This is a genomic window from Embleya sp. NPDC025285, assembly GCF_055558835.1.
This window is the reverse complement of the sequence record NZ_JBVHLU010000045.1, coordinates 1-57671: the sequence shown is the minus strand read 5'-3', so window position 1 is coordinate 57671 and position 57671 is coordinate 1. Positions and strand designations below refer to the sequence as shown.

Below are 57671 nucleotides of genomic sequence, written 5' to 3'. Positions count from 1 at the left end.
GGCGTGGTGGCGGCCGCGGTGGTCAAGGCCGGACGCCGCGAGCGCGACGGCGAACGGGCGCGGGTGGCCGACGAGCAAAGGCTGGACCGGGAGAGGTCGTTGACGTCGGTGGACGCGATGAGCGGGACCGGGTTCGAGGACCACGTCGCGGCCCTGTGTCGGCGCGACGGTTGTACCGAGGTGGCCCGGGTGGGCGGCGGCGGGGATTTGGGCGCCGATGTGGTGGGCCGACTGCCGGACGGCCGCCGCCTGGTGATCCAGTGCAAGCGGTACGCGACGCATCGATCGGTCGGCAGCGGCGACGTGCAGCGCTTCAACGGCACCGCCCGCCTCGAACACGGCGCGGACGTGCCGGTGATCGTGACCGCGACCGTGTTCACCACGCCGGCCCGCGAGTTCGCCGCGAAGCACGCGCTGACCCTGATCGACCGCGACCTGCTCGGGTTCTGGCAGAACGGCACGCCGTTGAGTTCCTTCCTGGCCCTGGACATCAAACGTTCCGGCCGCGCACGACCGCGCCGCCCCTCGAAGCAATAACGCGGATCGCCCGACCACGCGGCGGACGGCGAGCGCGGACCGGGCGGCGGACGGCAGTGCGAGTCGGGCCGAGGGATTCGACCGACTCGACGCGCCGGTCGACCCGCCGACGCCTCGGCGGGTGCTCACCCGGGGACCCGGGACGGGGCGAAGGCCAGGCCCTAGGATCGTGGACCATGTCGCTTTGGGGTCGTTTCACGTCTTCGCGCTTGCCCACGCCCGTGCTCGTGACCGATGCCGCGCTCGACGACGTCGAGATTCGCGAGATCGGGCAAAACCTCACCCTCGGCGGTGACTTCGCACCCGCGGCGGAATTGCTGAGTCGAATAGGACCGGACTGGGCGCGGCGCGCGGTCGCGGTGACCGCACTGGGCGAGGTCGCCGCCGCGCGGCCCGAGTGGCTGCGGACGTGGCGGGCCGAGCAACCCGAGTCGGCGGACCCGCTGGTGGTCACGGCCGCGGCGATGGTGCGCACGGCCTGGGACGCACGCGGCGCGGCGCGAGCCAGTCTCACCAGTGGCCAACGGTTCGCCGACTTCCGGGAATTGCTGGTCGAGGCGGACCACGCGTGCCTGCTCGCGACCGAGGCCGCCCGGGACGATCCCACCCCATGGGTGTCCTGGCTGCGCGTGTGCCGTGGACTCGGCGTTCCCCGGGACGTGTTCGAGGCCCGCTGGCAGGCGTTGTGCGAGCGCGACCCGCAACACCGCGCGGGGCACGACGCGGCATTGCAGTACCTGTGCGAGAAATGGCACGGATCGCACGACGACATGTACGCCTTCGCCCGCAAGGCCGCGGCCGAGGCGCCGGACGGCTCACCGCTGGTGGTGTTGGTCGTCGAGGCGCACATCGAGTACGCGCTGCGGATGAATTGGAACGGCGACACCGAGGACACCGCCTTCTGGCTGGCCGCCGCACAGCAGACGGACCTGGACACGGCGTTGGACCGCTACCCCGTCGACGCCGCGCCGCGCCATCCGAGCGCCCTGTCCGACCACAGCGCGCTCGCCTACGCCCTGGACAAGGCCCAACGCTGGGCCGAACTGGGCGTGCGCTTCGAGGCAACCGCCCATCAGGGCTCCCACCTGCCATGGTCCTACGGCGGAGGCCGCGTCTACTTCGAACAGGCCCACGCCCGCGCGATGCGCGCGCGCCCACGCGGTTGAGGCGGCGGGGATCTGGGGTTTGCCCGGTCCGGAGGTGATGCGTGCCCGACGGGGACGGTCGTCGACCGCCGCCCCGCGATCGCGGGACGGCGGTCGGTGCACTCGGCGGAGTGCGAGGGGTTGGTCAGGCGGTCGCCGGGCGGCGGCGACGGATCACGAAAGTGCCGACGCCGAGGACGAGTACGCCGGCGGCGCCTACCGGGAGGGCGAGGTCCGAGGCGGAGTAGCCGTCCTCGTGAGCGGCCGGAGCCGAGGCGGGGTTCGAGGTGAAGCCGCCGATCTTGCCGGACCGCTGGTAGTCCGACCCGGGGAGCTTGTCCGCGTACCGGTCGTGCACGAGTCGGCGGTAGGCGGCCACGGTGACGCCGCTCTCGCCGACCGAGTCCCGCGCGGCCGGGTTCAGGGGCAACACGCGGCCGTCGCGCACGTGGTACCACGCGGCGATCTGGGGTTCGGTGAACACCGTGTCTCCGCCCGCCCGGCGGGAGTAGCCGATCTCGTCGGTGCCGGAGAGCACGTTGCTCACCCGCCACTCGTGCGTGGCGCGATCGCGGACCGTCCACACCGTCGCCTCGACTCCGGCGGCCGAGCGGGCCTCGGTCGCCAGATAGGCGAAGTCGGCCACCGGGGCCGACGTCTTCCCCCGGACGAAGTCCGCGCTGAGCGAGTACACCGCGACCGGGTCGCCGACGAGGCGCGGGGCCTGCGCGGCGGCGGCCTCCGGGGCGACCCTCGACTGCACCACCCCGCCCGAGGGGGCCGCGGTGCGCTGGTCGAGGTGGACGAAGAACGCGGCCAGCCGGTTCGTGGTCGCCGGTGTGCCCAACGTCTGCTGGGCCAGCCCTCGGTCGGCGTCGGTCGGTGCGTCGGCGACGACCGGTGCGCCGCCGTCGGCGGCCGACGCACTGCCCACGATCGGGGTCAGGAACAACACCGTGCCGATGCCGACGGCGGCGAGCGCGCCACCGCGACGGCGCGTGCGGGAGCGCACGGGAGAAGAGCCGAGAACGGAACTCGCGTCGTGCGCAAGGCGGTTGTCTTCGGTCATCGCGCTCACGCCTCTCCGTACACGGACTCGGCCCACCGGAACTGGTAGTTGCTGACATATGAGTCGTAGTCCATCTCGCCGTAGCGCGGGCTGCTCGGCCACGGGTCCGCGTACATGACCGTCCCGTTGTCGGTGTCGTAGCCGTACAGGACGTTGGCGTGCCCGCCGCCCGAGGTCCAGTAGATGCCGACCACGATCGGCGAGTCGGCGTCGATCGAGGAGGCCACCGTGGCCAGGGGCAACGTCCCGGCGAGCCGACCGCGGCTCATCCCCAGGGCGACCCAGGCCCTTTGGATGTCGGTGAGTTCGGCGGGCCGGTTGGGACACGGGTAGCCGGCGGGCAACCCTCGGGCGTAGTCGCAGAAGTTGTTCTGACTGGTGTTCCGGCCGCGACCGAGGTAGCGCGCCACGGACAGGCCGGTGGCGGCCCAGCACCACTGGTTCTGTACCTGGGTCAGCTCGGTGAAGGGCAACTGTGCGGAGCCGTAGGCGGTGTTCGAGTCCGCCGGGGCGCTCAGGGGCGCGGCGACGGAGGGCTTCGCGGGGGTCGCCGACGCGGTACCGGCCGGCGCCGCGAGGCACACCGCGGCGGTCAGGGTCGCGCAGACGGCCCGCCAACGCCGAGGTGGGGAGGCGGGTACGGCCTCGGTGCTCCGGGACGTACCGCGATTCCGCGGAATCATCGGGTCTCCTTCTCGCCCGGCATGCGGGACACCGGGCGGAGATCGAGGGGGACGCGACCGGCGAGGGCACACCGCGAGTGGAACGGGACACGCGGTGTCGGACAACCGGGACGGCGGAGCGGGCGACATGGCGGGCGCACGCACCGACGTCCGGGATGTCGAGGAAGACCCTCACCGGTCGGCGGAGGAGGAACACCTGCAACGCTGATCCACCGCGGGTGCGGCCCGGAACCCCCGACCCGAAAGCAGGGGGTTCCCCCGTGTCCCCCTCGGCGGTCGCCCCCGCCGGGTTGACTCAGGGCGTGACGCGCAGTGCGGGCAGACGCTTCGGGGTGCCCCGGCCGGTCGAGTCCGGCTCCTCGGAGGGGTCGAGGGAGAGCCTGATCAGTTCCGCGCGGGAGCGGATGCCGAGTTTGCGGTACACCCGGGTCAGTGTCGACTCGACCGTCTTGGCGGACAGGAACAGGCGGCCAGCGATCTCGCGGTTGGTCGCACCGTCGCCGACCAACTCCGCGACGCGGTGCTCGGCGGCGGTCAGTGCCCGCGACGGTGTGCGGAGCGGGCCGTCTGCCGACTCCGGATCGTCCACGCTGGTGAGCCGGGCGAGTTCGACGCGGGTCTGCTCGAGCCAGGGGCGGGCCGCCGTCTTGTCGAAGGTGGACTCCGCGGCGCGCCAGGACGCCAGCGCGGCGGCCGGATGACGCCGCCGCAGTTCCACCGAGCCCAGCGCCAGCAGGTCGCGGCCGTGTTCGATCGGCAGACCGAGCTCCAGATGTCGCGCGGCACTCTCGCGCAGGCTCGTGGCCGCGCCCGCCAGGTCCCCGGACTCGCCCCGGACCAGCGCGTGTGCCCGGGCCAACGACGCGAGCACACCGGACCGCCCCAACCGGCCCGCCGTGTCCCGGACTTCGGCCACGATCGCGCGCGCCTGGTCGTGATCGCCCACCGCGACGAGCGCCTCGGCCAGGTCGGCCGACCACGGGATCGCCGCCGGATCGACGATCCCGCGCCGGGCGGCGATCGCCCGGGCCCGACTCAGACAGCCCACCGCGCCCACCGGATCCCGCAGGCGCCCCTGGGCCTGTCCCAGGACGCACAACGCGAGCGGCAGGTACACCAGGTCCCGGTCGGCCCGTGCGGCGCGCACCCCCTCGCGCGCCAGCGCCGCCGCGCGTGCGAGATCCCCGCCCGCGGCCTCCGCGACCGCCGCCGAGTAGTAGGCCAGCCCGAGATGGGCGCCGATGTCGCGGCCCAGGCGCAATGCCTCGTGCGCGACCGTCATCGCCTCCGCGCATCGCCCCGCCCGGACGTCGACGTCCACCTTGCCGCACAGGCCGAACAGTCGCTCCTCCGCGTCGTCGGACTCCTCGGCCCGACGCAACATCCGGTCGAGCTCGGCACCGGCGTCGACGAGGCGGTCGGCGAAGAAGTCGAGCCGGGCCTTGACCCCCCGGGGTCCGGCGTGTCGACCGGTGGGCCCCGCGTCCTGCGGGCGGGCCAGCGCGCGGGCGAGCGGCACGCACGCGTCCGGGCGGCCCTGGAGGGTGCCCACGAACGCCTGGAGCGCCAGCGCCACCTGCTCGGTGCCGCGATCGTCGGCCTGCCGGGCGATCGCGGCGGCACGGGCCGCCTCCGCCCACGCGATCGCCGAGTCACCGTCGCTGATGTGCGCCTTGCAGGCGCGCAGGTAGTGCAGTCGGGCGCGACCGCCCGGGTCGTCGCCGACCTGGGCGAAAGCCTCGGCGAACACCTCGTCCAGGTCGTGCAGGGCCTGGTTGGCGGCGTTGATGATCACGATGCAGGCCCGTACGCGTTGCCCGGGGCTCGGCCCCGACGCGAAGACCTGGTGGGCCAGTTCGCGTGCGAGTTCGAAGTCGGCCGCCGCGTACGCGTGCCCGGCGCCGTCGAGGCAACGTTCGCAGCGACGGTCGGCGTGTTCGTCGGGGGTTCGGGCGACGGCCAGTCGGGCCAGGGCCGCGGCGTCCTCGGACATACCGCGTCGACGGGCCTGTTCGGCGGCGGACATCAAGGTCGCCGCGACCCGTTCGTTCGGCGCGGGCGCGGCCAGCGCCAGGTGCCGGGCCCGATCGATCGGCTCACCCGACAACGCGGCGAGTGCCGCGTGCGCGGCCCGACGCTGCTCCGGCGAGCCGTCCGCGTACAGCGCGGCGGCGAACAGCGGGTGGGTGAACCGGAGTCGACCGTCGTCCCGGTGGGGGTCGAGGATGCCGGCGGAGGTCGCGTCGGCGAGGGTACGCCGGACCAGGTCCTCGCCCGCCCGATCCGCGGCGGCGACCCGCGCGTCGCGGGAGTCGTAGGAGAGCCCGACTGCGGTGCGCAGCAGCCCGACCGTGGGGCGGGCGGCGGCGCCGGCCAGCAGGAGCAGCCGGCGGGCCTCGGGGGCCAGACCCTCCAGCCGGGCGATCAGCAGCCGGCGCAGCCGGTCGGGCACCGGCAACGGCTGGTCGCGGTCCGGCAATCGGGCCGACCTGCGTACTGATCCGGCGAGTTCGAGCGCGTACATCGGGTTGCCGGCGCTCGCCTCGTACACCTGCCTGCTCAGCCAGTGCGGCAGGGACCGGTCGGGGAGTCGATTTGGGTCGAGGTCGTGGTCGAGGTCGTGGTGGTCCAGGAGGTCGCGGGTCTCCGACAGGCCGAGCGGCGGGAGTTCGAGTTCGGAGGGTGTGCCGGGACAGAACCGCGTCCCGTGGATCGGGCCGGCGGGTGGGTCGGTGGTCTCGGCGACGATCACGCGTACCCGGGTCGGGTCCAGGCGGCGGGCGGCGAACGCGAGCACTTCGGCGCCGGCCGCGTCCATCCACTGCGCACCGTCGATCGCGACGTGCACCGGAGTGGCGGCGGACAACGCGCGCAACACGGTGAGCACGCCCAGCCGCAGCGCGAGCGGGTCGGGGCCGTCGGGTCCGGGCGGTTCGCGGCACAACACGACGCGAATCGCGGATCGTTGCGGGCAGGGCAACGCCTCGATCACCTCGTCCGCGACCGGATCCAGCAGGTCGGCGAGCGAGGAGAAGGCCAACTCCGCTTCGGCGGAAGTCGGTTCGGTGTGGAGTATGGGGACGCCGCGGGCGGCGGTGGGGAGCAGCGAACGCAGCACGAACGTCTTGCCGATGCCGGCCGGCCCGTGCAGGACGACACCGCCCTGGGTGAGTCGGCGGCGGGCCAGCACCATCAGATCGTGCCGCGTGGGATCGGTGTGCGCCAAGAGCCGTCCTCCCCATGCCGAATCCGGATGCGGGTCCACCGAGTCTACGCGGGGCCGACGCACCGCTCACCGACGATGGCCGACGAGTGGAGCGCGAGGCGGGAGTTCGCGCGATCGGCTCGATGTGACACCCCAATCGGTTCGGCAACGGCGGTACGAACCGCGCCGGTTCGCGCGTGCCGGCTCGCGCGGGTTCGCGTGCCGGCTCCCGTGCATCCGCCGGCGCGTGCCGGTCGTCGCGTCGGCTGCCACGCACCCGCCGGTCCGTACCGGCCCCGGCTGCCCCGCCCCGCCGGCCGGCCCCGCCTCCCGCCGCCCCCGTGCCGGCGATCCCGCTTCCGTGATGCCGCTTCGGCATCGTTTTGCCGCGCGTGGCATGTGCAATCCATGGGTTGCGCCTCACGAGACGATGTGCAACCCTGGGGTTGCATTGCATGATGGTGATCAACGATGGAGGAGTACCTCATGAGCGAGGACCGGATCGAGCGCGAGACCCTGATCGAGGCTTCCCTGGAGCGGGTCTGGGCGTTGGTTGCCGAGCCCGGGTTCTGGGTGGCGGACAAGGCGAGTCTGCCCGGGACCGTGGCCAGGGAGGGCGAGTCGCTGGTGGCGAAGAACCCCGAGTACGGCGACTTCCCGGTACGGGTGGAGAAGGTCCGGCCGCCGACCTATCTGGCGTACCGGTGGGCCAGTGCCTTCCCCGGCGAGGAACTGCGCGAGGACAACAGCACCCTCGTGGAGTTCACGCTGAGCACGGAGGGCGACAAGACGCGGCTGCGCGTGGTCGAGAGCGGGTTCGCGTCGCTGGGTGGTTCCGAGGAACTGCGGGGCAAGGCGCTGCGGGACAACAGCGGCGGCTGGCCCCAGGAACTCGACGCCCTCAAGTCGCGCGCCGAACAGCCATCCGCGTGACCGAGGAACGCCACGGCGGCGACCGGGCGGTGGACGGCGTACTGGTCGCGCTGGCCGACCCGACGCGCCGCCTGTTGCTCGACCTGCTTGCGGCGCGGGGTGAGGCCACCGCGACCACGCTCGCCGAACGACTGCCCGTCTCGCGGCAGGCGGTGGTCAAGCACCTGGCCGTGCTGGACGCGGCCGGGCTGGTCTCCGGCGGCCGAGTGGGCCGCGAGGTGCGGTACACGGTGCGGCCCGAGGCGTTGGACGCGACGGCGCGCTGGATGGCCTCGCTCGCGGCCGACTGGGATCTGCGCCTGGCGACCATCAAGCGGATCGCCGAGGCGGCGGAACGGGACGAGGGATAGCCCGTCCATGCACGCGACGTCGGCGGCGGCCTTGTCCACCACGGGGGCGGACAAGGCCACCGCCGAGTTGTTCGGGGTGACGGTCACCCGTGCGGACACCTGCATCGCGCGTTGTGTGGCCGGCAGCGGCGTCACATTGGCGAGCACCTTCGCGAAGCTGCCCCGCCCGCTTCGGTAGGGCCGCAGCAGGTTGTGCATCTCCTGTTCGCCCGTCGAGGCTGACGGTGAACCGCGAATCCGTGCCGCTCGAAGAATGTGCCGTCGTCGGACGTGCGCGCGTAACGACCACCTCCCGCGCGAGGGCCGTGCGGGCCACGGTGACGCGGGAGGTGGTCGTACGGTGTGGCCGCGGCGGTTCAGCCGCGGAGTTCGGACCGGACCTTGTCGATCTGGCCCTGGACGAGGTGGTCGGCGAACGCCGGCACGGTGGTGGTGTTGTCCTCGCCGGTCGCGCGCAGCTGCACCACGGTGGTGCCGACCCTGGCGACGGCCTGGGTCATCGGCGCGGCGTCCGGCCCGAGCCGCAACATCGAGGAGATCTCGATGCTGCCGGGGCCGTAGGCGTCCGGCCGCACACCGAGCACCGAGTACTCGGCCGTGCCGCCGTCGACCTGGAAGGTGAACCGCTTACAGGTCTTCGCGGCGGTGAGGTAGGTCGACCACTGGCGGTCGAGCTGCTCGTTCGGGTAGCTGCTCAGCACGATGTCGGTGTCGGGTTGCACGACTCCCCGTGGCCCGGTGCCACCGATGAGCTTGCGTTCGATCGTGGCGACGCTGGTCCTTCCCTGACCCAGCAGCGGTTGGCACTTGGGGTCCGAGACGGTCGGCACGTCGCGGTTCTGCGGCTCGGCCGTGCCCTTGACGCTCATTCCCGCCGGGAGTTCCTGGGCGTCGAGGAGCGCGGCCACCAGTTGGGCCTTGGTCGCCGGGGTGTTGCCCGCGGGTGGCCCGGTCCGCGGGGGCGTCGGGGCGACGGACTTGTCGTCGACCGGCTTGGGATCCGCTGAGCCGCCGGCACTCGGTGTGGCGTCGCCGGGCTTGCCCGGCTGGGTCGAAGCGGCTTTCGGCTCGGCCGTCTTGGCGTCGTCGGATCCGAACTCGCAGGCGCCGAGGCCCGCGACCAAGACAAGCGTGGACAGCGGCAGCGCCGCCCGGCGTACGTATCGACGGACCGCGTGCCTGGACATGACGGAGTTTCGCACCGTTTTCCCCCGGATTCGGTGTTGGGGCGGAGACGAGCCGCGGACCCCGTCCCCCGGAGCGGTCCACGTACGAAACGCCTGTGGCGGCCCGTCGTCACTGGAAGCTAGCCGTCGTCGGCGGTCATCCGCCTCGCTGTTACCGGTTCCGCACACGGCCGAGACGGCTTCGGAAACTGTCGTCGCGGCATTCACCCTGGTCCGCGTGCCGCAGCGCGGCAAAAGCAGCGGACGTCCACGACCGGCGGTGTCATGATGCTCGATCATGGACGACTTCACACCGAGTCACGAGACGCTCGCCGCCATTGCCGCTCGGCACGGAGTCAGCGTCGGGGCGGTGGGGTCGATCCTCCCCGGGGCGGCCAATCACGTCTACGCGCTCGGTGACGACCTGGTCCTGCGCGTGCCGCGTACAAGGCGGTTCCTCGTCGATCTGGTCAAGGAGGCCGCCGTCATCCCTGCCGCGCGACGTGCCGGCGTGCGCACGCCCGACGTCGTCGCGTTCGACGACACCTGTTCGTGGGTGGACGTGCCCTACATGGTGCTCGAACGCGCGGCCGGCGAGGACCTTGCCGGGCTGCAACCGTCCGCCGCGGACACGGAGCGTGTGCTGCGCGAGGTGGGCCGGGAACTGGCCAGGCTGCACCGGGTGTCGCCGGACTCGGCCGGCGCGCCGGCCGGGGTTCCGGTGGATGACGACGCCGGGGATCCCCGGGTGTTGGTGCGCCGCCTGCGCTCCGGTGGCTGGATTGATTCCGGGACGGCCGACTGGCTCACCGGCTGGTTCGAGCGGCTGTCGGTACACCTGCCGGCGGACCCACCCCGTGTCCTGGTCCACGGGGATATCGCCGCCCAGAACCTGCTCGTGCGTGCGCGACCGGCGGCCCTGACCGGCATCGTGGACTGGGGCGACGCCCAATGGGCGGACCCGGCAACGGAGTTCGCCAAGATTCCGTTGACCGGAGTCGCGGCGATGCTGGACGGATATCGGCAGGAGACGGGTGAGCAGGCTCCGGCGGGCTCCGGCCCGCGGTCCTGGGAGGCCCGGGTACTCCGGGTGCACCTCACCTGGGCCCTGTACCGCGTGCCGGACCGCACACCACAACCGGGTCGACGGCACTGGAGCGCGCCTCCGGCCGGCCGACTGCTCGGCCTCCTGCGCTTCTTCGCCTCGGGACCGCCGAGCCCGTGGGCGGAACTCGCCTGACACACCCACGGCGTCGACCTCGGCATCGACGGCGAAGGTCGAGTGGTGAGCACCCCTCGACGACCTCGATCTCGCCGGACCTGTCCTCGGCCACTGCCGACGGGCGGTGGGTGGCTACCGTTCGTCCCTGGCACGCGGTGACATGCCGAACGCGGCCATGACGGTGTCGATGTAGGTGTGCGTGTCGTCGTCGGGAGCCGCGTCGACGCGCCGCAGTGCCGCCGTGCCGAGGTAGACGGCGTAGGCAGCGGCGGCGGCGTGCCGGGCCTGCTCGGGGGATCGACCGAGTTCGACGAGGCTCGGCAGCCCGGACGACGAGCTCTTTCCCCACGAATGGGGAAGCGTTCGGGCACCGGAGGGAATCCGCGGCGGCGCACCGTTCCATCACCGCGGCATGCTCTGCCGGATCGAGGCCGCCGAGCCCGGCCGCCGCCTGTGGATCGCCTTCCCACCCGACCACGGCGGTGAGCACGGCTTCACCCTCACCCGGGCGTCCGGCGGCGGCACCGTGGTCACCCACACCCTGCGCGTGCGCCAACGGGGCGCCGAATGGTTGTCCTGGCTCCTGGTGCCATCGCCCGGCGTGCGGAGCGCCTCGCCGCGAGCCGCTGAGGGCGGGGGGCCGGCCGACGGAGGGGCTACTTGCCGACGGGCACCAGCAGAATGGGCGCCTTGGCGTGGTGGAGCACGGCGTGCGTGACCCGGCCCAGGTTGGGGCCGAAGCGGCCGGTGTTGCGATGGGCGGCCAGTACCACCAGCTCGGCGTCGGAGCTCGCGTTGGTCAGGGCGTGCGCGGGGCTGTCGATCACGACCTCCTCGGTCACGACGACGTCGGGGTACTTCGCGCGCACGGGCTCCAGCGCGGCGGTCAGGGTGGTTTGCGCGACCTCGCGCCAGTCGTACATGGCCGGGGCGTAGCCCGCGCTGCCGGCCGCCATCGCCGGGTAGCGCCACGCGTGCAGGGCGTGCAGCGGGAGTGCCCGGGCCTGCGCCTGGTGGAAGGCGGCCTCCAGGGCGGGGGTGCAGTCGACGTCGGAGATGCCGACCAGCACGGGCTTCGGGGTATCGCCGCCGGCCGTGTCCTGGTCGGGGTGCACGACCAGGAGCGGGCAGCGGGTGGTGGCGGACACCGGGAGGCTGACCGAGCCCATCAGCAGGCCGGCGAAGCCGCCGAGGCCCCGGCTGCCGACGGCGAGCAGGGCGGCGCGGTCGCTCGCGGCCTCCAACGCGTCGATGGCGTTGGCGAGTTCGACGGTGGCCAGGACGGACAGGCCGGGCCGGCGCAGGCGGGCGCGTTCCGCGCCCCGGTCGACGACGTCGCGGGCGTCCGCGCGCAACTGCTGCCCGAAGCGGTCGTCGGCGCCGCCGAGTTCGACCCATTCGAGCGCGTACAGCACTTCCAGGGTGGTGTTCCGGCGGACGGCCTCGTCGGCGGCCAGGTCGACGGCGCGTTCCGCACCGGGCGAGCCGTCGAAGCCGACGACGACATGCCCGTGCAAGGGAGTGGGTTCAAAGGTCGAACCGGTGGATGTCGGAGCCTGGTTCACGGCGGATCCCTTCGGTACGCGCGGGTGGGCCCGGGTGGGCCGACCTGGGGCCAGTCTCGGGTGTCGAGGGGACGGAACACAGGGCCGTAGGTCCCGTTTCGGGTGAGCCGGTGGGCCCTGCGGACGCCGTTCGGCGGCGGGGTGGTCATCCGCCGGGTGCGTCAAGTGCCACGATCCAGCGGGCGGCGCGCCGGCGCGAGCGGGACACGAGGTCACCGATGGGTCGCGGAGGCGTCGGTGCCGCCGAGCGGGTGATGCGCTTGCCGTCGGCGTACGCCCACCGGCCGCCCGCGGGCTGCTGCGCACATTCGCGATGGGGACGCGGTGTACGGGTCAGGCTTCGCGCCGCGGCGGCGGAGGCGATGGCGGGGCCGCGTCGGCCTCCGCGTGGGGACGCGGGCCCGGGGACTCCTGGATGAGGTGTCCGGTGACCAGTTCCGTGGTGATGCGGAACCACGCCTGCCCCTCGTCCTGCGCGCCGATGGTCGGCACCAGGTCGTCCAGGCGGGCGACGGCCGACGGGTCGCGGACCAGGGAGGCCTGACCGGTGACCGTCGCGGTCCAGCCGGTTCGGGCGGACGGGTCCACGCGGTCGGCCTGGAACGCCACCACGGAATCGCGCGCCGCCCTGGCCAGCCGCGAGTCGAGCGGGGCCCGGAATACGACGTACTCGCGGTCCAGCGCGAAGGGCACCAGGTAGACGGCGGGAAGCGCGCCCTCGCTGACGACGACGCGTCCCAGGGGCGCACTCGCCATCAGGTCCAGCGTCTCGCGGCGGCCGAGGGGACGTCGCGTCCCGGCGTGTTCGTTCATTGCTCAACCCTGGAGTCCGGGCACTAGCGGAAACAGGGCCGAACGGCCCTGATTCCGCCGATCGTGCCGAAACCGCCGGATCCGACGACGGGCACCGCGCCGAGCGTCCCCGGGACCGGTGCCGGATGTCCCGATCCGTTGGCCCGCTCCGACCTTCCGCGCGACCACCGGTTCACCCGCTACATGCACCATTGGTCACCGTGCAGGGACTCACCGTGCCGTACGGCCGGGGCCGGGCAAAGGCCGGGGCCCCGTGAGCGCAGGTGCGCTCGCGGGGCCCCGGGTGTCGGACGCGGAGGAGCGGCCGAGATCGGTGAGCGTGTGCGGTCAGCCGTGGTGGCCGCCACCACCGTGCTGCGGAGCCTCGTGGTGCCGGTCGCCGTGCTCGTCGTCGCCGTCGATGTTGGCGCAGAAGTTCCCGAACGTGGGGTTCACGAAGCCGACAAGGTTGAGGCTGTTCCCGCAGATGTTCACCGGGATGTGCACCGGCACCTGGACGTTGTTGCCCGACAGGACGCCGGGGGAGCCGACCGCGGCGCCGTCCGCCTCGGAGCCCGCGCTCGCCGCGCCGGCGCCGGCCATCACCAGCGCGGCGCTGCCCGCGACCATCACACCGGTCTTCTTGAACGTGTTCACTGCATTCTCCGTATCACCCACCCGCGCCACCCGATTGCGACGCACGACGAGTTCAACGACGTACCTCCACGATGGCAACCATCCAGTGGGTGAGTTCATTCGATCCGGTGAACCCGGCCTCGCGCCCCGACGGCCTCGGAACGCCGACCCCGGGGCTTGGATCGTATGGCCGCGGTGCGCGATCCTCGCCGGAACCGCCGTTGTTCCGGCTCTGCCGCACTCCGCACTCCGCACGCCGAAGGCCGAACGCCGGAGCACGAATGCAGTGGCGCGCACCCGGAGCGCGGGGGCCGGAGAGCGGACGGTCCGGCGCCCACGGACAGCCGGGAGCGGGTGCGAAACCCGCCCCCGCTGCCGGCTACGGACGGGCGTACGGCCGGGTCATGATCTCCATGTTGTGGCCGTTCGGGTCCTCGAAGTACGCGCCGCGCCCGCCGAACCAGTCGTTGGTCTCGTCGGCTCGGGAGTGGCTGGGGTCGGCGTAGTAGGTGACCCCGAGCGCCTCCAGTCGCGCGATCATGGCGTCGAACCGGTCGTCGGGGACCAGGAACGCGTAGTGCTGGGACTGGATTGGTTCGTCGTTCTTCTCGTAGTAGTCGAGCGTCACGCCGTTGCCGAGGTCGACGGGCAGGAACGGCCCGAGTGGGGGGCCGACTTCCAGGCCCAGGATCGAGGCGAGGAACTCGGCCGCCTGCTGCCGATCCTTGGCGTAGACGGCGGTGTGGTTCAACAGGACCGTGTTCACCGGAAGTCGATCCCGGTCCTGTTCGTGTTCCTGCCGCCGTTGTTCCCGCTGTTCTTGCTTCCGGTCGTGCGACATCCGTGGAGCCTCTCCAGGTCTCGATTTTCCGCTGGGATTCGGCGCGCGCGGGCGCCGGAGGGGAAGAAAAGGAGAGGAGAAGGCGGGGCTCTGGCCCGCCTCGGACTCACGCCGAGGCCGGGTGCCCTACTCGTGTATGGCCCATGGCCGACCCGGCAGTCACCCGACCGACGTTAGTGCCCGAGCCGGACCGAGGCAACCATCGGGACCGCGGGCGCACGCTGTGTGGTCCGGCGGCGAGGTGCTTCCGGGCGAAGGCGACGGCCCTTGTGTGGGTGTGAACCGACGCGCCACGCCGACTGATTCATCCTGATATGTCGCAGCCTCGACTACATTGACCTCCGAGGAGGCGGATCTTGACGTCGGACACGCCATGAAGCACATGTTGTCGGCCGGCACAGACCCGGCCGGGCGGCGGATGGTGTTGTGGGGGCTGCTCCGCGGCGCGCTGATGTCGGCCCTGATGCTGGTGGTGTACTACCTCATCCCACTGGATCGTCGGCTCGACATCCAGGCCGCCATCGGACTCGTCGTCGGACTCGTCGCGTTCGTCGCGCTGGTGGTCCGGCAGGTCGACGCGATCGAGCGCTCGGAGCGGCCGCGCCTGCGTGCCTACGAGGCGGTGGCCGTCTCGCTGCCCTTCCTGCTGGTGCTCTTCGCCGCGACCTACTTCCTGATCGACTCCGACCAGGCGGACTCCTTCACCGAACGGATGTCCCGCACCGACGCGCTGTACTTCACCGTCACCGTCTTCGCCACCGTCGGCTTCGGCGACATCGCGCCGCAGACCGAGACCGCGCGTGTGGTCACGACGATCCAGATGCTGGTGGACCTGGTCGCGCTGGGCGTGATCGCACGAGTCATCCTGGGCGCGGTCCGGGTGGGCCTGCGCAGGCAGTCGGGTGGATCGGACGGCGATGCCGTTTCCGACCTCGACCCGGACCGGGACGACCTCCCGGAGATGCCTCCCGACCCGCCCCCACCCGGCGCGTAGGGCACCTCGGACGACCGGGCTCGAGGAAGCCGCCCGATCGGGGTTTACGACCATAAACTCATCTGTAAAAACGCCTTGCGATCATCACATCCACCCGGCCTGCTTCCGTGTGTCGACCATTCCCGAAAGGGCTCGACCGGCACAGGATGGTGCCCGTCGTTTCCGGCTGGTCGGAACGGTGGAAAAGCCCGCAAGGAGAGGAAACGACGATGAGCGACGCCCCGGTCGTCACGTACGGAAGCTATCTGCGCCTGGACACGCTGCTGTCCTGCCAGGAGCCGCGGACCGAAGCGCACGACGAGATGTTGTTCGTGGTCATCCACCAGGTCTACGAACTGTGGTTCAAGCAGATCCTGCACGAGGTCGCGTTGCTCCAGCGCCAGTTGGAGGGCGGCAACGGCGCCGGCGCCCTGCACACGGCACGTCGGGTCGCCAAGATCCTGAAGACGGTCGTCGGCCAACTCGACGTCCTCGAGACCATGACGCCCCGGCAGTTCGCGTCCTTCCGCGACGCGCTCGGCACCTCGAGCGGGTTCCAGTCGGCGCAGTTCCGCGAGTTGGAAGCCGTGCTCGGACGCCGGGAGTTCGGGTCCTTCGAAACCGGTCACGAAGAGCGGCTCAAGGCCGCCGCGCACCGCCCGTCGGTGTTCGACTCGCTGCTGCGCCACCTCGCCGTCCTGGGCTACGCGGTCCCCGCGCGGGTCCTGGAACGGGACACGAGCGTCGCGTGGCGACCGGACCCGGAGGTCCAGGAGGTCCTCGAGGCCGTGTACCTCGACGAGACCGCGCACGCGACACAGGTCTGCGAGGCCCTCGTCGACATCGACGAGGGCCTCCAGGAATGGCGCTACCGGCACATGAAGATGGTCGAGCGCACCATCGGCGCCAAGATCGGCACGGGCGGCTCCGCCGGCGCCGAGTACCTGCGCGCGACGTTGTTCTCGCCGGTCTTCCCCGACCTGTGGGAGGTCAGGTCCCAGGCCTGAGCCGCACCCCGCGGCGCAGCCCGGGGCCGGCCCCGGGCCCGGGCCCGGCCCGACTCTGCCCGCCCCATCCGCGGATCGGCGGCGCGCCCTACTCCGTCCGCAGCGCCGTCGCCGTGCGCGCCTTGGCCGCCCAACTCGCGGGCAGGGCCGCGCCCAGGACCGCGATCAGCACGCCCGCGAGACCGAGCAGGACCAGTTGCCACGCGTCGTACACCTCGAGGATGCTCGGCGGCAGGTTGGTGCCCGCCGCGTGCCCCATCACCGGCACCACATAGGCGTGCAGCGCGAACCCGGCCGGCACACCGACCAGGCCGCCGAGCAGGCCGATGCCCGCGACCGAGGCGAGGACCAGGCTCAGCGTCTGCCTCGGCGTCATGCCCAGGGCCTTGCACACACCGATGTCGTGCACGCGCTCCCTGGTGTCCAACACGACCGAGTTGAGCACGCCGAGCGCCGCCACGGCGACCAGCATGAGGGTGAGCAGGACGGCCATCGTGTTCAGGATCAGGATCATGCCCTCCGCCTCGGTGGGGGAATTGACCAGCACATCGCCGCCCAACGGCCGTACCACCGCCTCGAGTTGCCGGGCGTACTCGGCGGGTGACAGGCCCGAGCCGACCTCGACCAGGAAGATGTCGGGACGGGCGGCGGCGAAGGCGGCGAGGTCAGCGTGCAGGCGCATGCCGTCGTCCGAGGTGTCGAAGGCCTCGCCGACAATCCGCAGGGTCTGCGTGTCGCCCCGATAGGTCACCCGTACCGGGTCGCCGATCCTGGTTCCGGTGCGTTCCAGGAAACGGGTGGGCACCGCGACCTCGCCGGGTCCGGCGATCCAGTGCCCGGAGATCATCTCGTAGCTGCCCGGCCGGGAATCGCCCTGGTACAGCGTCGCCCGAACCGAGCCGGCCACCCCGGTCACGGTGACGTCCGCCTGGGCCAGGCCGTAGTACGACGCGGTGCCCCGCTGCGCCTCGATCGCGGCGCGCACCCGTGCCGTGTCGACGGCGGCCTCGGCGGTGTCGCCCTTCCCGGGCTGCGGTCCGCCCGGCCCGACCGGTCCGCCCGGCCCCTCGGACAGCCCGCCGCCGATGACGGTGATCGCGGCGCGGTTCTCCGGGTCCTGCGCCTCGCCGACCGCGTTCAGAGACGAGGTCAGCCCCACCGCGAAGGTCGCCGCGACCGTACCGAAGGCCACCGCGAGCAACATCGCGAGCATCCGCACCGGGTGCGCGAACGGACTCGCGAGGCCGTACGTCAGCGCACGCGGCAGCGGCAGCCGGCCCGCCGCGCGGTGCGCCCACTGGCCCCGTCCGGTACGCGGCGCGCGGCCGATCGCGATGGCCTCGACCGTACGCAGCCGCCCGGCCCGCAGCGCGGGCACCAGCGCCGCGAGCACGACCACCAGCAGGGCCGCCGCCGGCACCAGGACGTCCACCCACCAGGCCACCGCCAGCGACGTGTCGCCGTAGACCTCCTCGGTGTCCGACAGCAGCGGCAGCGCCATCAGGTTGCCCAGTACGACACCCACCCCGATGCCGACGGAGGCCGGGATCAAGGCTTGGGCCACATAGGCCCGGACCACCTCGCGCGGGGTGAAGCCGATGGCCTTGAGGATGCCGATCCGGCGCAGCCCGGTGCCGACCGCGCCACTGACGACGCTGCCGACGATGATCACCGACATCGCGATGCCCAGCGCGCCGAACGCCATCAGGAACGGGATGGTCGGCGCGGCGTTCTGATCGGCGGCGCGTTTGGTGTCCAGGTACGACTGGCTGCCCAACAGCGCGTCGGGCGGTACGGCCGCGGCGAGTCGCGCCCGGGCGGCGGCGATGTCGTCGTTGCCGCCCGCCGCGGCGAAGCGGTAGAGCATCTGGGTGGTGAGCGGCCCGGTCGACGCCGCGATCGCGGTGACCTGCCCGGGCGTGGCCCACACGTCGGCGGTCTTGCTCGCCGACATGGCGATGCCCACGATGGTCAGGGTCGGGGCGTCCGCGGCATCGGACGCGCGCAGGATGGAGCCGAGCCGGATGTCGGGGCCGCTGAAGGAGGCGGACACGACGATCTCGCCCGGGCCGGCCGCCCATCGGCCGGACCTCAGGTCCAAGTCGTCCACGTCGGCATCGGGACCGGGCCGCCCGACCAGGGTCAGCGGTGGCAGGTGCCCGCCGCCGCCGGTCACCGGGCGCAACGTCGTGGACGGGAACGGCCCCGCGGTCGCGGTGACGCCGGACTGCCTTCGGGTGGCGTCCAGTTGTGCCGCGCTCGCCGCGGCCGGGTCGTACTGCACGCTCAGGTGTGCGCCGTGCTGCTGTGCGAAGGCGTGGTCGAACGGCGCGTTCGCGGCGACCATGAGCGACCCGGCGACCACGGCCGAGGCCACCGCCATCATCGTGGCCAGCGCGATCACCAGGGTCTGCACCCGCCGTCGACCCACACCGGAACGCACCACCCGGCCCAGTGCGGAGCCGCCGAGGCCGATCATCGGACGGCCTCCGCGCGCGTGTCGAGCGCGAGGTGCCCGTCGACCAGATGGATCGTGCGGCTCGCGCACGCCTGGGCCAGCGCCAGGTCGTGGGTGACCAGCACGATGGTCTGCCCGTCCCGGTGCAGGTCCACCAGCAGCTCCCGTACGTCGTGCCCAGACGCGGTGTCCAACGCGCCGGTCGGCTCGTCCGCGAGCAGCAGTGCGGGCCGATTGACCAGCGCCCGGGCCACCGCGACGCGCTGGCGTTCGCCGCCGGAGAGCCGGCCCGGGTAGGCGTGGGCGTGCCGTTGGATGCCCAGCACCTCCATCAACTCGGCGGCGCGGGCCGCAGCCTTGCGCCGGGAGGAACCGGTGAGTTGGGCCGGAAGCCGGATGTTGTCGGCGACGGTGAGGTCGTCGAGCAGGTTGAAGAACTGGAAGACCATGCCGATGTGTTCGCGGCGAAAGCGGGCCAGCGCGTGCTCGTTCAGCCCGTCGATCCGCCGGCCGGCCACGGTCACCGCGCCCTCGGCCGGCTTGTCCAGCCCGGCGATCAGGTTCAGCAGCGTGGACTTGCCGCTGCCCGAGGGACCGGTCACCGCGAGCGCCTCGCCCTGGGCGACGCCGAGGTCGAGCGGTCCGAGCGCGGGTGCGCCGGCGCTGTCGTAGCGCTTGGCCACGCCCGCCAGTTCGATCACGTGAGTCATGGGAGTCGTCCGTCCTTGACGTCGAGAGGGGGAGGTGTCCTTGCCGGCTCAGCGAACGTAGGGGCGGGCAGCGATCCGGCGCGTCGGCCGCCCAACCGACATCCGACCCTCCGCGCGGAGGACCCGGGCGCGGGGTCATCCCTGCGAAGTACGTCGCACGGAGCGCGGCTTGGTCGCGCGGGCGGATGCGGCCCCGCGTGGGCGGACCGCACAATGAGCCGGTGGATACCGAAGACGAGCCGGGGGTCCGGCGTGGATGGCGGGCGCAACTGGCGTTCACGCTGCGCTCGGAGGCGGGTACGGCCCCGCTCTCGCGGCGGGCGATATCAGTCGATGTGGTGTTGGCCGTCGTGCTGACCGTGCTCGCGCTGGTGGTGGCGGCTCGGTATCCCGACAGCGGTCCGGTCCAGGACGCGCGGCAGGTCCCGTACGAGTCCGCCGAGCATCCGGCCCCACGGATACCGCCGGTTCAGCCGGTTCAGCCGGTCCCGCCGGTTCAGCCGGTCCAGCCGGTCCAGCCGGTTCAGCCGGTGCCGCCGGGGGGCCGGCCACCCGAGGAACGGAGGCCGTCCTCCGTCAGCGGTCCGGTCCAGGACGCGTGGCAGGTCCCGTACGAGTCCGCCGAGCATCCCTCCCCACCGCGACCGCCGATACCGCCGGAGGGCTGGCCGCCCGACGAACGGGGACTGTCCTCCGTGCCCTGGCCGTTCCTGGTGCTCTCCGCGCTGCCGCTGGCCGTGCGACGCCGGTACCCGCTGGCCGCGTTCGCCGCGGTGCTGAGCGCGGGGGTGGCCATCGGCGAGGACGACGCGTCCTGGATCAACGTGCTGACCTGCGTGATCGGCGCCTACAGCGCCGTCGTCTACAGCCGCTACCGGGTGCGCGCGGTGTCCGTGCTGGTGGGTGCCGCGGTGTTGGCCGGCGCGGCGTTCCGGGACTCGGCGCCGATCCTGCCGGGCTGGTCGAGCCCGGGAGTGGTGCTGCTGGTCGCGGGCGGGATGGCCGGCCTGGTGCTGTTCTGGCGACGGCAGTTGGCGGCGAGCCGGGATCGGTACACCCGGCTCCAGCAGGACCAACAGGAGGCCACCCGCCGGGCGGTCGAGGAGGAGCGGTCCCGGATCGCCGCCGAACTGCACGATGTGGTGACGCACAATGTCAGCGTGATGGTGATCCAGGCGGGGGCCGCGCGCAAGGTGATGGACGCGGCGCCGGAACGCTCGAAGGAGGCACTGCTCGCGGTCGAGGCCGGCGGGCGGGCCGCGATGGCCGAACTGCGCCATGTGATGGGACTGCTCGCCGCCGCGGACCACGAGCGCCCCGACGACCTCGAACCCCAACCCGGACTCGACCGACTGGACGAGCTGATCGAGCGGGTGCGCGCGTCCGGTACGCCGGTGCGCGTGGCGATGTCGCTGCCGCCGGACCCGCTGCCGCCCGGGGTGGATCTCGCGTCGTATCGGGTGGTCCAGGAGGCGCTGACCAATACGATCAAGCACGCGCCCGGCGCGGCGGCCAGTGTCGTCATCGGCTATACGGGGGACTGCTTGGAGATCGAGGTCATCGACACTGGAGGCACGCACGGCGGCCGGTCGATGGACGGCAACGGCCGGGGGCTGATCGGGCTGCGCGAGCGGTTGGCGGTCTACGGCGGCGAGTTGACCGCCGGGCCGACCCTGGTCGGCGGGTACCGGATCCGGGCCGCGGTCCCGTGGCGGACGGCGTGAATCGACCGGCGCTGCGGGTGGTCATCGCCGACGACCAGGCACTGGTGCGTACCGGCTTCGGGATGATCCTGGCCTCGGACGGCATCGAGGTGGCGGCCGAGGCGGCCAACGGGGTCGAGGCGATCGCCGCGGTGCGGCGCACCCGACCCGACGTGGTGCTCATGGACATCCGCATGCCGCAGATGGACGGCATCGAGGCCACCCGCCGGATCCTCGCCGACGGCGGCTCGGCCGGCACCCGGGTGATCATCCTGACCACGTACGACCTGGACCATTATGTCTACGCCGCGCTCACCGCCGGGGCCAGCGGTTTCCTGCTCAAGGACGTCACCCCCGAGCAACTGGTCGCCGCCGTGTGCCTGGTCCAGGCCGGCGACGCGCTGCTCGCGCCGACCATCACCCGCCGGCTGATCGAGCGTTTCGCGCATCGCGACGAACCGCGTGGAACGCCGCATCGCGATCTGTCCGAGCTGACCCCGCGCGAGTTGGAGGTGCTCCGGCTGCTGGCGACGGGTCTGAGCAACGCCGAACTCGCCGAGCGGTTGTCGCTGAGCCCGACCACGGTCAAGACCCACATCGGCCGCATCCTGTCGAAGCTGAACCTCCGGGACCGGGTGCAGGCGGTGGTGCTGGCGTACGAGACCGGGCTGATCGCACCGGGCGGCGCGGCCTAGCGGCGGCATCCGGTATCGCTCGGCGTCGCCTGCCCGGTCGGGCGAAGGCCGACGCCCGCATCCCGCTCCTGCGCCGGCGGCACGCGTCCGCGACCCGTGCGCCTGGCCGCAGCGCGGCCGGCCACCGAGTCCGGTATCCCGCGCTCGCGCCGGATGCGGCGCTCGCGGGCGGGTGCCGTGCGCGGGCTGCCCCTATGCTGCCGATCATGGGGAGTCTTTCGCGCATATCGGTGTGGGTGCCGCGCGGTCCGGCCATGGGGATGGTGTGCACGGCGGCCGTCGGCGTGCTCGTGGTGGCGTTCACGATCGTGGACATGGTGCCGATGGACGGTACGGACACGCTGGGCCTGGTACCGGTCTTCGCCGCGTGTGCCGCGTTGTTCGCCCGCCGGGATCACCCCATCACAGTGCTGCTGCTGACCCTGCTGGCGTCGGCGGTGTACTACCCGTTCGTGGTGGCGGACGGACCGCTGTTCCTGACCTTCGCCGTGGCCCTGTACAGCGCGGCGGCGCACGGGCACCTGGTGATCACCATGGTCGTCGGCGCCGGATTCGCGACCGCCGTCGGCGTCTCCGAACACCGCGCCGGCGCGAACCATCTCGCGGACGCCGCGCTGTTCCTGATGTTCGGCTGGATCGTCGCGGTGATCGCGATCGGCGGGATGCTGCACAACCGCAACGCGTACCTGGCCGAGGCGCATCGCCGCGCGGAGGAGGCGGAGCACGCCCTGGAGGCGGAGGCCCGGCGCCGTGCGGTGGAGGAACGGCTGCGAATCGCACGGGAGTTGCATGACGTGCTGGGCCACCACCTGTCACTGATCAACGTGCAGTCCGGGGCCGCGTTGCACGGTTTCGCGCGTGCCCCGGACCGGGCCGAGCAGGCGCTCGACGCGATCAAGCGGACCAGCCGCGACGCGCTGCGCGAACTGCGCGAGACGCTCGGCGTGTTGCGGCAGGTGGACGAGGAGGCGCCGACGGCGCCCGCGCCCGGCTTGGCCGCGCTCGACGAGCTGATCGCGCACATGGGTCGGGCCGGTATCGAGGTGCGCCTGGAACTACCCGGCGACTCACGGCCCTTGCCGCCGGCAGTGGATCTGGCCGCGTATCGGATCGTGCAGGAGGCGCTGACGAACGTGACCCGGCACTCGGGGGCGGCGTCGGCCGTGGTGCGGATCGAGTTCGAGGAGAGGCGGGTACGAGTGCGGATCGACGACGACGGGCGGGCCGGGGGTTCCCCGGACGGCCGCGACGCGGTGCGTCCGGAGGATGCCCACGGTGCGGCGGGTGGACCGGGCGGCGGGAGCGGGGTCGCGGGCATGGGTGAACGGGCCCGGGCGTTGGGCGGCGAGTTCGAGGCCGGCGCGCGGCCGGGTGGCGGGTACCGGGTCAGCGCGTCGTTGCCGCTGCGCCGGGAGGGCGCCGCGTGATCAGGGTGTTGCTCGCGGACGACCAGGCCCTGGTCCGGGCCGGCCTGCGCTGGATCCTGGACAACGAGGACGACATCACGGTGGTCGGCGAGGCCGTCGACGGCACGGAGGCGGTCGCGCTCGCGGGCGAACTGCGGCCGGACATCGTGTTGATGGACATCCGGATGCCGCGACTGGACGGCCTGGAGGCGGCCCGACGAATCATCGCCGACGAACTCCTCGCCGAGGTGCGGGTGGTCATCCTGACCACCTTCGACCTGGACGAATACGTGTACGGTGCGCTGCGCGCGGGCGCGAGCGGCTTCCTGGTCAAGGACACCGAACCGGTCGAACTGATCCACGGCGTACGGGTGGTCGCGCGCGGTGACGCGCTGATCTCGCCGACGATCACCCGCCGGCTGATCGCCGAGTTCGCCGGCCGGGTCGCGCCGCCGGAACCGGACCCGCGGGTCCGGGCGTTGACCGATCGAGAACGCGAGGTGATGGCCCTGGTCGCGGCCGGGTTGTCCAACGACGAGATCGCGGCCCGGCTGGTGCTGAGCCCCGCTACGGCCAAGACGCACGTGAGTCGGATCATGACCAAGGCCGCGGTCCGCGACCGGGCCCAACTCGTGGTGCTGGCCTACGAATCGGGGATGGTGACGCCCGGCTGGCTGGGCTGACCGGATTTGGGCCGGTGCGGGAATGGCCGGGGCCGGTCGGGGGCGGCTCCGGGACCACCCGCAACCGGGGGTGTACACCGGACGCAACCGTGGGGGTATCCGCCGGCGCGGCGGGCCCACCGGGGGCGTCCGGCCGTACCGTGCCTGCGCAGGACGCCCGGCGGCCGTCCTGCCGAGAGGCTTGTGGACAAGAGACACCACGTCCCCAAGCCCCTCCTGCGGATCGAGGAAGCAATGTCCGAGACCCCGGTTTCCTACCCCCCGCCCGGCGTCGACCCCGGCCCGCCGGCCCGGCGACGCACCGACCGCCCGAGCGTGTTCGAGCGCATCGCGGGCTGGGCGCACCGGCGCCGCAAGGCGGCCCTGCTGGCATGGGTCGCGGTGCTGATCGCGGTCAGCGGCATCGCGATGGCGATCGGCAGCGATTACCACAACGACTTCTCGCTCCCGGGCACCGAGTCGCAGCAGGCCGCCGACACGCTGAAGCAACACGGCGCAACTCAAGCCGGCGACAGCGTACAGATCGTCCTGCACGACAAGGCGCCGGTGTCGGTACCCGCGACCCGGGAACGGGTCGAGCGCATGCTCGGCGCGGTACGCGACCTCCCACACGTGGCCGAGGTGCGCAGTCCGTACGACGACGCGAACGCCGTCTCGCGGGACGGACTGACCGCGTACGCCACGGTCACCCTGGACGGCGTCGGCACGGACGTGCCCAAGGACGCGGTGACCAGGATCATCGATACCGCGCAGGCCGCCGAGACGCGCGAGGCGACGCTGCGGGTCGAACTCGGCGGTGACCAGATCCGCGGCGCCCAGGAGGGCGGCGGCGGTGCGGCCGAGGGCGCGGGCATGCTCGGCGCGCTGGTCGTCCTGGTGTTCCTGTTCGGTTCGCTCGTGGCCGCCGCCGTACCGCTGCTGACCGCCATCTTCGCGGTGGGCAGCACCCTCGGCCTGGTCGTGCTCGCCTCGCACCTGGCCAACATCGCCGACTTCACGCCGCCGGTGATGATGCTGGTGGGCCTGGGCGTCGGGGTGGACTACGCACTGCTCATCTTCTCCCGCTACCGCGCCGAACTGCTGCGTGGCGCGGACGCCGAACAGGCCACCCGACGCGCCCTGGACACCGCGGGTCGCACCGTGTTCTTCGCCGCCTGCACGGTGATCATCGCGCTGCTGGGCCTGGTCACGCTGGGCTTGGGCTCGCTGCGCGGCGTGGCGCTCGCCGTCGCGCTGACCGTACTGATGACCATGCTCGCGTCGCTGACCCTGCTGCCCGCGTTGCTCGGCCTGTTCGGCAAGCGCATCCGGCGCAACGTCGAGCGCCGCGCGGCCAAGAGCAAGGTTGTCGAGGGCACCCGCTGGCGCTCCTGGGCCGCCCTGGTACAGCGCCGTCCGTGGCTCGCGCTGATCGTCCCGGTCGTCGCGCTGGTCGGCCTGGCCGCACCCGCGGTCGACATGCGCCTCGGCTTCGCCGACGCCGGCAACGACGCGGCGGCCAAGACCAGTCGGCAGGCGTACGACCTGCTCGCGGACGGGTTCGGGCCCGGCTTCAACGGGCCGCTGTTCGTGGTCGTCGAGGGTGACGCCGGCGCGGCGGAGCAGACCAGGAGCACGCTCGAAGGCACTCCCGGGATCGCCGCGGTGAGCCCGATCCTGCCGTCCGGTGACCCGCGGGTGTCCACGGTGATCGCCTACCCGAAGTCCGCACCCCAGGACGAGGCGACCACCAGGCTGGTCGAGCACCTGCGCGAGGACGTCATGCCGGGCGTGGAACGCGGCACCGGCGCCACCGTCCTGGTCGGCGGCGGTACGGCCGCCGTCGAGGACTTCGCGGCCAAGGTCGCCGACCGACTGCCGCTGTTCGTGGCGATCGTGGTGGGTCTGTCGTTCGTGCTGCTCCTGCTGGTGTTCCGGTCGATCCTGGTGCCGCTGAAGGCCGCGCTGCTCAACCTGCTCAGCATCGGTGCCGCGATGGGCGTGATCACGCTGGTGTTCCAACACGGCATGTTCGGTGTGCAGGAGGGCCCGATCGAGGCGTTCATCCCGGTGATGATCTTCGCGATCGTGTTCGGGCTCTCGATGGACTACGAGGTCTTCCTGCTCGCCCGTGTCCACGAGGAGTGGCAGCGCACTCGGGACGCCGGGCACGCGGTCCGCGAGGGTCTGGCGACCACCGGCAAGGTGATCACCGCGGCGGCGGCCATCATGATCGTGGTCTTCGGCGCCTTCGTACTGAGCGAGGACCGCATGTTGCAGCAGTTCGGCCTCGGCCTGGCGGTCGCGATCCTGCTCGACGCGCTGGTGATCCGCTGCCTGATCGTGCCCGCGGTGATGCGTCTGTTCGGTGCCCGGGCCTGGTGGCTCCCGCGCCCGCTGGAGCGCGCACTGCCGCGGATCGCTCTCGAGCACGACTGACCCGCGAGGCGTCGAGCACACCGGTCGGCCGGCGGTGGCGGCGAAGGACTCACGTCCTTCATCGCCACCGCCCTCGCGCGTTCGACGTGCGGTACGCGGTCGGCCGCGAGTGAGCAGCCTCGGGCACGCCTTCAGGTGGGTGTGCGCGGGGCCGTCGACGCGAGCAGTAGGAGCAGCTCGATCACGAGGGCGACCAGGCAGGCCAGGAGGCCGAGGGCCAACACCGCGCCCTGGACCACCGGATAGTCGCGGTCGAGGATCGCCTCGACCAGGCACGAGCCGAGCCCGGGCCACGCGAATACGCTCTCCGCGATCACCGCACCGCCCGACAACGCGATGGTGGCGGTGAAGGCGCGGTCCAGGCCGCGTCGGTGCCCACCCCGGCGGCTGACCGCCACCGCGATCCCGAGCGGGACGGCGACGAAGGGCAGTACCGACACCACGGACAGCGCCGACTCGACGGCACGCGGCAGCCGTTGCGCGAGCACGTCGGTCACCGGCTCGCCGCTGCGGAACGAGGTGCCCAGATCGCCGGACGGCAGCCCGGACACGTAGTCGCCGAACTGTGCGACCCGCGACCTGTCCAACCCCAGTTCGTGCCGCACCTGTTGGGTTCGCGCGGAATCCGCGTTCCGGCCGGCGACGACAGCGGCCGGGTCCCCCGGTATCAACCGCACGATCGTGAACGTGCCCACGACCAGGACGCCCAACACGATGACGACCCCCACGAGGCGACCCAACAGACGGCGCACGCCATGCGTGGGCGGGTCGTCATCCGGCGCGCACGGATCGACCGGTGGCACGTCGACGCCGATGCTGGTGCCGACACCGTCGGCTCGGTGGACGCGAGTGCCCGGGATGGTCATGAACGCTCCTTGGCCGGGGGAGAGGAACGGACGGGCGGAGCAGCACGGTTGGGACGGATCCGGGGGCGAATGGGTTCCGTGGGAAATGGGATGCCGCAAGCGGGCCGTGGCGCGGACGCGGTGCGCCTGTCACCCGCGGCGGCGGGTCACCGGTGACGGGTCGAGGGCTGCGATATGCGCGCTCCGGCGGCCCGGTTCGGTCTCTCGCTCGGGATCGCCGGCCTCCTCTCGCAGGCCCCGGGCGTCGCCGACGGGCATCACGCGTGCGGCTCGGAGCGCGGGGGCGTCCACGTGAGGAGTCCGGTTGCCGGTCGTGCCCGCGCCGAGGCGGCCGGCTTCCCACCGGTGGACGGCTTTCGGCCCTTCGTCCCGGTGGTGGACGCGGCAAGCGGCGCGCCGGCGGTGTTTCGTGCGCCTCGGTCTCGTGGGCGGTGGTGTTTCCGCGGTGTTGTCCGAGTGGTCGGCCGGGCGTTTCTCGGGTCAGGTCGGGTTGCTTCGGTGGATGTGATCGAGGACCAGGCGGCCGCGTGGGGAGAGCCGGTAGCCGACGTCCAGGCTTTCGGTGAGGCCGCGTTCCTTGAGTTTGCGGACATCCACCTTGAAGGGGAGCTTCTCCCGGTCGACGCCGGCGGCCAGGTCGGCGGCGCGCACCGCGGGATTCGCGTCGATCAGTTCCAACATCGCGGTGGTCCACGGCCCGTGACCGCTTCGTGCGTCCAGGCGGCGCAGTCCCGCGACGATCTCGTCGAGCTCCTTCGCCGACAGGTCGGTGTCCGAGCGCAGGCTCACCCGTGGGTCGGCGCCGACGAAGCGCAGGCCGATCCGGTACAACTGCCGGTCTTCGCCGGGGCGCTGATGGGCAAGCACTTCCGCTCTGGTGGCGTAGCCGGCCCGTTGTGCGTCCCGGTCGGTCACACTCGCCTCCGATACGGCCGCGACCTCGTCCACCTCCAGCACGCCGACCTCCGTGCGCAGTGTGCTGCCGAGGCGGACGGCGGGCGTGCGCCAGCGACGGAAGGCGAGGTCGACGTCGCCGGACGCGATCTTGACCAGTACGTCGTGTGTGAACAACAACGGCAACTCCGTGTCCTGGATCCCGGCCGGCGCATGGCCCCGCCGACGCCGGTGTGCTGCCGGTGTGGTGCCCACGCGGCACGGACGACACACCGGGTCGATCCCCGAATACCGACGATACGGGCCCGGATGCGGGGCGGACGGCTCAGGCCCGGGGTTCCCGGAGGGTGGGGGCGAGGAGCGTGGCGACGATTTTGTGGACGGCTTCGGGTGTCGGTGGGGTGCCGTTCCGGTCGGCGAAGAGCATGTGGCCGGTGCCGATCAGGGTGGGGGCGAGCGTGTCGATGTCGGCGTCGGCGGCGATGCGGCCGAGGTCGCGTTCGGCGGTGAGGTAGGAGGCGAGCATGGCGGTGGCCTCCGTCAGGACCGGGATGCCGGTCGGCGTGCTGCGGCGGAGGCGGGTGCGCAGGTCGTCGCGGGAGGTGACGAGGCCGACGATCGCGACGGCCACCGATTCGAACAGGCCGGTCAGCGCGCCGGTGACGTTGTCGGCGACGGTCCCGGTGCCGGCCTCCTCGCGTAGGACGTCGGCTCGGCGGTCGATGCGGGCGATGCGGTCCAGTACGAGGTCGGCCAGGAAGGCGTCGAAGTCGGTGAAGTGCCGGTGCAGTACGCCCTTGGCGCAGCCCGCCTCGGTGGTGACCGCCCGGCTGGTCAGCGCGCTGGGGCCGGCGCGGAGCAGGACGCGCTCGGCTGCGTCGAACAACTGCTCGCGCGCGTCGCGGATGGCCGTTCCGGTGGGCACCGTGCATCGCCTCTTTCTGTCGCCGTCTCTTCGTGCCGTCGCGGTCCGATCGCGCGATCCCCTCGCGCGGGCTTTCGCGCCGTCCCATCGTGCCGTCTCTTCACGTCGTCTCGTCGTGCCGTGTCGATTCCGTCGATTCTCGCGCGTGCGGGTGGCCCTCGTTGACGAGTGGGCATCTGCCCATTCATAGTGGGCGCATGCCCACTATGCCGCCGGGGCCCGAGCGCGTACCCGGTTCCGAAGCCCCGCCCCACCTGCACCGCCGAATGGCCGAGTCGTTCGGCATGGATCCCGAACGCTACGACCGGGCCCGGCCCCGCTACCCGGACGCCCTCGTGGCGCGGATCGTGGCCGCCGCGCCCGGGCCCGCCGTTCTCGATGTCGGCATCGGTACCGGCATCGCGGCCCGGCAGTTCCGGGCGGCCGGCTGCGATGTGCTCGGTGTCGAGGTCGACGCGCGTATGGCCGCGTGGGCGCGCGGGCGTGGACTCGACGTCGAGGTGGCCGCGTTCGAGGAGTGGGACCCGGCCGGCCGAGCGTTCGACGCGGTCGTCGCCGCGCAGACCTGGCACTGGGTGGACCCGGTCGCGGGGGCGGTGAAGGCGGCCGAGGCGTTGCGGCCCGGCGGGCGGCTCGCCCTGTTCTGGAACGTGGAGCTACCGCCCTCCGAGATCGCGGAAGCCTTCGCCGAGGTCTACCGGCGGATGTTGCCCGACTCGCTCGCGGCACGGCGATGGGCGAGCGGCTCGGTCGGACACGCGGCGCTGTGCGCCGGGGCCGAGGACGGGATACGCGCCGCGGGCGGGTTCGACGAGCCGGAGCGGTGGCACTTCGACTGGGAACGGCACTACACCCGGGACGAGTGGCTGGACCAACTGCCCACCACCGGCGACCACACCCGACTCCCGGCGGCCGAGACGGCAGCGTTGTCGGCGGCTGTCGGAGCCGTCGTCGACGCGTCGGGAGGCGGCTTCACGATGCGCTACACCGCGGTGGCGGTGAGCGCGTCGCGCACCGAGGTCCGCTGACCGGGCGACCCGGTCGCGGGCGCCGGGCCGGGTGCTCGCCTTCGTCGCGCCGGGGCTCGCCGTCGCCGCGCCGGGCGAAATCGCGTGTCGGGCGGCACGTACGGATGCCGCCGCCTCGCTATCTTGGGCCGTCTCGGGGGAGCGCACTGGGCGATCCTCCCCGGACCGAGGAGCCGCGTGTGTCCAGGGAACCCGCTTTCGAGGAAGCCGAGGTGATCGTGTTCCGTGATGTCGCGGAGTTCGAGACCTGGTTGGACACGCACGTCGAACTGGCGGTCGGGGTGTGGCTGAAGATGGCGAAGAAGGGTTCCGGCATCGCGTCGCTGACCAGTGACGAGGCGGTCGACGTCGGCCTTTGCTACGGCTGGATCTCGGGACAGCGCAAGTCGTACGACGACGACTACTACCTGCAGAAGTATGTACCGCGCCGCCCGCGCAGCCGGTGGTCGCAGGTCAATGTGGCCAAGGTCGAGGAACTGAGCGCGGCCGGGCGGATGCGGCCCGCCGGGCTGGCCGAGGTCGAGGCGGCGAAGGCCGACGGGCGGTGGGAGGCGGCGTACGAGTCGCAGCGCGACGCCGTGGTCCCGCCCGATCTGGCCGCCGCCCTGGCGGAGAACCCGCGGGCCGCTCGGGCGTTCGAGGAACTCGGCCGGACGCAGCGGTACGCGGTGATCCTTAAGCTGATCACCGCGCGCACCGCCGCGACCCGCGAGAGTCGGCTGCACAAGGCGATCACCGAACTCGCGACGACCGACGCCGCCGGCTGACGGACGCCCGCGCCCCGCATTCCGCACGTGCTCGGGCGCGCCATATCGCCGAGGTGACCGGCTACGTGCTCGCCGCGCGCAGTTCGTCGCGCAGCCGCAGGAGCCGTCGGCCTCGCGCTCGGGCCGGCCGCAGCGCCGACGTGACGACCGGGGTGGCGCCCGTCAGCGCTGTCGTGGTGGTCGCGGTCGTGGTGCCGCGCGCGGCGGCGACCGCGGTGCCGAGGGCGGTGGTCGCGGCGAGGGCGATTCGTCCGCGACCGGCGCCGATTCGAGCGTGCCTCGCGGATATCGGCACCGCGGGCGTGCCATGTATCCACCAGTTCGGTGAATGCCTCTCGCTCCCCGAGTCGGCATCGCACCACCGGCGGTTCGCTGTGCTTGTCCCCGGCCACCACACCTCCTTGCCGACTGTGTGCCGGGTAAGTCGGTGGTGCGGGCGAAAGGGTTCACGACCCGAGGAGTCGACGGGAGCCGTCACACGTCCGTGACTCCCCGGATCCGGCTGATCCCGGCGGTGCTCGTGACCACGACGAACGGGTTGGCGATGGCCGCGCGTTGGGCGTCGAGGTACAGCAGGCCGCGCTCGCCGACGGTGAGCTGCGGACCCTCGGCGATGGTCGCGGTCCACCCGCGCGGGAGCACGTCGTCGGTGAGCGGTGGGTCGTACAGGTCGAGGATGACCTCGATCTCGCCTCGGCCCGGCAGCGACACCGAACCACGCGTCCGCAGGATGTCCATGTGTCGAGTGTCGGTCGGGCGACTCCCGTGCGCCGGCCCGGAAGCGAACGCGCCACCCGGGGTGTGGGGGCGCGGGGGCGCGGTCAGCCCTCGCTCCGGGTGAGGATGACGGCGTAGCGGCACTCGGTGGTGCCGGTGTTGGCGAAGACGCACGGGGTGGGCTCACCCAGTTCGAGCGTGTCGCCCGCGTCGAGTTCGTGGACCGTATCGCCCTCATGGAAGGTCAGTCGGCCGTCGAGCACCCAGACGACCTGGCGGATGAAGGCGAAGGCCGCGGCCGGATAGGGCACCCGGGCGCCGGCGGGGAGGCGGATCTCGGCGATCTCCGCGGGGAAGTGTGGCCGGGTGATCTGTCGGCGGCGATACCCGGTGGCGGGATCGCGCCACTGCGTGGCGTCGGCCAGGCGCCGCACGCGACCGGCATCCTCCCGGCCTTCGTCGTTCCCGGGCACGCCGTTGTCTCCTTCCTGCTCGCCCTCTCCGGCAGTGCCTTCGGCGAGAGCGAGCAGGGAGGAGACGCTGAGTCGGAAGGCGGCGGACAGCCTGCCGAGGATGACGGCGGTCGGGTTGCTCTCGCCGCGTTCGATCCGGTTGATCATGGCGCGAGAGACGCCGGAGGCGTCGGCGAGTTGCGCGAGCGTCCAGTGGCGCCTTTCCCGTTCGGTGCGGACGCGGGCTGCGATCTGCCCCACCAGAGGATCTACTATGTTGGACATGAATCCAATATACGAGAAATCCGAGTCGGCGAGGACCCACCCCGAGATCCCGGGATCACCGACGGCGAGCCGGGAGAACCGCGTCGCGGCACCGACGGCGGGTAGAGAGGGCGTCGGATCGCTCATCCGCCCGGCTCACTCCGGCGACGTGGACGCCGTGCTCGCCATTCGCAACCACGCGATCGAGCATTCGACGGCGCTGTGGACCGAGACGCAGCAGTCCCGCGCCGAGGGGGTCGCGTGGCTGGACGCGCACCTGGATCGCGGCTCGGCGTTCGTGGCCGAGGACGAGGGGGAGGTCGCGGGCTTCGCGGTCTACGGTCCGTGGCGAGGACTGGACGGGTATCGCCATACGGTGGAGAACTCGGTTTACGTCCGCGAAGGTCGGCACGGGCGCGGCATCGGTTCCGCGCTGATGACCACCCTCGTCCGCTCGGCAGGTTGCGCCGGCCATCACGTGATGATCGCGGACATCGAGGCCGGCAACGCCGCGTCGATCCGGCTGCACGAACGGTTCGGCTTTTACCACGTGGGCACGGTGCGCGAGGTCGGCACCAAGTTCGGCCGGTGGCTCGACCTGACGATCATGCGCCTGCCACTGACCTGAGCCGCCGAGGTGGTGCCGCCCCGGTCGATCAGGCTCCGCGGGAAAGGCGGGAAGGGACTTTTTCCCAGGCGGGCGAGCGGGGGCGGCACCATGCACGGCGAGGACAGGGTCGGGCGGGCGGCCGTCACCACCGGGCCGGTACGCAGCCCCAGTGGTCGGCCGGGAAGCCGCCGAGGAGCGAGCGCCCGCGTCGAACCCACCGCCTGCGAAGCCGGCTACGGACCCATCCTCGACGCGTCGGGCGACGGCGTGCCGCTGATGCGTGTGCAACAGCGAAGACGACGTCCGGGAAGCCTTCAGGGGCACTCGTGGAACGAGCGGGCCTCAGGGGTGAGAGGTGCGCAGAAGTCGTCGATTTGGTCGTTGACTTGGCCTGCGACGTAGCTGAGACCGGCTAGCAGGATCGCGTAGGTCACGATCGCGACGACGACTCGACCGTAGGAGGCGGCGGACGCGGCTTGGGCACGGTGCGGCCTGCGGGGAGGGTGGATCAGCGGAACCGGCGAGCCGTGGCGGTGCCGGCCCTCGACCGTACAGCGGTGCGGAACGCCGTTGTGGTCGGTGTAGGCGACGGTGGTCACGTACACGTAGTGGACGTCGTGGCCGGTGCGGTCGGGGTCGGAGCTTGCCCGGGTGCGGCGCTCGAGCCGGGTGGATACGGCGGTGCCGGTCGTACGGATGCCCGACCTGCGCAGGTAGCGGACCCGCAGGGCGATCAGGATGATGACGAACGGGCCGACGAACAGGACGAGTTGCCTCGCCGCGAGGAAGTAGTGCGGGTGCTCGCGCATGACGGGTGTCCTTCGGTGTCTACCGATGTACACCAGTACACACCGATCTGTGTCGGTGCGGGCCGGTGTGCGACCACCGGGTGTGGCCGCTCACCGGGGATGTGGTCGGGGGCGGCGAGATCTCTCCATTTTTCGAGCGCCGATTGCGTGTGCTGCGCTGTGATGCGCGATTTCCCGGACCAACGCTCTTCCGTTGCCGGATAATCGGTCGCGCGAAAGTGGAGAGATCCGCGCCCCTCGGGCCACGTTCCGGGTGACAGAGCCGCGTTGCCATAGCGGAGGGTGCCATGACACAGACCCGACCGGACCTGCCCGGAGACCTGCCGTCGGATCGGCGGCCGTCGGAGCTTCCCCAGGTCCCCGACGAACCGGCCGTGCCGCCGGCCGAGCACACCGAGTCGCCGGGCACTGAGCCTGGTTCGGCCGGGAGTTCGGTCTCGGGCTCGGGTCCGAAACCGGATCCGAGCCCGGGGTCGGACGTGGATTCGGGCGGGGATTCGGAGTTGGACCCGGGTTCCGATGGGGACCCAGGCGCGGATGCGGATGCGGACACGGAAGTGGGTTCGGATCCAGGTGCGGACGACACGTGGCAGCGGTTGCGGGACGGTGACGAGGCCGCCCGGATCGCGTTGTACAAGCGTCACCGGGACGTGTTGGTCCGCTGGTTCCGGGCGAATCTGCCCTCGGCGGCCGAGGCCGACGACTTCGTCAGCGAGGTGTTCGTCCGCGCGCTCGACGGCATCGCCCGCGACCTGAAGCCGCAGCGGGGCGTCGACCGGTGGTTGTGGGGCATCGCCAGAAACCTGTGGAAGGCGGAGTTGACGGCGCGGCGGCGTGCCGCCGGCCGGCCCGTCGAGGAGGATGCCGCGCCGGACGTGCAGAACGCGGTCGCCTCGGGGGCGGTCACGGTCGGCACCGATCTCGGCCACGCGTACGGCAAGACCCAGGCGTTCGCCGCGCTCTACACCGCCACCGACGCGTTGTCGAAGACCCAACGCGCGGTGGTGAGCGCACACTTGGACCACACGCTCGCCGAGATGCGGTTGGTCAGGGGCGCCGAGCTCGCCGCCCATCTGGGGTGGCCACGCGTCAAAGTCGACCGCGAACTCAGCCGCGGCCTGAAGAAGGTGCGCGAGCGGGTGGGGTTGTTGGCGGCGGCGCGCTCGGTGCGCTCCTGCTCCGAGGCCGCCCAAGTGCCGGGGCTCGCACGGTTGTTCGTTGCCGAGGAGGCCGGATCCGCGCTGGTTCCGACCCGCGCGGAGTATCGCGCGCTCGGGACGCACGCGAAGACGTGTGGGCGCTGCTCCGCCGTGGCCAGGGACGCCGTCCTGCAACGCACCTGGGTGCTCGGCCCGGGCCTGGCGTTGGCGGCGGCCCGACAGGGCACGGACGAGGACGAGCGGCGCCGTGCGGCGGTGGCCTGGTGGACGGGTCGTCCCGCCGCGGCCGAAGCCGCGCCCGCGACCACTGCCGAGACGGCCACTGCCGAGGCCGCATCGATGGCACCCGGCGTGACCCCCGAGGTGGTCGCTTCCGCCGCCGCCGCGGCGCCCGCACCGGCCGATCCGGGCCGGTTCGGTGAGATCGGGCGGATCGTACGCCCGGCCCTGGAGGCCGTCGCCCGGCCGCTGGTCACCGGCACGCGCGCCGTACGCGACGCGGTCCTGCAGCAGTTGTTGCGTGTTCCCGGCGTCGCCCCGGCGGTGAGCACCGCCTCCCGGCTCGCCACCGACAACCCCATGGCGGTCCGCGTCGGCGGCACGGTCGTCGCCCTGGTCGCGGCGGCCGCCCTGACGTTGTTGGCCGTCGCGCCCGACGCCGCGCACACGCGGTCCGCCCGGCCGTCCCCCGGCTCTTCGGCGACCCCCGGCGGAGCGGGTCCGGATCCGGCGGCGAGCCCGGCGGCGGACGGCATTCCACCAGCGAGTCCCGCCCCGACGGATGCCTCCGCGCCACCGCTTCCCGGCGACACCTCAGCGCCCGGTGGCGCGACGCCCCCCGGCGATGCGGACACCGGCGCCGGTCGGCCGGGCGCGGTTCCCGGCGAAGCCGGTTCCGGCCCCGGCCCCGACCAAGGCCGTGCGGGCAACACGCCGGGGACGGGCGGCCGAGCCGGCACCGGCGGCAGCACACCGGGCGGCGGTGGCGACGGCGCGAGCAGCGGTCCGGTTCCGGCGGCCTGGGGCTTTTGGCAGGTTCGCTACGCCGACGATCCGATCGGCAGCACGCGCGAACTGTCGCCGTCCCCGCAACGCCCGGACAGCCACGAGCCGAACTGGACCTACGGCGCGTGGCGGCTCGGCAACCCGCCCGTCGTCAAGACGGTACGGGTCACGCACACCGACGTCGGCCGGCATGTGGTGATCCTCCCGGACAGCGGCGCGCCCGGCGGCATCGCCCAGGTCGGGGTGTCCGACTACGCCGCGAACGGCGTGTCCTGCCAGCCCGTCCGATGGTGGCCGGACGGTACCGACGAGAGGATCGAGGTCGCCTGCTTCAACCGCGCCGGCAATCCCGCCGACGTCCCGTTCACCGGCCTGTTCCTCGCCGGCGACCGCAACGGCCCGTACGGCCAGACGGGTTCGCGCGGCTACGTGCACGCCGGCGACCCGACCGCCGCGCGCCAACTCCCCGCCGCGGCGTCCCGGCAGAACACCGGCCCGGTGGCCCGTACCGGCACCGGGCGCTACGCGGTGGCGGTCGCGGCGGACACGGAGTCCGTGCAGGTCTCGCCGATCGGGACGGCGCCCCGGCACTGCGCGGTCGCCGGCCTGTCCGCCGGCACCGCGTCGGTGGCCTGCACCACGCACACCGGCGCGCCGGCCGACACCGCCTTCGTCCTGAGCCACACCGGCCGACAGAGCATGCTCGACGACGGTCGGGTCCCGCACGCGGTGCAACTGACCGTCGCCGACGCACCCGGCGCCGGCGCGCCGACGATCACCCGGTCGTGGATGTCCCGGCCGGGTTCGGCGACCGTGACGCGCACCGCGACCGGCCGCTACACGCTGCGCCTGTCGGTCGGCTACCTGACCAGCTACGCCCACCTGACGGCCACCGGCGGCGGGTACTGCACTACGGTGCTGCGCAACGACTACGGCGCCAAGGACGACGTCCTCATGTACCTGGCCTGCTACACCCCGACCGGCGCACCGGCCGACAACGGATTCCAGCTCGCCTACACGACCGCGTCGCCGCACTACCCGTAGTGTGGCGATCCCGTTCGCCCGGACAAGATCGCCACGCCCGACCGCGCGGAGCCGCTACGCGTCGGGCACGACGCGCAGGGTGCAGCTCAGCAGTGTGGGTGCCGCCGGATCGCTCACCAGGGGCCGGGAGACGCGGGCGGTCTCCACGCAGACGAACTCCCGATGGCCGTCGTCGGGTACGTCGGCCATGGAGCGCGCGAGGTCGGCGCCGGGGTTCCACACGACCACGTCGCTGTGTCCGTCGTGGCGCACCTCGACGACGCGCTTGCCCGCCGGGTCCTGGACCAGGCTCACGTCGCCGGGTCGGGTGTAGACGCGGTCGACGCGTTCGTGGAAGGCGATCCCGTCCGGTTCCGGAGCCGGGTTCGAGTCCACCGGCGGGTCGGGGACCTTGTCGACGTACGGGCCGTCCACGCCGGTGACCCGCGCCTCGTCGAGCTCGCCGACCCGCAGGTAGGTGTGCAGTGCGGCGGTGCTCTCGAAGTCGCCCCGGGCCTCCAGTTCGATCCGGCACTCGCGACCCAGCGTGAACCGGGCGAACACCTCGAACTCGTGCGGCCAGTACGCCCGCGACTGCTCGCTCGCGCGCAGCACCAGGCTCAGCCGCACCGTGTCGTCGTCCTCGCGCGCGTCGAGCAGCGTCCACGGCAGCACCCGGGCGAAGCCGTGGTTCGGCCGACCGGCCGGGCCGAACCACGGCCAGCAGATCGGCACCCCGCCGCGCACGGCACGCCCCTCCGCGAACTCGGTGGCCTCGCTCAGCCACAACACCGGTTCCTCGCCCGTCGGCTGCCAGGACAGGAGTTGGGCGCCCTGGAGGGTGACCGCGGCGCGTACCCGCGGGTGGGTCACCACGACCACCGGTAGCGCACCGACCCGACGCAGCGTGATGTGGGCGTCCAGCCGCCGGACGACGGGAAGGGCGAATACGTCTTCGGGCACGTCAAGGCCTCTCGCGTTCGTCGGGGCGCCGTCGCGCACTGAACCCGCCACGATGCCACAACCGCGTACGCGCGACGGAATCACCCACGACATCCGCGGGTTCACCGCGCCGCCGGCCGCGCGAGCCGGGACGGGGCACGATTTTCGTGGCAGCCGACCACAGGCCGCCGCACGCCCGCGCTTCATCTCGCGCGGCACGCTTCTCGTGGCAGCCCGCCACAGGCCGCCCCACGTCCACGCTCCATCTCCCGCCGGGCTGCGCGAGCAGCGACCGTGTGCTGGACTCCTCGGCATGGAGGACCGCTACCGGTCGCCGGTGGACGCGGCAACGAGTGACGTGACGAGCGGGGTTCGTGGTTCGCGACATGTGCGAGTCGGCGTTCTGCGGGCAGATGACCATCGGACGAGGGAAGAAGGGGGACGGCGGAGCGTGTGGACGAAACGTCGAGGGGCGGGGAGCACCACCGTCGAGGGGCGCGGCTTTCGTGGTGCGGCGGTCGCGGTCGGAGTCGTCGCGGTGGCGGTGGTCGCGTGCCTCCTGTCGGCCGCGTGCTCGACGCGGGAGCGCATCTGTAGGTCGGGCGAGTATCCGGTGAAGGCGGTCGGCAACAGCACCGGCCGAACCTGCGTGCCCAACGGTCGTGAGCCGGAGCCGGGCTGGGTCCGTTACCCCGAGGGCAAGGTGCCCCGATATCTCGACGACAAGTGGGACAAGCACTGGTCCACGACCGTCTTCGACGCCGACGGCAATATCGTCGCGGGCTGACCCGCGTCGGCGCCGTTCCGGCGTGGGCGCGTCGTTGCGGGGTCGAGGTCGCGCGGAGCGGTGACCGGTCGAGCGGCTTGTGCCCCCGGTGTTTTCCCGGCGGTTGCCCCGCGCGGACGCGGTGAGCGCTTGTCCCGAAGGCGACCGACCCTGCGGGACCTCATGGCCCTCGCCGGCCTGCTCGCCTCGGACGCACCGTTCGACAGGCGACGAAGGCGCGACCGGCGGGGAGCGGGCCAACGGGACCGGGCCGGGCCGAACCGCTCACCCGACCTCGGCGGACTCTCGAACGGTCGTGCCTTCGAGCCTCGCGAACACCCCCGCGAGAGCGACGTCGAGGCGACGGAGCCAATCCCGCGCACTGCCGCGCACGCGGGGGTGCTCCGCGCGAAACGCCGCCCAGTCGGTCTCCGCGACCTTGACCGCGTGCGACCCGAACGCACTGCTCGCGGTCGCGGTACGCAACGTGTGGGTGCGCAGCACCTGTCGCAGGAGCGGTACGGAGAGCGCGGTGCGGGTGTCCTCGGCCAGGAGCACGGCATCGTGGAGGTCCTTGCCGCGAGAACTGGCGCCGTCGGCGCCGTCGGCGTACAGCCACAACAGCTTCCAGGCCAGGGACAACTCCCGACTCGCCGTGCGCATCAGAGTGGGCGCGGCACCGTCGGCGCGCGGCACCAGGGTCCACACCGGAGGTCGGTGGAGCGTTTCGTCGAAGGCGAAGTCCAACTGTGCCGCACCGGAGCCCAGTCCCGCCGCGCGCCACGGGACCAGGACGCGGATCCCGCCGGACTCGGATCCGTCATAGGCGTACGACCAGGTGCTGTCGCGGTTCACGCCGCTCGCGTCCAGGGCGATTCCCGGTGCCGCCATCGGGCGGCTCCGCACCCGGTCGACCAGGTCGTGGTAGTCGGGGACGAGTTCCGGCGGGTCCGGGTCCGGGTCCCAGCGCAGCCCGTCGGGGGGAACCCTCGGCCGCAGTCCGCGCATCTCGAACTCTTCCTCACCGTCCGTCCAGATCTCGTACCGGGCCGCGCCGTTCGCCGCCTCGGGCCACTGCTGGACGACCTCGGTGCGCGCCACGAAGGGGTACGGATCCAACGCGTCCACTCGGGCGGGCGGCGCCGTCATCACGACGAAATCCAAGTCGGCCGGCTCACGCGCCCGGTCGCCCACCCACGCGGGCATCACCATGCTGCCGCGCAGGACCAGGCTCTCGCTCCACGGGGCGTCCGCGATCAGACTCAGCAGGTGGTCCAGGACGGCACGCCGGGCCACGCTCTTCCGGTTTGCCCGCACGGCTCCTCCGTTCACCGTCGTCCCGACCTCGACAGACCGCCGAGACGTGCACGGCCGAGGCCGGGAGGCCCTGCCTACCACGCTCCTCGGACACCCACGCGCGGCCCCCGGCAGGCCGTCGGACCGGACGAGGAACCGCCCGCGTCGCCGACGCGGGGCCACCGGGCCGGCGACGTGCCTGTCGGAGATCGTTAGTACCTTCATCTCCGTCCCGCCGACCTCTCGGCGCGGAATCCCCCTCGGTGTAAAGGAGATGGTGTGTCCTCAGCCACGGAAGTGTGGGAGGGCGCGAGCGCGGCCCGGGTGATACCACCCGCCCGGCCGCGCAGGCTCGCCAAGGTCCCGTTCGTCGAACTGGCCGACGGACGCCTGCAAGGCGTGGTGTCCAGCGGCTCGGACATCGGACGCGTCTACGTCTCGTCGGTCGCGGCCGGCACGTACGCCTTCGCGTGCAGTACCAACAACAACCGGGCGTGCGGAGGCGCCCGGGGCTCGTTCTGCAAGCACATCGAGGCACTGGTCGTCGAGTCGGTGGTGCAGTACGGCGCCGAGCGTGTGGCCCGCTACCTGCGGGTCGAGCCGGTGAACGGCAAGCCGAACGCGCAGAGCATCCTGGCCGACATGCGCGTCACCCGCCCGGCGCAGGCCGCCGCCACGGCCGCCGCACCCGTCTTCAGCCGGTTCCTGCGCCACCTGACCTACCTCGAACTCGCGGCGACCACCACGCCGTTGCCCGAGATGCAGTGGTTCCCGCCGACCAGGGCGGTGGCCTGATGCGGGTCGACCTGCTCGCCGAACCCATCGCCGGGCTCGACGAGGCGCTCGCGGTCGTCGAGGCCTTCGACCGCACCCTCGTCGGCGGCCTGCTGCGACCGCAGCCCGCCCACGCCGGCGCGCTGACCGAACTGGCCGCCGCCGTCGCCGGGACACCCCTGGCCTCCCGGGTCGCCGAAGCGGCCGAGAAGGCGCTCGCCGGCGCCGCGAGCGAGGACCACCTCGTCGTCCTCGCCGCCGCCCGCGCCGCGTTGCTCGGAGCCATCCACGACGCGCTCACCACCCGCGTCGACGAGGCGACCGGCCGCACCCGTACCCGGGACGCCGACGCGGTGCCGGACCAGCCGGCCGCGGTCAACCTGCTTGCCGCCGCCCGCTCCTGGCTCGCCGATCTCGCCCGCGCCGGATGGCAGGGCATCGACCACGACCTGGTCTCCGGGTCGGCACAGGTCGTCTTCGCGATGCTCCCCGACCCGTCACTGCGGCGCCTGGCCACGCTCCTGGACGGCTTCGCCGCCGAACTGGCCGCCTCCTGCCCGGGCGCGGCCCTGGACCGCTTCCCGGTGCGTCGCTGGGCCGATCTGTGGGCCCGCGCGATGTTGCTGACCGTGCCCGGCGCCGCCGCCGCGCCCGCGACCGACACCGTCACCGGCCGACTGCTGCCGCTGGGCGTCGACCTGCACGAGCACGCGACCGCCGCGCAGGCCCAGGTACACGCGGTGTTCGAGCCCGCCGACGGTGGCCCCGCACGCCTGGTGCGGGCGAGCGTCTCGGTTCCCAAGCCGGACACGGTCGTGGGAGTCGGTGTGTGGCAACTGCTGCGCCCGCACCTGTCCCTGCTGGCGGTCGCCGGCGAAGGCCGCTCGATGCACCTGGAGAACATGCCGATCACCGTCGACGGCGACCTGATCTGGGCCGACGAGCACGCCCGCGCCGGCGAACCCGCCGACGCCTTCGCCACCGCCCGGGTCGCCCTGCCCACCGCCGAAGCCGCGGCCGGCGCGCCGCCGGCCAGGCATCCGGCGGGCATCGCGATCCCGGTGTTCCTGGAGAACTACACCGTCGATCGGGACGCGGAGGCATTGGCGTTGGCCCTCGCGGGGCACCGCCTCGCCGTCGACGTCGACCGCATCCCGACCGCCGGCCCGCTCACCCCCGAGGCGGTCGCCACGTCCGGTGCGTGCATCGGGCTGCTGCGCTGGGACGCCGGCGGCTTCCGCGTGCAACCGCTCGCCGTGGAGACCACGGTCAAGAAGAAGACCTCGGTCGTGCACGCCGGGGCCTGGGCCGGCGGCACCGACGACAAGTCGGCGGCCAAGGCCGAGAAGGCGGCCACCGAGGCCGTGGCGGTGCTGCGTGAGCGCGCCGGAAAGCTGCTGCGCACATGAGCGAGCCGCAGACCGAACCCACCCCCGCACCGGATTCGGACGAGAACCGCCGCCAAGTCCTGTACTGGCGACTGCTGGCGCGTCTGTTCGACCACGAGGAGCAGGCTTCGCTGGAATCGGCGAGCCTGGCCGTCGTCGAGGACATCGGCCTGCCGAGCGCGCTGCTGGATCCACAGGCGTCCGTGGACGCCATCGTGCAGCGCCACCCGGACCTGGCCGCCGAGTTCGAGGGCCTGATGGTGCCCGAGCCCGACGAGGACGGGCGTGATCGCGCCGCCGAGGTGCGGCGCGCGGCGCTGGTGTCCAAGGTGCTGCTCAACGTGCTGGGCACCGGATCCGGCACGGTCAGCGCCGAGCGACTCTCCCGCTGGCAGTCCGACGCGGGTTGGCTGGAGCGCACGTTGGGCTGCAAGCCCGGCGAGTTGCGCGGCGGCCGACCCGGCCCGGGCGCGGGTGCCGGTCGCGGTGTGTCCCCGACCGGGACCGGCGGCCGGAGCGGCACCCCCGACCTCGGCAACCTGATCCCCACGATCGGCCCCGAACTCGCGGACATCGAAGCGGACCTGGTCAAGCGCATGCACCTGCGCGAGGTGCTCGCCGACCCCGCGCTCGCGGCCCGACTGACCCCCAGCATGTCGCTGATCGAGCAGTTGCTCCGGGACAAGGACAACCTGTCCGGTGTCGCTCTGGCCAGTGCCAAGGACCTGATCCGCCGCTTCGTCGACGAGGTCGCCGAGGTGCTGCGCACGCAGGTGGCCAAGGCGAGCGTCGGGACGCTGGACCGCTCGATCCCGCCCAAGCGGGTGTTCCGCAACCTCGACATCGACCGCACCATCTGGAAGAACCTCACCAACTGGAGCCCGGAGGAGGAACGGCTCTACGTCGACCGGCTCTTCTACCGGCACACCGTCCGCAAGACCACGCCCACCCGCCTGATCGTGGTCGTGGACCAATCCGGCTCGATGGTCGACTCGATGGTCAACTGCACCATCCTGGCCTCCATCTTCGCCGGACTGCCCAAGGTGGACGTGCACCTGATCGCGTACGACACGCGCGCGGTCGACCTGACGCCGTGGGTGCACGACCCCTTCGAGACGCTGCTGCGCACCCAACTCGGCGGCGGCACCGACGGCACGGTGGCCATGGCACTGGCCCAGCCCAAGATCGCCGAACCGCGCAACACCGTGGTCGTGTGGATCTCCGACTTCTACGAATGGCACACCGATCGGCTGTTCGAGAGCATGGCCGCCGTGCACCGCTCCGGGGCCAAGTTCATCCCGGTCGGCTCGGTGACCAGTTCCGGCCGCGGCAGCGTGAACCCCTGGTTCCGCGAGCGCTTCAAGGACCTCGGTACACCGGTGATCTCCGGCCACATCCGCAAGCTCGTCCACGAACTCAAGACCTTCCTCGCCTAGAAAGGCCACGAAATGTCCGACCTGCTGCGCGCCCCCGCCGAAATCAAGTACGCCGAGGAACTGGACTGGCTCGAGTCGATCGACGACGGCCCCAAGCCCTTCAGTTGGCGGCTGTCCCCCAAGATGGTCCGCCTGTTCGTGCTGGGCTCCGAGCGCTCCGACGGCCTGGATCGCGAGATCGCACAGAAGTGGTTCGGGGACCGCTCCATCGTGGAGCGAGCCATCGTCACCCTGGCCTCCGACCGAGGTCTGCTGCTGATCGGCGACCCCGGCACCGGCAAGAGCTGGCTGGCCGAACTGCTGGCCGCCGCCATCTGCCGCAACTCCACCCTGGTCGTCCAGGGCACGGCCGGCACCACCGAGGACCACATCAAGTACTCGTGGAACGTGTCCATGGTGATCGCCAAGGGCCAGTCCCGGGAATCGATGATCCCCTCGCCGATCATGACCGCGATGGAAAGCGGTGCGATCGGCCGCTTCGAGGAACTGACCCGCTCCACCAGCGACGTGCAGGACGCGCTCATCTCCATCCTGTCGGAGAAGTACGTCTCCGTTCCCGAACTCGACAGCGACAGCATCGTCTTCGCCAAGCCCGGGTTCTCCATCATCGCCACCGCCAACAGCCGTGACCGGGGCGTCAACGACCTCTCCTCCGCGCTCAAGCGCCGGTTCAACTTCGTGCGCATCCCGGTGGTGACCAACAAGAAGAGCGAGGCGGAGATCGTCCGCTTCCGCACCGAGGAACTGCTGCGCCGGCACCGGATCGAACTGGACGTGCCGCCCACGCTGCTGGACGTGCTGCTCCAGAGCTTCGCCGACCTGCGCGCCGCGGCGGCCGCGGCCGGCAGCGACGACGAGAAGCTGGAGTCGTCGTTGTCCACCGCCGAACAGATCGGCGTCCTGGAGGACGCCATCCTGCACAGCAACTTCTTCGGCGAGCGCGCGCTGACCGCGCACACCCTCGCCTCCTCGCTCGTCGGCTCGCTGGCCCGGCGCGAGCCGGAGGACCTGGCCATCATGAACAAGTACCTGCACGGCGTCGTCGAGCCGCGCGGGAAGGAAGAGGGCGGGCTCTGGCCGGAGTTCCTGGAGGGCGGTCGCCACGCGATCGCCGGCCTGTCATGAGCGGCCCGAACGAGGGCGCGTTCGACGCCCTGCGCGGCCAACTCGAGCAAGCCGCAGCGACGTTCGCCGACGGGCCGGACGCGCTCAAGGAGATCCTGCTGGGCATCGTCGACGACGTGGACCGCGCGGTGCGCGAACCACTGGAGATCTTCCCGGTCTGCCACCACTCGCCCGCCTCGGCGATCGCCATGGCGCGCAGGCTGCGCGAGAAGCGGCCGAAGGTGGTGTACCTGGAACTGTGCGAGGACATGGCGCCGCTGCTGACCGAGCTGCGCAACTGCACCCTCCCGGTCGCGGTGCAGTCCTTCGCCGCCGAGATCGAGGGCTTCCCGGCCGAGTGGGCACCACTGTCGGTGGTCGCGCCGATCACCGAGGCGTCCGCCGAATACCAGGCGATCGCCTACACGTTGGACACCCCCGGCACCGAACTGGTCCTGGTCGACCGCTCCTCGGACCACGTCTTCCAGTGGGAACCGCGCGGCACCAAGTCCGCCGAACCGGCCGACCCGGACGCGGCGCCGGCCGACGAGGAGAGCGCGCTGCACGGCGACGCCGTCGGCCTGGAGATCGGTGACCTGCGCCCGCGCTTCGCCGAACTGGAGGAGCACCTGCTGCGCCACGGCCGGGTGCGGCACTGGTCGGAATGGTGGCACCAGTACGTCGAACTGCCGCTCGGCGACTGCGACCACGACACCTACCGGCAGGTCATGCTGCTGATCGGCAGCCTGTTCCGGCGGCTGGCCCCCGGCGATCCGCAACGGGTGCGGGTGGACGAGGACCGCGAACGCTACATGTGGACCCGGACCCGCGAACACCTCGCCGCGACCGGCACCGATCCGGCGGACTGCCTCTACGTCTGCGGCGCGTTCCACGCGGCCTCGCGGGTCGCCGAGTTCGGCGTGCACGGCGCCGATACGTTCGAGATCACCCCGCGCACCGCGACCACGTGGCAACACGGCCTGATCCCGTCCAGCCACGCCGCGATCGAGGCGCAGTTCGGCCTCGCGGCAGGGTCCGTGTCGATCGCCGCGACGGTGTGGGCGAAGAACCTCTCGCGCACCGGCGTGGCACCGTTCCGGCTCACCGGACAGGCGGGCGCGAAGAAGACCGCGAAGCCCAAGAAGAGCGCCGCACGGGCGACCGCGTCGACGGCGGTCGTCCCGGCGGCCTCCGGGCCGAGCGATCCGCTTCCGGCGGCCGATCGGCTGACCGGCTTCCTCGGCCGGCCGCCCGTGCTGGACCGCCTGGACGAGGCCGAACTGCTCGGCTGGTCGGTGGACGTGGTCCGCGCCGCACGGCGCAACGGCTACCTCGCCTCGACCGCGGACGCCATCTCGGTGTTCGAGACCTCGATCCTGCTCGCCGGGATGCGTGACCGGGCCAAGCCCACGCCGTACGACTTCCAGGACGCGGCGGTCACCTGCATCGAGAAGGACAGCGTGCCGGGCCGCCGCGACGTGCGCCGCATCGTCGAGATCATGATGGGCGGCGACCGGATCGGCAAGGTCGGCTACGACGCGTTGCCGCCGCTGGCCCGCGACGTGCACGACCGGCTCGCCCCGCTGCAGCTGAACCTGGAACAGCGGGGCGTACGCAGGGCGTTGCTGGACATCGCGGCCCGGCCGGAACTGGAGCGGTGCGCCGATGTGTTGTGGATGCTCCGCTACCTGATGCCACCCGGCGCGGCCCGCCCGATCATGGGCGAACGCCGACTCGGCGAACGACCGATCCAGGAATCGTGGGACCTGTCGCTGGGCACCCACCAGCGCGCCCTGATCGAACTCGGCTACGAGGGCGTCAGCATCGAACAGGTGCTGGAGCAGCGGCTGCGCCGGACGGCGTACGGCCCGCACGCGACCGCGGCGACCGTCCTGGAGGCGGTCGAGGACGCCACGCTGTACCTGCGTGGCCGCCGCCTGGCCGACGAGTTGGGTACCCGCGCGCTGGAAGTCCTGGCGACCGAACGCAGCGTCGACGGGGCACCGGAAGTATTGCGCCGGGTAAGGCGGTTGCTCGCCTACTACCGGACGAGTGAACCGGTGCTCCCGGCGTGGATCGAGTCGTTCGTCAAGACCGGGTACGCGCACTACTGCACCCTGTTGCCGACGGCGTTCACCGACGAGGACGCCGGCGTGCGTCAGGTCGCGGCGATGCTGGGCTTCCTGTTCAGCATGGAGACCCTGGCGCTGTCGCTGGGCTGCGACCGCACCCAACTGGAGTTGGCGGTCGGGCAGTCGCACCCCGAGGAGCCCGCGAAGGTGGCGTTGTTGTGGGCGGCGCAGGTGCAGTTGGGCGTGCTCTCGCGCGCGGACCTGCGTGCGCGGTGCGACGACATGCTCGACAACCCGATGGTGCTGCCCGCCTATCCGCACTACCTCAGTGGCTTCGTGCACGCGCTGGAGCCGGTGCCCGGGCTGACCGACTTCGTGGTGGAGGCGGTGTCGAACGCCTTCGCCCGACTGCCCGACCCGTTGCTGCTTCCGTGGTTGCCGACGCTGATCGGTACGTTGCGATCCGGCGGCGCCGAGTTGGCGCCGCTGCTGATCCGCGAGGCGGGACGGATCTTCCCGGGTCGGCTGCGGGCACTGGACGAGTGGGTGCCGCCGTGGCTTGCGCCATCGGTGCCGCCGGCCCGGTTCTCGGCGCGGCGTGGAGGCGGCGCCGGCGGCCTCGCGCTGCTCACCGCGCACCCCGCCACGTGTGATGCGGTGGCACGGTTGCTGGGCTGCGACGATCCGTGGGAGGCAGCGGAACAGGGTGCGCCGGGTGCGGTGTTGGTCGACCGCCACCCGGACGCGGCGACGGCCCTGGCCGTGCTGCTCGACGGCTCGTGAACCCGACCCGGGCGGCGGCGCGCGTCGCGAAGTCGCCGCCCGGGTCTGCCGTCGGAGAGCGGGCTCAGCGGGCGCAGAACTTGCGTTCGGCGGCCTTGGGGTCGGGCGGGATGGTCAGGGTAGCGCGGTCGAAGGATCCGGTGAGGTTGCGCAGGAAGCGGCCGGGCGACATGGGCTCGGTACTCGATCGCAGGAGTTCCTTCAGGTCACCGCAGTCCAGCGCCGCCCGGGCCGCGCGGATGTCCTCGATCGGGACCACATGCGCGGGAATCCGGGCCCACGCGGCGGGATCGACGTACAGGGCGATGTTCCAGGCGAGCGGGAGGAGTTTCTCGTGCCCGGCGGCCACGTGCTCGGTCTGTTCGATGTGCGCGCCCACCGTGTTGCCCAGACCCCACACGTCGACCACGATCCCGCGCAGCGGGGTGACCACGCCACCGACACCGAGCCGCCCCATGACTACCCCCTCCCTCGCCGGCAGGTCGGCGCGCAAGGGAAGCGGCGGCAACGCGGCGGCGTCGGCAAGGTAGTTGCCGTCCGGCACGAGCATGCGCCTGCCGTCGGCGTCCATCCGGAACAGTTCCGCGCGCAGTCCCGGCAGCGTCGCGCTGTGCGCGTGCGACGTGGTGGGGTTCGGGGTGCGGGTCCAGTTCACGTACACCATACGTTCGTTCCAGGTCTGGTACACACCGGCCCGGGGACCGTCCGTGGTCACCAGACCGGAGCGCAGAGCGAAGCCGCACCACGTGGCCCAGACCGGGACCAGGACGACCAGGACCCCCACGCGCCGGTCGACGGGAACCAGCAGGATCGGCAGCAGGGCGAGCATCAGCACCGGCAACCACATCCGCCCGTGCATGAAGTCCCCGCCGACCCGGAGCACGTACAGGCCCTGCACCGCCGCGGCGACGACCGGCGCCGCGCCGAGGATCCAGGTACGTCGCTCGCGCGGGCCGCGCCGGACCAGGAGCGCGGCGACGAGCAGCAGCACCAACACGGCCGGAATCCACAACCGGTAGGGATCGGCGAAGTCGACGAGGTAGTCGAAACCGCGCCCCCACAACTGCCGGGTCGCACTCTTGGTGACGGCGGGCATCGGGTAGGGCAGGCCGTAGTAGCCCATCCGGAAGACCTGATACAGACCGGGCAACAGGCCGGCGCACACGCATACCGCGAGCGTGGCCCGCCGGGGCAACCGTGTCGCCATCGCCATGGCGACCAGGAACACGAGCGAGGTCGCCGCCAGTTCGGGGCGGATCAGCGGACCGAGTCCGAACACCACCGCGATCCCCAGGACCCGCCCGGTCGTCGCGGCGTTCGGGCCGCATGTGACGAGCAACCGCCAGGAGAGCCCGATCCAGGCCGTCGCCAGTCCGGTTTCCAGTCCCGACGTGGCGAAGTCCCAGACCGGGGGCAGCGCGACGAACACCAGCGCACCGGCCGGGACCAGGTACCGTCCGGTCTCGGCGCGCAGGAAACGGCGGGTGCCCGCGAGGGCGAGCCACACCCCGGCGATCGACAACACGAGCCCGGCGTACACGGCGGTCCGGGCCGGGTCGCCCGGCGTGAGCAGGGCCGGCAGCGCCAGCAGCCACTGCCACAGGGTGCCCGTCGAGGTCTCCACCCGCTCGCCGGGGCTGTACACGGGACCGTTGCCGGCGGCGATCTCCCGGGCCGCGCGCACGTAGATCAGACCGTCGTCGGTGATCCACCGACGGTGCCACCCCATCACCGCCACCACCAGCAGGGGCAGGGCGATGGCGAGTCGGTCCGCGATCCGGAACCGGCGCCCGGTATGCGGGTCCTCGCGGGCGGGCTCGGTCGGCACGGCGGAGGCCCGGGCGGTGTCGGACATATGGATGGGCATGGTGGCGCGGTTCATGTCGTCCTTGCGTTCCGGTGCGGTGGGCGGGGCGGCCGGCGGGGCGGTGTCGCGCCCGCCGAGGGTGCGGGCCATGCCGCTTACGGTCGCCGGTGGGAAGTGGTCGAGGGTGAGCGCGATCCGGTGACCTCGGCCACCGGGTCGCCGGGCATGATGTCGACTATGTCGCGCTTCAGCATGGTCGTTTCCCACATCACCGTCCCGTTCGGGTGATTTTCGCCGGGCGTCGCGAGCACGCCCCGCGTGCCCAGGAAGACCCGGCTGTCCCTTTCGAAGACCAGTTCCCCGCGTATGTTGGTGACCGGATCGGTACGGTTCAGCCCGATCCCACGCCGGCCGCGTCCGTCCACCGCGTCGGCGACGGCCACCACGCCCGGCGTACGGGCCGCCACCTCGTACAGCGCCTCGGCGATTCCCGGCGGCAGCACACCTTGGTCGAGGATGTTCCGGATCTCGTCGAAGACGGCCTGATCCGGATCGACCCTGCCGCCCCCGGGCCACGCGTCGCGCCCGCGAAGCGCCGCCGACACCGCCTCCGGGGTCGCGGGCAGCGCGGCCAACTCCGCGTAGTTCCACCGCATCGGCCGATCGTTGAGGACCAACCCGGAGACGGGGGAGCCGGGTTCGTCCAGGAACCACCGACGACCGTCCTGGGCGAACCACTCCTTGCGGGCATGCGGCGGGATCTCCACCGGAACCCCGTCGACAGCGGACCACGAGGACGTTTCGAGTTCGACGTACAGGACCTGCCCGGGCCGTGGCACCGCGGACGCGTCGGGCGCGGCGGCGGTCTGCGCGGGCCGCCGGGTCGTGGGGTCCGGCGCCGCGACCAGGAACACGGCGGCGGCCACGGCGCCGACCGCGACCATCGCGCCGATCGGCGCCAACAGCCGCCGGGCACGTCGGCGGGGCGCGGCCGTGCGCGCGGCGTCGGCGGTGATCGCGCGCATCAGGTGTTCCTCGAGCAGCCGTTGCCGAGCGGGGGTCGGCCGGGCATCCCCGACCAGGGCGCGCTCGGTCGGGTCGCCGGCCGGTCGGGCGCGGTCGGTCGAGACGGACTCGGTGGACTCGCCGGACATGGTGGGCTCTTCGGGTGCGGGCACGTCGTACTTCATCGGGTCGGCTCCCGGAGGATCGTCGGAACGGGCGCGGGACGTGCGGCGGTGGCGACGCGGGAGAGGAAGGGGGCCCGGACGGACCGAAGTTCCTCGTCGGCCAAGGCGCGCAACCTGACCCGGGCCCGGGACAGGCGGGAGCGTACGGTCCCCACCGGCAGGCCCAACGCGTGCGCGGCCTCGGCGTAGGTCAGTTCCGAACACACGCACAACAGGAAGACCTCGCGGTCGGTGCGCCGGAGCCGGCCCAGCGCGGCACGCGCGGCGGCCAATCGTTCGCCGTCGTCGATGCGGGTGACGACCGCGTCGGCGATGTCGGGAACGACCGTGTGCGCGGGCGACCTTGCCATCGCGTGTCGATGTCTTCGCGCGGCCCGATTACGGTTGCGCAGCACGTTGATCGCGATGCCCATCAACCAGGGACGCGGGGTTTCGCCCTCGTCCCGCAATCGCTCACGCAGCCGCCACGCCTCCAGGAACGTGAGCGAGACGACGTCCTCGGACGCCGCCCAGTCCCCGGTGACGCGGTAGGCGTGCGCGTACACCACCCGGTGGTGGTCCTGGTACAACTCGCGAAAGGCGACCGGATCGCCGGCGCGGATCGCCGCGTGCGTCGAATGGTTCACATGCCGAGTTGTCCGCGCGAAGGGTCGGGTTCCCGTGATCCGGATCACGGTACAGCCACGGTGGGGGCCGGCGTCGGTCGGCGCCGGCGCACGGTCGCGGGCTCCGGGACGTGCGGGAGATCGGAGTCGGTGGCCCGCGCCGCGCCGCAGGCGGGTTCACTCCGCGTGTCGAGGTCCGGGGGCCGAGGAGTGGGCGGGCCGGTCGGCGTGCTCCAGGGCATCGTCGATCGCGTCGGCCAGGACGTGCAGTTGGGCCGCCCAGTCGGCGCGGGACATCGCCTCGGGGGCGATCCGGGCGCAGCCGGCCGCGGTGATGACGGCGACGGTCTCGGCGGCGGTCAGCGGGACGGCGCCGAGGACGGGGCCGGCCGGGCTCGCGTAGGGGTCCAGGTACAGGAGCAGGTCGGCGTCGACGCCGGGGTGTTGCGGCCGGTCCGGCCCGGGGCCGGTGGGCTCGCCGACGTGCAGGCTGCGCAGGACGTGCTCGATCGCGCCGGCGAGCGCCCACGCGGGGCCGCCCGGGCGACCGTGCGCGCACAGCCACGCGCCGGCCCGCTCGCCGGCGGCGGTGACCCGCTCCAGGGCGGCGTGCTGCTCGGGCGAGATACGGGCGTCGGCGGAGGTGGGGGAGTCGCCGGGCGGTGGCGCGTGGTTGCTCATGCCCGGTGAACGAGCGACCACGCGACAGGTCGCTGTGCCGCCGGCGGGCGGGTGGAATCCGGCGGCGGACGGCGCCCGGTCGCGGCACGCCGAGGTGTCGCGCGGTCGGTGTCAGGGTTTCGGCGTCCGGCCGGCGGATGGCAGGTGGGTGCGTTCCCCGTTGTGGTCGAGGATGATCAGCAGTTCGACGGGACCGTCGTGCGCGCCGACGGAATGCGGCGTCATGGTGGAGAACTCGGCCGCGTTGCCGGCCTGGATCAGGATGGTGCGCTCGCCCAGTTGCAGCCGGGCCGTGCCGGACAGGACGGTGAACCACTCGCGGCCCGGATGCACCTTGAGGTGTTCGGTTCCGGTCGGCCGGTCGGGGGTGATCCGCAGCTTGGCCACGGTGACCCCGTGCAGCGAGCGTTCGTTCGACAACAGCCAACTGGTCATGCCCTGCGTGTGACAAGGCTCGGGGCGGATCACCACATCCTCGTCGTCGGCGGATTCGACGAGTTGGTCGAGCGTGGTGTCCAGCGCGCGGGCGATGCCCACCAATTGGTCCAGAGCGATCCGGCGGTGCCCGGTCTCGATCCGGCTCAGGTTGGACGGGCTCAGGTGGCAGCGGGCGGCGAGGGCGTCCAGCGACCAGCCACGGGCGAGTCGCAGGCCGCGAATGCGATGGCGGACGATGTTGTCCAGGCCTACTTCTTCTTGCGCCATAGGCAAGAGTATATGTGTCACGCGCATGGATGTGCCTATCGTGAGGCCATGGAAACGCACTCGGATCGGCAAGGCCACCACCGGAACCACGAGCACCATCAGCAGCAGGACCGGCACCGGCACGACCACGACCACGACCACGACCACGGTGACGGGGCCACGGGGCACGACGAGTCGGCGTCGGCGGGCATGCTGGACCTGGACGCCGAGATGCTCGGGTCGCTGCTCGACGAGATGACCGACTGGGTCGGGCGGCACGGCCCCGACGCACCGAAGCGGGTCGCCGACGTGGGCGCGGGCACCGGTACCGGGACCCTGGCGCTGGCCCGGCGATTCGAGGCGGCCGAGATCGTCGCGATCGACCGGTCGCCCGCGCTGCGCGACCGCCTGCGCGCGACCGCACACGGCGCGGGACTCACGGATCGGCTGCGCGTCGTGTCGGCCGACCTGGACGTCGCCTGGCCGTCCGTCGACGCCGTCGACGTCGCGTGGGCGGCCTCCTCGATGCACCACGTCGCCGACCCGGACCGGGTGCTCCGCGACATCCACGGCGCGTTGAACCCCGGCGGCGTGCTGGCTGTCGTCGAGATGGACGCGCTGCCGCGCTTCCTGCCGGACGACATCGGCGTCGGCCGCCCAGGGCTGGAGACCCGCTGCCACGAGGCGGCGGCGCGAGCGGGCTGGAACGCGCACCCCGATTGGCGGCCACACCTGGAACGGGCCGGCTTCGAGCCGGTCGCGCAGCGCACCTTCACCGTCGAGGCGAGCCCGGCGCCGCCCGCCGCGAGGCGGTACGCGCGGCGCCAGTTCGCCGCCTTCCGGGTCGCCGTCGAGGGCCGGGTGGCCGCCGACGACCTGGACGTGCTCGACCTCCTGTTGACGCAGGACCACCCCGGCGCGCTCCCGAACCGCCACGACCTGACGCTGCGGAGCAGCCGTACGGTCTGGGCGGCCCGCCGTCCCTGAGTCCGCCCCGGACGCCGACGCGCCCACGGTGCCGCCGTTTCGTCGCGCGGTGCCCTGGCCGGTTTCCACCCGTCGGATTGCCCGATGTGCGGACGGAGAGGGAAGCTTGAATGTCGAGATGTCGGTACAGCCCGTCGGCCGTGTGCCCGGGACGCTCCGTTCCGCTCGGGAGCACCGGAACCGGTCGGCACGAGCACCGGAAGCGGAACTCGGTACTGAGCACCGCAAGCGGAACCCGGTGCAGGCACCGGCGGCGGAAGGAGCCCGCCATGGCGGTCGAGGCGAACCGGCTGGTCGTCGTGCCGTTGGAGGCCGAGCGGGCCCACGATCCGCGGCTGACCGGCGGCAAGGCCGCCCAACTGGCCCGCGCCGCGGCCGCCGGCCTGCCCGTCCTGCCGGGGTTCGTGCTCGTCCCGGCCACCCGCGCCCCCGATGCCCCGCACGGCGAGGAGTCGTTGCGTCGCGCCTGGCACACGCTGGCCGAGGGCGGTTCCCGGTCGCTGATCGTGCGGTCGTCCTCGGTACACGAGGACACCGCGACCTCCTCCATGGCCGGGCGCTTCGCGACGGTCGCGGACGTGCGCGGCTGGGACGCCTTCACCGCGGCGGTGGACACGGTCCTCGATTCGGCGCGGGCCGCCGACCCGGACCTGCCCGGAGACGGCACCGGGGGCGACGGCATGGCCGTTCTGGTCCAGCCGATGTCGTACCCGGTCGCCGGCGGGGTGATGTTCGGGGCCGATCCCGTCGAAGGGCGCGAGGACCACATCCTGATCAGCGCGGTGCCGGGCAGCCCCGCCCGGCTCGTGGACGGGCGTAGCGACGGCGTGCACTACCGGCTCACCCGCCGCGGCCGTCGGCTGCCCACGCGTCCCGCCGAGCCGTCGGGTCGGCATGTACTGGGCCGGCGCCGGTTGCATCGGCTCGTCGTGCTCGCCGGGCAGACCGGGCGCCTGTTCGGCGCGCCGCAGGACATGGAGTTCGGCTTCGACGCCGACGACCGTCTGTGGCTGTTCCAGTCCCGCCCGATCACCGCGATGAGCGCGCGGCCCGCGCGGGGCGCGCGACTGCTGGGGCCCGGGCCGGTGGCCGAGACCCTGCCGGACGTCCTGCAACCACTGGAGGAGGACCTGTGGGTGGCGCCGATGGCGCACGGCCTGGCCGTCGCCCTCGACGTCACGGGCACCGCTCCCAGGCGCCGGCTGCGCACCGTCCCGGTCGTGCGCACCGTCGACGGCCTGGCGGTGGCCGATCTGCGCCTGCTGGGCACCGTGCCCTCGCCGCACCCCGTTCTCGACATCCTCAACCCCGCACCCGGTGCCCGTGCGGCCGGAGCGGCGTGGCGGGTGGGACGCCTGCGATCCGCGCTGCCCCTGCTCGCGCTGGACCTGATGGCCGACGTCGATCGCCGGCTCGCCGAGTTCCCGGCGCCCGGCGAGATGCTCGGCGGGCGGCTCGTGTCCGCCGCGTCGTGGGGTCGCCGGGCCCTGTCGGCGCTGCACGCGCAGGAGGCGCTGGCCGGGGCGCTCCTGGGCGGCGGTGCGGGCGCCACGCTCGCCGGCGAGGCCCTGGCCGTGCTGTCCGAGGGGCGTACGGCGGGCAGATCCGACGCGGACCTGGTGGCGGACCACCCGGTCCTGCTGGCGCTGTTTCCGCCGTCGCTGCATCGCGCGCGTCGGCTGCCCGGGCGCACCGGCTGGACGGGCGCGCCCAGGGGAGTGGGCACGCTGCCGTTCCGGGAGGGACTGCGGCTGCGGATCCGGTGGGTGCAGGAGATGCAGGTGGGCATGGTGCGCGAGTTCGCCGCCCGGCTCGCGACGGCCGGTCTGATCGAGGATCCGGCCCAGGTGGCGCGGTTGCGCTGGAGCGAACTGGTCGCGGCAGCCGGTGGCGCCGACCTCCCGGCCGACCTGCCCGCCCGGGTGCCCAGGCCGGACCGGCCACCGCTGCCCGCCGCGTTCCGCCTGGTCGAGGGTCGGCCCGTCGCGGCGCCGACCCGGACCGGTCGCGGCGACGGCGGCCGGGGCGCGGGCGGCGGTACCGGTACGGGCACGGTCTGGGACGGTGGCGGGGCACGGCCCGAGCACGCGGTGCTGGTGGTGCGTGTCCTCGACCCGGCACTGGCCGCGCTGCTGCCGGGCCTGGCCGGACTGGTGTCCGAGACCGGTAGCCCGCTATCGCACCTGGCCGTCCTGGCCCGCGAACGCCGCGTTCCCACCGCCGTCGGCGTGGTCGGCGCGGTGGACCGGTTCGTACCCGGGACGACACTCACGGTGGACGGCGGCACCGGCCTGGTGACTTCTCCCGCCGACGCGGGGCGACCGGCGGCGGACGGAGCGGACGCGGACGTCGAGGGCGCCGGGGACGGGGAGCGTGGGGTGGGGGCGGGGTCCGGGAAGGGAGCGGGCGCGTGAGGTACCTGGCGTTTCTGTTCGGCGGCATCGCCGGAGCCGCGTCGGCCTGCTACGCGGTGGTCTACCTGTACCGGTGGGAGTGGAACCGGGCGGTCTTCTGCCTGTTGATCTTCGTGATCGTGGAGATCCTGGTCGTCGCGGCCGTGCTGCTCGGCCGGATCGCCCGGCTGGAGCGGCACCTGGGGGAGGCGGACGAGCGTACCGAGGAGGCCCGGCGGCGGTTGGAGCAGGCGCGCGACGAGACCGGGACGGGCCGGTTTCGTTGGCTGGACGCCGAACGCATGGACAGCCGTGACACCCACCACGTGTTCGTGCCCGTCCTGCTGGCCGCGGGCGTCGTGCTCTCCGGGGTCGCCTGGGTGATCCAGCGGATCGCGCGGCTGACCTCGCATCCGGTCTCGAGCGGGATGCTGGCCCGGCGGTTGGTGGCCCTGAACGCACCGGCCGACGACCAGGCCCTCGGCGTCGAGCCACAACTGGAGGATCGACCCGCCGTCGCACCCGCCCGCCGGGTGCGCGCGGTCGCGGTGGTCGCCGGCGCCGTGCTCGCGGCAGTCCTGCTCGCCCTCGCGGTCGACCGCTTGGCGGACGCCACCGAGAGCCGGTCCGAGGGGCCGCCCGAGTCGGTCGCCAGCACCGTGGTGTTCCGGGTGATCTCCCGCGAGGAGCGCGAGATCGCCCGCGAGGTGGCCGCACGCGAGCTGTGGGAGGGCTGCCGCAGCTCCACCGGGGCCCGACCCGAGTACGCCCTGCTCGGCCGCCTCGACACCGATGTGTGGGTGGGCGTCGTGCGGCCGGCGCTCAACGACCACGACATGATGCGGCTGCGCGGGTGTCTCCAGGACACGAGGGCCTTCCATGCGCGCGCCGAGATCGTGGGCGAGGGGCAGGCGCCACCGCGACCCTGAAAATGGTTGATTTGAGGCTTTTTACCGTTAAATCAATATTGTTACTAATATCTTGAGATCGATCGGTTAACCTTGAAGTACGACCCGTCGGTTCCCCAGGGCCCGGGACGTTGCCCGTAGCCCGCAAACATCGACGGTGATTCCACTTGTCCGGACCCAAGGTCCTCACGCGTTCCGCCTTCTCCCCCACGCCTGCCACACCTGCCGCCGGAGCCCCTTCGGCCGCGCCCGCCGGTCCCCGGCGGCGCACGACTCGACGGGTTCTGAAGTACGTACTCGTCGCCGTGCTCGCTTACGGCGTGATCTGGCTGGTGTCGGTCCTGGGCATGCTGGGCGCGCACGCGGTCGCTCAGCAGGGCGAATCCTCGGGCAGTTCGATCGCCGGGATGAACCACGTCAAGCAGGTGGACGACAAGGTGTGGCGCGGTTCCGCTCCGGGTGTCCCCGGATACCGGGAGCTCGCCGACCGCGGCGTGCGGACCGTCGTGGACCTGCGCGCGGAGAAGATGAGCCAGGCCGACCTGGAGCGTCCGGCGCAGGCCGGACTGAAGCTGGAACGGCTGCCGATCCGGGACGGTCAGACTCCCACCCAGGCCCAGGTCGATGATTTCCTGCGGATCGTGCAGACCTCCGACGGACCGGTGTTCGTGCACTGTGGTGCGGGCGTCGGCCGGACCGGCGCGATGACGGCCGCCTACTCCGTGCGGACCGGCGAGGCCACCTCCCAGCAGGCCGCGCGCCAGGCGCTGGCCGTCGGACCCCCCTCGGTCGAGCAGGTCTACTACATCCTGGGCAACGACCGGAACGGCAGCGAACAGCCGCCGCTCGTGATCCAGATCATCAGCCGCATCCTGGACGCCCCGCGGCGGATCAAGGCGTCGATGTAGCCCCACATCACCCCCGGACGGCATCGTTCTCCGCAAGGGTCGAAAAAAGTTCGGCCGATGATGTCGAGAGCGCGTGACCGGCTCCGTCCCCGGTGTGCAGGCGACCACAATGGGTCGCATCACACCGAGGAGAAACACGATGGCCAAGTACCTGTTGCTCAAGCACTACCGCGGCGCTCCGGCCTCGGTCAACGACGTGCCGATGGAGAAGTGGACGCCGGAGGAGATCT

51 protein-coding genes and 1 pseudogene (1 of these 52 running past the window's edge) are annotated in these 57671 nt (G+C 72.5%); 28 read left to right on the top strand and 24 right to left on the bottom strand.

The features are described 5' to 3' along the window. Positions 1–537 carry the 3' portion of a restriction endonuclease gene (locus ACZ4FV_RS27690; RefSeq protein WP_331771694.1) on the top strand. The gene continues 51 nt to the left of window position 1, outside the view, so the window shows 537 of its 588 coding nt (coding positions 52–588); the start codon falls outside the window, past its left edge; it ends in the stop codon at positions 535–537. A 209-nt stretch (positions 538–746) separates the two neighbouring features. Continuing rightward, positions 747–1703 carry a hypothetical protein gene (locus tag ACZ4FV_RS27685; RefSeq protein WP_395865227.1) on the top strand — a complete coding sequence of 319 codons (957 nt, stop codon included), beginning with the start codon at positions 747–749 and terminating at the stop codon, positions 1701–1703. 124 nt (positions 1704–1827) lie between these two features. Here ACZ4FV_RS27685 and ACZ4FV_RS27680 read toward each other — a convergent pair whose 3' ends face one another. The 3 genes from ACZ4FV_RS27680 to ACZ4FV_RS27670 form a co-directional block, all read right to left on the bottom strand. After that, positions 1828–2751 (bottom strand): hypothetical protein, encoded by a 924-nt coding sequence (locus ACZ4FV_RS27680; protein ID WP_465323528.1) that lies wholly within the window; start codon positions 2749–2751, stop codon positions 1828–1830. A gap of 5 nt (positions 2752–2756) precedes the next feature. Then, a complete protein-coding gene (locus tag ACZ4FV_RS27675) occupies positions 2757–3434 on the bottom strand; it encodes a papain-like cysteine protease family protein (protein ID WP_465323527.1) in 678 nt (225 codons plus the stop codon). 295 nt (positions 3435–3729) lie between these two features. Beyond that, positions 3730–6660: a helix-turn-helix transcriptional regulator gene (locus tag ACZ4FV_RS27670; protein WP_465323526.1), complete on the bottom strand. Its 2931-nt coding sequence runs from the start codon at positions 6658–6660 to the stop codon at positions 3730–3732. Between the two features lie 465 nt (positions 6661–7125). On the opposite strand from ACZ4FV_RS27670, the gene ACZ4FV_RS27665 reads away from it, so the two are divergent. Genes ACZ4FV_RS27665 through ACZ4FV_RS27655 form a run of 3 tightly spaced genes read left to right on the top strand, consistent with a single transcriptional unit; the run spans position 7126 to position 8100 of the window. Continuing rightward, on the top strand, positions 7126–7572 hold the full coding sequence (locus ACZ4FV_RS27665) for an SRPBCC domain-containing protein (RefSeq protein ID WP_395865219.1): 447 nt from the start codon (positions 7126–7128) through the stop codon (positions 7570–7572). Then, positions 7569–7922 carry an ArsR/SmtB family transcription factor gene (locus ACZ4FV_RS27660; protein ID WP_395865217.1) on the top strand — a complete coding sequence of 118 codons (354 nt, stop codon included), beginning with the start codon at positions 7569–7571 and terminating at the stop codon, positions 7920–7922. The genes ACZ4FV_RS27665 and ACZ4FV_RS27660 overlap by 4 nt, the downstream gene beginning before the upstream one ends. 7 nt (positions 7923–7929) lie before the next feature. Continuing rightward, positions 7930–8100 carry a hypothetical protein gene (locus ACZ4FV_RS27655; RefSeq protein WP_465323525.1) on the top strand — a complete coding sequence of 57 codons (171 nt, stop codon included), beginning with the start codon at positions 7930–7932 and terminating at the stop codon, positions 8098–8100. Positions 8101–8278: 178 nt separating this feature from the next. On the opposite strand, the gene ACZ4FV_RS27650 is transcribed toward ACZ4FV_RS27655, so the two are convergent. Then, positions 8279–9109 carry a hypothetical protein gene (locus tag ACZ4FV_RS27650; RefSeq protein ID WP_465323524.1) on the bottom strand — a complete coding sequence of 277 codons (831 nt, stop codon included), beginning with the start codon at positions 9107–9109 and terminating at the stop codon, positions 8279–8281. A gap of 277 nt (positions 9110–9386) precedes the next feature. Here ACZ4FV_RS27650 and ACZ4FV_RS27645 point away from each other — a divergent pair, with 277 nt between their 5' ends. Continuing rightward, positions 9387–10328, top strand: a complete 942-nt coding sequence (locus tag ACZ4FV_RS27645) for a phosphotransferase family protein (RefSeq protein WP_402237023.1) — start codon at positions 9387–9389, stop codon at positions 10326–10328. Between the two features lie 638 nt (positions 10329–10966). Here ACZ4FV_RS27645 and ACZ4FV_RS27640 read toward each other — a convergent pair. The 4 genes from ACZ4FV_RS27640 to ACZ4FV_RS27625 all read right to left on the bottom strand — a co-directional run bounded on the left by ACZ4FV_RS27640 (position 10967) and on the right by ACZ4FV_RS27625 (position 14144). Then, entirely contained in the window at positions 10967–11875 is a 909-nt protein-coding gene (locus ACZ4FV_RS27640; protein ID WP_465323523.1) for a universal stress protein, read from the bottom strand. Between the two features lie 333 nt (positions 11876–12208). Continuing rightward, entirely contained in the window at positions 12209–12688 is a 480-nt protein-coding gene (locus ACZ4FV_RS27635; RefSeq protein ID WP_395865205.1) for a pyridoxamine 5'-phosphate oxidase family protein, read from the bottom strand. A 327-nt stretch (positions 12689–13015) separates the two neighbouring features. Next, entirely contained in the window at positions 13016–13324 is a 309-nt protein-coding gene (locus ACZ4FV_RS27630) for a chaplin (RefSeq protein ID WP_395865203.1), read from the bottom strand. A 358-nt stretch (positions 13325–13682) separates the two neighbouring features. Beyond that, positions 13683–14144: a VOC family protein gene (locus tag ACZ4FV_RS27625; RefSeq protein WP_395865201.1), complete on the bottom strand. Its 462-nt coding sequence runs from the start codon at positions 14142–14144 to the stop codon at positions 13683–13685. Between the two features lie 373 nt (positions 14145–14517). Between ACZ4FV_RS27625 and ACZ4FV_RS27620 the strand changes: the two genes are divergently transcribed. Together ACZ4FV_RS27620 and ACZ4FV_RS27615 are read left to right on the top strand one after the other, a co-directional pair. Then, the gene (locus ACZ4FV_RS27620; RefSeq protein WP_395865199.1) at positions 14518–15138 is read left to right on the top strand and encodes a potassium channel family protein; all 621 of its coding nucleotides are present in this window, start codon (positions 14518–14520) and stop codon (positions 15136–15138) included. A gap of 209 nt (positions 15139–15347) precedes the next feature. After that, positions 15348–16124 carry a tryptophan 2,3-dioxygenase gene (locus ACZ4FV_RS27615; RefSeq protein ID WP_402237033.1) on the top strand — a complete coding sequence of 259 codons (777 nt, stop codon included), beginning with the start codon at positions 15348–15350 and terminating at the stop codon, positions 16122–16124. 88 nt (positions 16125–16212) lie between these two features. Here ACZ4FV_RS27615 and ACZ4FV_RS27610 read toward each other — a convergent pair whose 3' ends face one another. Continuing rightward, positions 16213–18603, bottom strand: coding sequence for an ABC transporter permease (locus tag ACZ4FV_RS27610; protein WP_465323522.1), 2391 nt, complete (start codon positions 18601–18603; stop codon positions 16213–16215). Continuing rightward, the gene (locus ACZ4FV_RS27605; RefSeq protein ID WP_465323521.1) at positions 18600–19292 is read right to left on the bottom strand and encodes an ABC transporter ATP-binding protein; all 693 of its coding nucleotides are present in this window, start codon (positions 19290–19292) and stop codon (positions 18600–18602) included. The genes ACZ4FV_RS27610 and ACZ4FV_RS27605 overlap by 4 nt, the downstream gene beginning before the upstream one ends. A gap of 221 nt (positions 19293–19513) precedes the next feature. Between ACZ4FV_RS27605 and ACZ4FV_RS27600 the strand changes: the two genes are divergently transcribed. From ACZ4FV_RS27600 to ACZ4FV_RS27580, 5 genes are all read left to right on the top strand, one after another. After that, positions 19514–21016: a sensor histidine kinase gene (locus tag ACZ4FV_RS27600; protein ID WP_465323520.1), complete on the top strand. Its 1503-nt coding sequence runs from the start codon at positions 19514–19516 to the stop codon at positions 21014–21016. After that, positions 21001–21690 carry a response regulator gene (locus tag ACZ4FV_RS27595; protein ID WP_395865190.1) on the top strand — a complete coding sequence of 230 codons (690 nt, stop codon included), beginning with the start codon at positions 21001–21003 and terminating at the stop codon, positions 21688–21690. Before ACZ4FV_RS27600 ends, ACZ4FV_RS27595 begins: the two co-directional genes overlap by 16 nt. 206 nt (positions 21691–21896) lie before the next feature. Further along, positions 21897–23117, top strand: a complete 1221-nt coding sequence (locus tag ACZ4FV_RS27590) for a sensor histidine kinase (RefSeq protein ID WP_465323519.1) — start codon at positions 21897–21899, stop codon at positions 23115–23117. Further along, positions 23114–23779 (top strand): response regulator, encoded by a 666-nt coding sequence (locus ACZ4FV_RS27585; protein ID WP_395865186.1) that lies wholly within the window; start codon positions 23114–23116, stop codon positions 23777–23779. Before ACZ4FV_RS27590 ends, ACZ4FV_RS27585 begins: the two co-directional genes overlap by 4 nt. A 234-nt stretch (positions 23780–24013) precedes the next feature. Further along, a complete protein-coding gene (locus ACZ4FV_RS27580) occupies positions 24014–26197 on the top strand; it encodes an MMPL family transporter (protein WP_465323518.1) in 2184 nt (727 codons plus the stop codon). Positions 26198–26328: 131 nt separating this feature from the next. Here the strand turns inward: ACZ4FV_RS27580 and ACZ4FV_RS27575 are convergent, their stop codons facing one another. From ACZ4FV_RS27575 to ACZ4FV_RS27565, 3 genes are all read right to left on the bottom strand, one after another. Next, positions 26329–27063 carry an ABC transporter permease subunit gene (locus tag ACZ4FV_RS27575; protein ID WP_465323517.1) on the bottom strand — a complete coding sequence of 245 codons (735 nt, stop codon included), beginning with the start codon at positions 27061–27063 and terminating at the stop codon, positions 26329–26331. A gap of 480 nt (positions 27064–27543) precedes the next feature. Beyond that, positions 27544–28137 carry a hypothetical protein gene (locus ACZ4FV_RS27570; protein WP_395865180.1) on the bottom strand — a complete coding sequence of 198 codons (594 nt, stop codon included), beginning with the start codon at positions 28135–28137 and terminating at the stop codon, positions 27544–27546. Positions 28138–28282: 145 nt separating this feature from the next. After that, positions 28283–28882 carry a TetR/AcrR family transcriptional regulator gene (locus ACZ4FV_RS27565; protein ID WP_465323516.1) on the bottom strand — a complete coding sequence of 200 codons (600 nt, stop codon included), beginning with the start codon at positions 28880–28882 and terminating at the stop codon, positions 28283–28285. 197 nt (positions 28883–29079) lie between these two features. Between ACZ4FV_RS27565 and ACZ4FV_RS27560 the strand changes: the two genes are divergently transcribed. Continuing rightward, entirely contained in the window at positions 29080–29910 is an 831-nt protein-coding gene (locus ACZ4FV_RS27560) for a class I SAM-dependent methyltransferase (protein ID WP_395865175.1), read from the top strand. Positions 29911–30089: 179 nt separating this feature from the next. After that, positions 30090–30677, top strand: coding sequence for a YdeI/OmpD-associated family protein (locus ACZ4FV_RS27555; protein WP_402237053.1), 588 nt, complete (start codon positions 30090–30092; stop codon positions 30675–30677). Between the two features lie 61 nt (positions 30678–30738). Here the strand turns inward: ACZ4FV_RS27555 and ACZ4FV_RS27550 are convergent, their stop codons facing one another. The 3 genes from ACZ4FV_RS27550 to ACZ4FV_RS27540 form a co-directional block, all read right to left on the bottom strand. Beyond that, a complete protein-coding gene (locus ACZ4FV_RS27550; RefSeq protein ID WP_395865171.1) occupies positions 30739–30972 on the bottom strand; it encodes a hypothetical protein in 234 nt (77 codons plus the stop codon). A 179-nt stretch (positions 30973–31151) separates the two neighbouring features. After that, positions 31152–31415 (bottom strand): hypothetical protein, encoded by a 264-nt coding sequence (locus ACZ4FV_RS27545; protein ID WP_402237056.1) that lies wholly within the window; start codon positions 31413–31415, stop codon positions 31152–31154. 83 nt (positions 31416–31498) lie between these two features. Next, positions 31499–32131, bottom strand: coding sequence for a helix-turn-helix domain-containing protein (locus ACZ4FV_RS27540; RefSeq protein ID WP_402237058.1), 633 nt, complete (start codon positions 32129–32131; stop codon positions 31499–31501). Between ACZ4FV_RS27540 and ACZ4FV_RS27535 the strand changes: the two genes are divergently transcribed. Then, positions 32121–32738: a GNAT family N-acetyltransferase gene (locus tag ACZ4FV_RS27535; protein WP_402237061.1), complete on the top strand. Its 618-nt coding sequence runs from the start codon at positions 32121–32123 to the stop codon at positions 32736–32738. The two genes, ACZ4FV_RS27540 and ACZ4FV_RS27535, sit on opposite strands and share 11 nt — an antisense overlap. A gap of 296 nt (positions 32739–33034) precedes the next feature. Here ACZ4FV_RS27535 and ACZ4FV_RS27530 read toward each other — a convergent pair whose 3' ends face one another. Beyond that, the gene (locus ACZ4FV_RS27530) at positions 33035–33529 is read right to left on the bottom strand and encodes a DUF3592 domain-containing protein (protein ID WP_395865164.1); all 495 of its coding nucleotides are present in this window, start codon (positions 33527–33529) and stop codon (positions 33035–33037) included. 557 nt (positions 33530–34086) lie between these two features. Between ACZ4FV_RS27530 and ACZ4FV_RS27525 the strand changes: the two genes are divergently transcribed. Further along, positions 34087–36738, top strand: a complete 2652-nt coding sequence (locus ACZ4FV_RS27525) for an RNA polymerase sigma factor (RefSeq protein WP_465323515.1) — start codon at positions 34087–34089, stop codon at positions 36736–36738. A 54-nt stretch (positions 36739–36792) separates the two neighbouring features. Here the strand turns inward: ACZ4FV_RS27525 and ACZ4FV_RS27520 are convergent, their stop codons facing one another. Then, positions 36793–37680 carry a D-hexose-6-phosphate mutarotase gene (locus ACZ4FV_RS27520; protein ID WP_402237067.1) on the bottom strand — a complete coding sequence of 296 codons (888 nt, stop codon included), beginning with the start codon at positions 37678–37680 and terminating at the stop codon, positions 36793–36795. 430 nt (positions 37681–38110) lie between these two features. Between ACZ4FV_RS27520 and ACZ4FV_RS27515 the strand changes: the two genes are divergently transcribed. Further along, positions 38111–38446, top strand: a complete 336-nt coding sequence (locus tag ACZ4FV_RS27515; RefSeq protein WP_395865158.1) for an SCO0607 family lipoprotein — start codon at positions 38111–38113, stop codon at positions 38444–38446. Positions 38447–38710: 264 nt separating this feature from the next. Here ACZ4FV_RS27515 and ACZ4FV_RS27510 read toward each other — a convergent pair whose 3' ends face one another. Continuing rightward, positions 38711–39742: a nucleotidyl transferase AbiEii/AbiGii toxin family protein gene (locus ACZ4FV_RS27510; RefSeq protein WP_402237069.1), complete on the bottom strand. Its 1032-nt coding sequence runs from the start codon at positions 39740–39742 to the stop codon at positions 38711–38713. Between the two features lie 258 nt (positions 39743–40000). Here ACZ4FV_RS27510 and ACZ4FV_RS27505 point away from each other — a divergent pair, with 258 nt between their 5' ends. The 5 genes from ACZ4FV_RS27505 to ACZ4FV_RS27485 are packed head-to-tail and all read left to right on the top strand — an operon-like array spanning position 40001 to position 47278. Continuing rightward, entirely contained in the window at positions 40001–40516 is a 516-nt protein-coding gene (locus ACZ4FV_RS27505) for a hypothetical protein (RefSeq protein ID WP_402237072.1), read from the top strand. Then, on the top strand, positions 40486–41904 hold the full coding sequence (locus tag ACZ4FV_RS27500; RefSeq protein WP_465323513.1) for a hypothetical protein: 1419 nt from the start codon (positions 40486–40488) through the stop codon (positions 41902–41904). The genes ACZ4FV_RS27505 and ACZ4FV_RS27500 overlap by 31 nt, the downstream gene beginning before the upstream one ends. Next, positions 41901–43319: a VWA domain-containing protein gene (locus tag ACZ4FV_RS27495; RefSeq protein ID WP_465323512.1), complete on the top strand. Its 1419-nt coding sequence runs from the start codon at positions 41901–41903 to the stop codon at positions 43317–43319. The genes ACZ4FV_RS27500 and ACZ4FV_RS27495 overlap by 4 nt, the downstream gene beginning before the upstream one ends. Before the next feature lie 12 nt (positions 43320–43331). Then, positions 43332–44444, top strand: a complete 1113-nt coding sequence (locus tag ACZ4FV_RS27490; RefSeq protein WP_395865150.1) for an ATP-binding protein — start codon at positions 43332–43334, stop codon at positions 44442–44444. Beyond that, the gene (locus ACZ4FV_RS27485) at positions 44441–47278 is read left to right on the top strand and encodes a DUF5682 family protein (RefSeq protein ID WP_395865148.1); all 2838 of its coding nucleotides are present in this window, start codon (positions 44441–44443) and stop codon (positions 47276–47278) included. Before ACZ4FV_RS27490 ends, ACZ4FV_RS27485 begins: the two co-directional genes overlap by 4 nt. A 64-nt stretch (positions 47279–47342) precedes the next feature. Here ACZ4FV_RS27485 and ACZ4FV_RS27480 read toward each other — a convergent pair whose 3' ends face one another. The 5 genes from ACZ4FV_RS27480 to ACZ4FV_RS27460 form a co-directional block, all read right to left on the bottom strand. Continuing rightward, positions 47343–49235 carry an arabinofuranosyltransferase AftB family protein gene (locus ACZ4FV_RS27480; protein ID WP_465323511.1) on the bottom strand — a complete coding sequence of 631 codons (1893 nt, stop codon included), beginning with the start codon at positions 49233–49235 and terminating at the stop codon, positions 47343–47345. Between the two features lie 5 nt (positions 49236–49240). Then, positions 49241–50275: a CU044_5270 family protein gene (locus ACZ4FV_RS27475; RefSeq protein WP_465323510.1), complete on the bottom strand. Its 1035-nt coding sequence runs from the start codon at positions 50273–50275 to the stop codon at positions 49241–49243. After that, positions 50272–50901: an RNA polymerase sigma factor gene (locus tag ACZ4FV_RS27470; protein WP_395865142.1), complete on the bottom strand. Its 630-nt coding sequence runs from the start codon at positions 50899–50901 to the stop codon at positions 50272–50274. Before ACZ4FV_RS27470 ends, ACZ4FV_RS27475 begins: the two co-directional genes overlap by 4 nt. Before the next feature lie 156 nt (positions 50902–51057). Then, positions 51058–51561, bottom strand: a complete 504-nt coding sequence (locus tag ACZ4FV_RS27465; RefSeq protein WP_465323509.1) for a hypothetical protein — start codon at positions 51559–51561, stop codon at positions 51058–51060. Between the two features lie 111 nt (positions 51562–51672). After that, positions 51673–52266, bottom strand: a complete 594-nt coding sequence (locus ACZ4FV_RS27460; RefSeq protein ID WP_402237090.1) for a helix-turn-helix domain-containing protein — start codon at positions 52264–52266, stop codon at positions 51673–51675. A 48-nt stretch (positions 52267–52314) separates the two neighbouring features. Here ACZ4FV_RS27460 and ACZ4FV_RS27455 point away from each other — a divergent pair, with 48 nt between their 5' ends. From ACZ4FV_RS27455 to ACZ4FV_RS27435, 5 genes and pseudogenes are all read left to right on the top strand, one after another. Beyond that, entirely contained in the window at positions 52315–53232 is a 918-nt protein-coding gene (locus ACZ4FV_RS27455; protein WP_465323508.1) for a class I SAM-dependent methyltransferase, read from the top strand. Between the two features lie 269 nt (positions 53233–53501). After that, positions 53502–55646: a PEP/pyruvate-binding domain-containing protein gene (locus ACZ4FV_RS27450; protein WP_395865134.1), complete on the top strand. Its 2145-nt coding sequence runs from the start codon at positions 53502–53504 to the stop codon at positions 55644–55646. Further along, positions 55643–56554, top strand: coding sequence for a hypothetical protein (locus ACZ4FV_RS27445; RefSeq protein ID WP_402237095.1), 912 nt, complete (start codon positions 55643–55645; stop codon positions 56552–56554). Before ACZ4FV_RS27450 ends, ACZ4FV_RS27445 begins: the two co-directional genes overlap by 4 nt. A 284-nt stretch (positions 56555–56838) precedes the next feature. After that, positions 56839–57441 (top strand): phosphatase domain-containing putative toxin, encoded by a 603-nt coding sequence (locus ACZ4FV_RS27440; RefSeq protein WP_395865130.1) that lies wholly within the window; start codon positions 56839–56841, stop codon positions 57439–57441. Positions 57442–57580: 139 nt separating this feature from the next. Next, positions 57581–57671, top strand: a pseudogene (locus ACZ4FV_RS27435) (YciI family protein); the annotation flags it as partial.

Coding starts and splice junctions, on each gene's coding strand:
- ACZ4FV_RS27680 (WP_465323528.1), bottom strand. CDS start 2,751: ATGACCGAAGACAACCGCCTTGCGCACGACGCGAGTTCCGTTCTCGGC.
- ACZ4FV_RS27675 (WP_465323527.1), bottom strand. CDS start 3,434: ATGATTCCGCGGAATCGCGGTACGTCCCGGAGCACCGAGGCCGTACCC.
- ACZ4FV_RS27665 (WP_395865219.1), top strand. CDS start 7,126: ATGAGCGAGGACCGGATCGAGCGCGAGACCCTGATCGAGGCTTCCCTG.
- ACZ4FV_RS27655 (WP_465323525.1), top strand. CDS start 7,930: ATGCACGCGACGTCGGCGGCGGCCTTGTCCACCACGGGGGCGGACAAG.
- ACZ4FV_RS27650 (WP_465323524.1), bottom strand. CDS start 9,109: ATGTCCAGGCACGCGGTCCGTCGATACGTACGCCGGGCGGCGCTGCCG.
- ACZ4FV_RS27645 (WP_402237023.1), top strand. CDS start 9,387: ATGGACGACTTCACACCGAGTCACGAGACGCTCGCCGCCATTGCCGCT.
- ACZ4FV_RS27635 (WP_395865205.1), bottom strand. CDS start 12,688: ATGAACGAACACGCCGGGACGCGACGTCCCCTCGGCCGCCGCGAGACG.
- ACZ4FV_RS27625 (WP_395865201.1), bottom strand. CDS start 14,144: ATGTCGCACGACCGGAAGCAAGAACAGCGGGAACAACGGCGGCAGGAA.
- ACZ4FV_RS27620 (WP_395865199.1), top strand. CDS start 14,518: ATGAAGCACATGTTGTCGGCCGGCACAGACCCGGCCGGGCGGCGGATG.
- ACZ4FV_RS27615 (WP_402237033.1), top strand. CDS start 15,348: ATGAGCGACGCCCCGGTCGTCACGTACGGAAGCTATCTGCGCCTGGAC.
- ACZ4FV_RS27610 (WP_465323522.1), bottom strand. CDS start 18,603: ATGATCGGCCTCGGCGGCTCCGCACTGGGCCGGGTGGTGCGTTCCGGT.
- ACZ4FV_RS27605 (WP_465323521.1), bottom strand. CDS start 19,292: ATGACTCACGTGATCGAACTGGCGGGCGTGGCCAAGCGCTACGACAGC.
- ACZ4FV_RS27590 (WP_465323519.1), top strand. CDS start 21,897: ATGGGGAGTCTTTCGCGCATATCGGTGTGGGTGCCGCGCGGTCCGGCC.
- ACZ4FV_RS27580 (WP_465323518.1), top strand. CDS start 24,014: ATGTCCGAGACCCCGGTTTCCTACCCCCCGCCCGGCGTCGACCCCGGC.
- ACZ4FV_RS27575 (WP_465323517.1), bottom strand. CDS start 27,063: ATGACCATCCCGGGCACTCGCGTCCACCGAGCCGACGGTGTCGGCACC.
- ACZ4FV_RS27560 (WP_395865175.1), top strand. CDS start 29,080: ATGCCCACTATGCCGCCGGGGCCCGAGCGCGTACCCGGTTCCGAAGCC.
- ACZ4FV_RS27545 (WP_402237056.1), bottom strand. CDS start 31,415: ATGGACATCCTGCGGACGCGTGGTTCGGTGTCGCTGCCGGGCCGAGGC.
- ACZ4FV_RS27535 (WP_402237061.1), top strand. CDS start 32,121: ATGTTGGACATGAATCCAATATACGAGAAATCCGAGTCGGCGAGGACC.
- ACZ4FV_RS27540 (WP_402237058.1), bottom strand. CDS start 32,131: ATGTCCAACATAGTAGATCCTCTGGTGGGGCAGATCGCAGCCCGCGTC.
- ACZ4FV_RS27530 (WP_395865164.1), bottom strand. CDS start 33,529: ATGCGCGAGCACCCGCACTACTTCCTCGCGGCGAGGCAACTCGTCCTG.
- ACZ4FV_RS27495 (WP_465323512.1), top strand. CDS start 41,901: ATGAGCGAGCCGCAGACCGAACCCACCCCCGCACCGGATTCGGACGAG.
- ACZ4FV_RS27490 (WP_395865150.1), top strand. CDS start 43,332: ATGTCCGACCTGCTGCGCGCCCCCGCCGAAATCAAGTACGCCGAGGAA.
- ACZ4FV_RS27485 (WP_395865148.1), top strand. CDS start 44,441: ATGAGCGGCCCGAACGAGGGCGCGTTCGACGCCCTGCGCGGCCAACTC.
- ACZ4FV_RS27480 (WP_465323511.1), bottom strand. CDS start 49,235: ATGGCCCGCACCCTCGGCGGGCGCGACACCGCCCCGCCGGCCGCCCCG.
- ACZ4FV_RS27475 (WP_465323510.1), bottom strand. CDS start 50,275: ATGAAGTACGACGTGCCCGCACCCGAAGAGCCCACCATGTCCGGCGAG.
- ACZ4FV_RS27465 (WP_465323509.1), bottom strand. CDS start 51,561: ATGAGCAACCACGCGCCACCGCCCGGCGACTCCCCCACCTCCGCCGAC.
- ACZ4FV_RS27460 (WP_402237090.1), bottom strand. CDS start 52,266: ATGGCGCAAGAAGAAGTAGGCCTGGACAACATCGTCCGCCATCGCATT.
- ACZ4FV_RS27455 (WP_465323508.1), top strand. CDS start 52,315: ATGGAAACGCACTCGGATCGGCAAGGCCACCACCGGAACCACGAGCAC.
- ACZ4FV_RS27450 (WP_395865134.1), top strand. CDS start 53,502: ATGGCGGTCGAGGCGAACCGGCTGGTCGTCGTGCCGTTGGAGGCCGAG.